This is a genomic window from Flavobacterium sp. UBA5153, assembly GCA_002413745.1.
Lineage (GTDB): Bacteria > Bacteroidota > Bacteroidia > Flavobacteriales > Flavobacteriaceae > Flavobacterium.
On record DHXP01000038.1, the window covers coordinates 1 to 57,671 of the forward strand.

A 57,671-nucleotide genomic window follows, 5' to 3' on the forward strand; every position below is an offset into this window, starting at 1 on the left:
TCAGTTTGCTCCGGAATATCCAAAACATACAGATATCTTTATATTCTTGCCGTATTTATATGATATGTAAAAAAATATATAGATTTTTATATTAAGTTAGGATTATTAAAATATATTCATATATTTGTTAAATGAAACTGTGCAGGGGCACAGATTAAAAAAAAATATATTTTTCAAGAATTATATTTTTAAGAAAATTTGTCTAAATCTTTTTTACAGTTTCAGAAATCTAATTAACTAACAAAATATTTATTAAAATGAAAAAACAATTTGCGTTTTTAATTTCATTTGCATTGTTGCTGGTTACTCAAATTATGAGTGCTCAGAGTATTACTGTGAGTGGATTAATTGTTGATCAATCTGGAAAAACCATTCCAGGTGCGAATGTTGTCGAAAAAGGAACTACAAATAGTGCTGCTGCCGATTTTGACGGAAAGTATGCTATTAAGGTTTCTGGACCTAAAGCTGTTTTGGTTTTCTCGGCAATTGGTTTTAGTTCAAATCAGGTTACTGTAGGACAAAAAAAATCGATTAATGTTACTCTTCAAGACGAAGCTACTTCGTTAAAAGAAGTGGTGGTTGTAGGGTATGGTACTGCAAAGAAAAAAGATTTGACAGGATCTATTGCTTCAGGAAATTTAAAACAATTTCAAGAAGCTCCAAACACCAACATTTTGCAATCATTAGGCTCTTTGCCCGGTGTTGTTATTGGACAATCCAATCAAGCGGGAACAGATCCAACTATTAAAATTCGTGGGCAAAATACATTGAGCGGAAATACAGGTATTCTAATTGTATTGGATGGTGCTGTATATCGTGGCAAATTCACGGATATTAATCCTAAAGATGTTCAATCTTTGGATATATTAAAAGACCCGAGTAGTAAAGCAATATATGGAGCACAAGCTGCCAATGGTGTAATGATGATTACAACTAAAAAAGGTAAAAAAGGTTCAAAAACAGTTATTGATTATTCTACTTTTTATGCTATTCAACAACCTGTTAAAAACAGAAGAGTTTTGAATAGAGCTCAATTTGAAGAAATGGCACGAACTGCAAATTATAATAATGCAGGAGTTCCGGGTTATCTTGCGCCAGATTATACGAAACCTAATCCAGCTTGGAATTACATCAATAATAGTGGTGGTGCTTTTATCCCAACTTTTGTATCTTCTTGGAATGCAGGAACTGATTATGATTGGTATGGTGATGCAACCAATAATTCGATGTATACTTTAGATCATAATGTAAGTTTGAGAGGAAGTACCGAATCTACAACCTTTTTCCTTTCAGGAGGATTTACTGAGCAATTGGGTTGGGTAATTAATGACAATTATGCGCGTAAAAGTATTAGGATTAATGTTGAAAATAAACCTAAAGAGTGGTTAACCATCGGTGCTAATGCATTTGGTGCTTTTTCTGATCGTTCTGGAGTTTCTCCTGATTTGGTTTCATTGTCAGTAATGCACCCGGGTGCATCGCCTTATGGAGCTGATGGAAAATATTTGTTAAATCCTGTAGGGGGTTCAACTATAAATCCATTTTTGCAAGTAACACAAGATAATTTAGACAAACAAAATAATATTTCATTGCTTCTTTATGCCGCAGCTGATATTCCAGGAGTAAAAGGATTGAATTACCGTATTAATTATAGCAATAATTACAGATGGAATCAGTTTTATAATTCTAGTATTTATAATACAGGATCTGCTTCAAAAATTAATCAAGCGACTATTGATACTTCGTTAGATAATATCTTTAGTTATAACCGTCGTTTTGGTTCTGATGAAAAACATGGCGTAAATATTACAGCAGTTCTTGGAAGTAATTCAGTAGATTACGAAGGAACAACAGCTAGTGCTAGTCAATTTAGTAATTTGGCTTTGTCTTATAATAGTTTGGAGCAAGGGAATCCGTTGTTAAATAAAGTTTCTTCTGATGCTTGGGCTGAAGATTTTTTATCACAAACTGGTAGAGTTGTTTATGATTATGATGGAAAATATTTTGTAAATGGTAGTATTCGTAGAGATGGTTACTCAGGGTTTTCAGCTAATCATAAATGGGGAACTTTTCCATCATTTGGTTTAGGTTGGAATATTACAAAAGAAAATTTCTTGGCAGATGCGAAAAAGATTGATTTGTTGAAATTGCGTTTTAGTTATGGAGAAAATGGTAATACCACTTCTAGATATAGCTCATTGGCTCGTTTTTCAGCAGATGCAGCTTCGCAATATGTTTTTGGAGATGGTGGTTCAACAGTAAATGGTATTTCTCCTTCAACTTTGGCTAATCCTGATTTAGGTTGGGAAACGACTATTGGTTACAATATAGGTTTTGATTTTGGCTTCTTTGATAATCGTATAACAGGAACTGTTGATGCTTATAAATCCAATACAAAAGATTTATTGTGGGACTTGCCTTTGCCAACTATTACAGGCTTTTACAGTATTAAACAAAATGTTGGAGGTATCGAAAATAAAGGAATTGAAGTTTCTGTGAATTTTAATCCAGTGCGAACTAAAGACTGGGATTGGACTTTCGGAGTTAACTATTCTAAAAACGAAAATGAAGTTACTTCATTGTTTGGAAAAGATATTGATGGTAATGGAGTAGAAGATGATTTGTTTCCTACCAATAATGATGGTTCTGGAGGTTTGTTTATAGGTCGTCCAATAGGTACCATTTACCAATATGTTGAAGATGGAATCTACCAATTAGGTGATGTTGTACCAACAGGATTTAATGTTGGAGGTTGGAAAATAAAAGATATTGCTGGAAACCCAGATGGGACTCCAGACGGAAAAATAACCGCTGCTGATAGAACTTTTATTGGCACAACAAATCCAGATTATCAAATAGGTTTTTCAAACAATTTGAGATGGAAAAACTTTTCGTTGAAGTTCTTTATCAATAGTGTTCAAGGTGGTATTGGTGCCAATAATCCTTGGGGAGGTCTTGCAGGTGCCAATGGTGCTTATGGAACTATTAGTAACATTGTTAACAATAATAGGTACAATGATATTGATTCTTGGTCACCTAGCAATCCTGGAGCTGAGTTTGCTATGGCTGGTTCAACAACTGGAGGTGTCAATTTCACTCCTTACAGAGACAGAAGTTTTGTTCGTTTGAATGATATTTCATTTACTTATGAAATGGATAAAGATTTAATTAGCAAAACACCTTTTGCTAGTATCAAATTTTTTGTAAGTGGTAAAAATTTATACACTTATACAAAATGGAAAGGATGGGATCCAGAAACAGGGCAAGGGCTTATCGCTATCAATCCGACTACAGCTAATAATAATACAAGTGGATTACCTGTTATGAAAGCAGTAAGTTTTGGTCTAGATATGTCATTTTAATTTTTAAAATATAACAATTATGAAAACAATATTTAATAAATTTTTAGTATTATCCCTTTCGATAGGGATGCTAGTATCTTGTAGCGATGCAGTACTTGACGAAGTGCCTTTGGATTTTTATAGTCCAGAAAGTGCCTTTTCTAATGTGGCTGGTTTTGAAGCTGCTTTGACTGGTCTTTACGCAAAAGAACGTGGAGTGTATTATAGCGGAGGAGATGTTAATTTTTCGTTACTTTTCGGTACGGATACCTTTATGGAAGCAAGGTTTGTTGGTTTTGGTACTGATGAAAAAATTATCGATTTTCAAAAAGCATTCGCACCAACTAAATATGTTCCAAAATACTATTGGGATGAAAATTATAAAATTATTAGTGCGGCCAATGTAATTATAAAAGGTGCAGAAGTTTCGACTTTACCTCAAGCGAGTTTAGCACCACTTGTGGTTGAAGCTAAGTTTTTTAGAGCTAAGGCATATCGTGATTTAGTTTACTTGTATGGTGATGTACCTTTGACATTAGAGCCAGTTACCGTAAGAAAGGACGACTTTGTACGTGCCCCTAAAAAAGAGGTGTTAGAACAAATGGTAAAAGATTTCCAGGAAGCGGCTGAAAAATTGCCTGCTATCTCAGCAGTTAAAGACGGTAAAATATCAAATATTGTTGCCTATCATTATTTAGCAGAAACCTTAATTACACTCGGTAAAAATGCAGAAGCTGTCGTTGCGTTAAATAAAGTTATCGGAGATCCAAACGTGAAATTGATGACGGCTCGTTTCGGAAGACGTAGTTCGGTTTTTGGAAAAGATGTTTATTGGGATTTATTTCAAAGAGGCAATCAAAATCGTGCTAGTGGAAACAAAGAAGCTTTATGGGTGGCTCAAATTGAAGAAGATGTGCCAGGTGGATTCGTAGACACAAAAGGAAGAAATAATAATGTTTTAGAGCGTATGCACGTTCCTGCCATTTGGTCCCTTACTGATAATAAAGGAAAACCTGGTTTTTTGGGTAAAGCTTCTTCTGATAATGTTGGTGGTAATGGTGTTTCCTTTTTACAGCCTACGCCTTATCTAGATACAACAGTTTGGCCTGCAGGTTGGACATCAGATATAAGATGTAATAATGCCAATTTCCTTAAAGATTCTTTTTATGATAATCCTGCTTCTGTAGCTTTTGGAAAAAGTATCAATGATCCACTTTACCGTTCTTCCAATCGTGGAACTACTCCAGCTGCGGGTTCTTGGCGTTTTTACAGATGGTTTGTAAAAGCTACTACTCCAGGAGATCATCCTACTTTTTTGAATGATCCAACACAAGTGAACAGTTTTAATCAAGGTGGTAGTGGAGGAACTTATCACGATATGTATATTTTGCGTTTGTCGGAATCTCTATTGTTAAGAGCAGAAGCTTATTTAAATCTTGGTAATACTACTGCTGCGGCTGCTGATATTAATATTGTTCGTAATAGAGCATTAGCCACACCAGTTACACCAGCTGAAGTTACAGTAGATTATATCCTTGACGAACGCGCTAGAGAACTATGTTTAGAAGAACAACGTTCTATTACATTACGTCGTCTTGGTAAGTTTGTAAGTCGCGTTAAATTGTATAATCCTTACTCTGCACCTTTTGCTTTACCTTATCATGAATTAATGCCCATACCTCAAAATACAATCGAGGCAAATTTAGGTGCGGTTATGCCACAGAATCCAGGTTATTAATATTTTTTTGGTTGTTAGTTTTAAGGCTCTGAGTATTCAGGGCTTTATTAATTTAAATAAATAAAAATTATCAGTTTATGATTCTTTAATTCACAACTATGGAAAACTCAGAATTTCTTGGCCCAAATTATTTTTTATCAAATAAAGTTTCTGAAGTTTTATTTCATGAAATAGCGCACACATTGCCAATAGTTGATTACCATAATCACCTAAATGTTTCCCATTTAGCAACAAATTATGCTTTCAAAAATATTGGTGAGTTATGGGTTTCAAAAGATCCGTATAAACATCGAGCGATGCGAATTAATGGTATACCAGAAAAATACATTTCAGGTGACAGTACAGATAAAGAGAAGTTTATGCATTGGGCCAAAACTTTGCCAAAAACTATGGGAAATCCTTTATTCCATTGGTCTTGTATAGAGTTGGATAAAGTCTTTGGAATTAAAAAAATATTAACGGAATCAACAGCCGAGTCAATTTGGAACAATTGTAATGAACAATTGCAAGACAGCAAATTTGCGGCAATTCCATTATTGGAGAATTGGAATATAGATACTTTGTGTACTTCCGATTATTGGTTTGATGATTTGTCTTTACATAAAAAAACTTCTTCACAAGCAAAATTTAACGTTTTGCCCTCTTTACGTTCTGATATTGCAAATAATATTTCTTTGTGGAAAAGACATAATTTTATTGAAAATTTAGCTATAATTTATCAAAAAGAAATTAATTCACTTACTGATTTTCAATCAGCCCTTCACAAACAATTGCATCATTTTAATGAAAATGGTTGTAAATTGTCTGATCATGCTCTCGATTCAGGTTTTGTGTTTGTTCCCACTTCTGAATCTGTGGCCACGCCACTTTTTAAGACTTGGATAACAAATCAATCGTTGTCTAATTCAGAGATTATTCAGTTACAATCTTATATATTGGCTTTTTTAGGAAAAGAATATGCAAAATTGGGTTGGACAATGCAGTTGCATATCGGGGCACAACGGCATACGAGTTCAAGATTGCGGAAATTAGCAGGCTCATCTGGTGGCTTTGCAGGTATTGGAACTGCCGCAGATATTGCCAGTATTTGTTCGTTTTTAAATCTTTTGGAGTCAGAAGATTGTCTGCCTAACGTAATTCTATATACGTTGAACCCTTCCGATAATGAGGCTTTTGCTTCTTTAACAGGATCCTTTTCCCAAGAGGGTAAGCCAGGCAAGATTCAATTTGGACCTGCTTGGTGGTACAACGATCATTTTGATGGTATAAAAAGCAATTTACTCACAATTGCCAATTATTCTTTATTGAGCCGATTCGTTGGCATGACCACTGATTCAAGAAGTATTTTATCGTTTTCTCGACACGAATATTTTAGAAGAATTTTGTGTAATATAGTTGGAGAGTGGGTTAATAAAGGATTATTGCCCAATGATATGGATTTATTAAAGGATTTAATAACAGCAGTATGCTATACCAATAGCAAGCAAATGATAGCCAATGGAAAATAGTAATAGAGTAGCGGTAGTCACTGGGGCTGGAGGAACATTATGTTCTGAAATGGCAAAGGATTTAGCCAAGCAAGGGTATAAAGTTGCCCTTTTGGGGAGAACTTTAGAAAAATTAAAAATTGTTGAAGCTCAAATTCAATCTGCAGGGGGTATTGCAATATCAATATCTGCCGATGTTTCGAATGAAAATTCTATAAAAGAAGCCAATGAGGTAATTATTAAGGAGTTGGGATTTTGTTCTGTTTTGATAAATGGTGCTGGAGGCAATCAAATGGAAGCCCTAACGAATATTAATGAGTTTGACGAAAGGGAATTGAGTGATGATCCTGGTATCAAAGGTTTTTTTAATTTAAATATGGATGTTTTTGAGAATGTTATCAATATCAATACTATGGGAACGGTAATCCCTTCCTTTGTTTTTGGAAAAGTGATGGCTCAACAAAAGTCTGGTGTGATTATTAATATTGCTTCTATGAATAGTTTTCGTCCGCTGACCAAAGTGGGTGCCTATGGAATGGCAAAAGCCAGTGTTGTTAATTTCACCCAATGGTTAGCCACTTATTTGGCTCCAGCCAATGTAAGAGTAAATGCAATTGCTCCTGGATTTTTCTTAAATGACCGAAGCAGGAAAATTATGTACAATGAGGATGGTACACAAACCCAAAGGGCACATAATGTTTTAGGGCACACACCGATGAAACGGTTTGGCGAAGCATCAGAACTATTAGGATGTATGAATTGGTTAATTGATGAAAAAGCCGCTGCATTTGTTACTGGAATTGTGGTTCCAGTCGATGGAGGATTTTTAGCATCCTCAGGCGTTTAAGACGATTTCTATTATTTAGCATTAACATAAAATAAAAAATTATGAGTGTAGATCAATATAAAAAAGAAGTTAGCATGATGAAGTTGGATAAACTCATTGAAATGCGCGAGAGAATTTCTACAGCTGTTTTTCCAATCTCGGACAATGAATTATTAAGTCGTTATGAAGCACTTTATACGGGAGCTATTAATGATGTATTACGAGAGTTTTGTTTTATGAATCAGGCTTTGCCTAATCATATTATTCCACTTCGTGAATATCGTACTGTAGCAGGATTTGCTTTTACTGTCAAAAGTTCTCCAAGTACAAAAGTCTCTGGCGAAATGGAGTTTCGGACACAGATGCTAGACGAAATGAAAGAAAATGCTTTTGTGGTATGGGATAGTAGCAAAGATGAAGAATCTACTTCTTGGGGCGGCGTTATGACAGCTACTGCAAAAGGAAAAAAAATTAAAGCAGCCTGTTTAGATGGTGGAATTCGAGATACACATCAAATTTTGGAAGCTGATTTCCCCGTGTTTTATAAATATCGCTCTTCAAACGGAAGTCTAGGGAGATGTTTAATAACAGCTTATCAAGTGCCATTACAAATTGGCAGCGTCATTTTGAAACCGGGAGACGTTGTTCTTGGCGATGTTGATGGAGTTTTGGTAGTACCTCGAGATATTGCATTTGATGTTTTGGTTCGAGCAGAAGAAATCAAAGAAAACGAAAAAAAGATTTTTGGCTGGGTTGCCGAAGGTCAAAGTGTAAGAGACATTACAGATAAAGGAGGTTATTTTTAATTCATAAAGGAATAAAATGAAATGCTCAGGACTAATTTTTCATATACAAGAATGTTTATCAAAGCGTTCTATATGACCTATAAAAAACAATAAAAATAAACAGATGAAATTAGCTTTTTTGTTTTTTGGGAATACACCTGATGAAAAATGGCAACTTTGTAAACAAATGGGTGTAGATTATGCCATTGCAAAATTAGCTCCTGAACTTACTCAAATGCCGTCAATTGATAATTTGGAATCTTTTGAACGTTCCAAAGAGATTTATGAAAAGGAAGGATTCAAATTGTATGGTTTAGAAGGGGATCAATTTGACATGAATCGAATTAAATTGGGGTTGGAAGGAAAAGAAAAAGATGTGGAAAAGTATTGTAAAATGCTCGAAAACATGAACAAAATGGACGTTCGATTATTATGTTACAATTTTATGGCTACGGGTTGGTATAGAACACACAAAGATTTAAAAGAAAGAGGAGGTGCAATTGTTAGTGGTTTCTCTTATGAAACTGCAAAAAAGGAACCTGTTTCAAAGTATGGTATATTTAGTGAAAATGAAATTTGGGATAATTATCAATGGTTTATTGAACAAATTATGCCAGTAGCTGAATCTAATGGAATAAAAATGGCGCTTCACCCAGACGATCCTCCCATAACTCCTTTACACGGAATTAGTCGGATTTTTACTTCTGCCAGTGCTATTGATAAAGCGTTATCTTTGAGCGATAGCCCTTCACATGGACTCACATTTTGTCAAGGAACATTCACAACTATGAACGAAAATGTATTGGAGATGATCCACAAGCACGGGAAAAATAAAAAAATATTCTTTGTTCACATAAGGGATGTAATTGGAACGTCAGATAATTTTAGAGAAACTTTTCATGATAATGGACCAACAAATATGTTTAAAATGATGAAAGCTTACAAAGAGGTTGGTTTTGATGGGCCTTTGCGTTCAGATCATGTTCCAACTATGGCAGGAGAAAAGAACGAGAATGTTGGGTATGAAATGAAGGGAAACCTTTTTGGAATTGGGTATATAAAAGGGTTAATTGATGCTTGTGAAGATATTAATTAAGGTTTCAATATGAATAAATTGCAGCAATTAGATTATTTAACGATCATCATTTATATGGTGTTAATGTCTGGTATTGGTATTTTTTTAGGAAAATATATAAAAAATGTTGGGGATTACTTTAAAGGCGGAAGTGCAGTGTCCTGGGTAGCAGGCGGAATTAGTAATTTCATGACTAAGTTTAGCACTTTTGTTTTTGTTGCCTATGCTGGAATTGCCTATTCTGATGGACTTGTTGCCATAACCGTAATGTGGTCCACTATATTCCCGTCATTGGTTGCGGTTTTTGTATATGCCAAGTTATGGAAAAGAGCAGGAATAATTAGTCCGGTTGAATTTTTAGAAACTAGATTCAATGCGCCAATCCGTCAAATTTTTTCCTGGTCTGGTGTTTTCTTGAAATTATTAGACGATATGATTAAATTGTACTCCATAGGCATATTTGTAATGGCGGCTTCTGGAATTCCTTTTAGTACCGCAGTGATTTATTGTGGTATTGTAGTGTCTATTTATACGGTAATTGGCGGTTTTTTAGCTGTTATTGTTACAGATGTCGTTCAATTTGTAATACTATTGTTTTCAACTGTTATTCTGGTACCATTGGCATATCACGCGGCTGGCGGTTTGTCCCATATGAATGCCGTTATTCCTGATCATATGAATTGGTTTAATGGAGACAGGGGGATGCCATTATATTTGTTCGTTTATTATATTACCATATTGATTAAATATCTGGGAAATTGGACTTTTATTCAACGTTTTTATAGTGCCAAATCAGAATCGGATGGTCGAAAAATTGGAATCTTGTCAGCAGTACTTTTTTTGATTTTCCCTGTTGTTTTCTTGTTTCCGGCTGTAGCGGCACGCGTGATACTTCCTAATTTAGAAAATCCTGAAATGGCATACGTTGCTATATGTTTAAAGTTATTGCCGCCCGGTATAATGGGATTAATGATTGCTGCCATGTTTGCCGCAACCATGTCGGTTCTTAGTGCGGAATTTAATGTTACAGCCAGTGTTTTGACAAGAGATATTTACCAGCGTTTGTTTCGTCAAAAAGCATCTGGCTATGAAACATTGTGGGTGGCTAGATTGATGACATTGCTAGTTGGCACTATCGTTACTGTTGGCGCTTTATATGTTGAAAAATTAGGTGGCGCTTTTCAGGTCAACCAATATTTATCCGGTATTTTTTCAATTCCAATGATAATTCCAGTTATTATGGGTGTCATTTTTTGGAAACCACAACCATGGGGGGCATTAGCTTCAATGTTTATAGGTGTTATTCTAGGTATTGTGCTAAATGGAGGAGAATACTTCAGTTGGGAAGTAGCCACCCTGATTGAAGTTGTAGTTTGTATGATTGTGTTTTTAGGTTCTGGTTTCTTTTTATCAAGTGACAACATTTATAATGATAAAGTGAAAGCTTTTTTTCTGAAATTAGCAACCCCAGCTCCTAAAGATATTGAGTCACATTCCTCTGTTGTAAACGGATTAATGAAACTATACTCAGTAGCTTTTGTAGTTACGGGCTTGATGTTTATTGTAATGGGCTTGCCATCAGTTTATAATTTGAGCGGCAGGTTAGCCATAGGGTCAGGAATTATATGTTTGATTGGGGCATTGGTTTTTTATTCAAAAAGAGATAAAAAAGCATAATATTCATTTTAATTAAAATAGATTGTTTTAGTTAATAAAAATTTGATTAATGCACAGCTATTGAAAAAACGAGATTTTTTGAAATTATGATAATATTATTTTTTACAATTAATTATACTTTTTTGCAAGATTGGTTTTTTTCTAAACTTTTTAATTATTAAAAAACATTACTTTTTTCAATATTTGAATAGTATTGAAAAAGTGATACATTTACATTCTATTTAAAAAAAATACTTTTAGTTTTTATTCAAAAATAATGTCAAATAGCAGATCTGGATCTTGTTTTATTGATACTTTTAATTGAATTGGAATTAGACTATTTAAATCAGAATTATAATTTTATTTATTCAATTAGTAAAACAGAATGAAAAAAATAGTAACTATAAATGATATTGCTAAAATCGCGAATGTTTCAAGAGGGACTGTAGATAGAGTAGTTAATAATCGTGGATATGTAGCCGAAGATAAGCTGAAACTCATACAGAAAATTATTGAAGAATTAAACTTTGTTCCCAATACACACGGTCGAAATTTGGCCTTAAATAAAAGTTTAACCATAGCAATGGTTTTTCAGGAGCATTCAGAAGGGGATTATTGGGAGCCGTTAATTAATGCAGGCAAGGATTTTAATAAAAATTATTTGCATCTGGGGTTGAAAATTAATTTTTACTTTTTTGACTTAAAAAACTTAGCAGCATTCAATGAAATTGAAAAGGAAATATTTTCAGGTAATAATGATGCTGTAATAACTACAAAACCTCAAAATCCAACACTTAAAGCATTTCTAAAAAAATGTTTAAGAAATAAATTACCCTTTGTTTTAGTTGGATCTAGTGACACAAAATACGGTGCATTAAGTAACGTAGGACAAGATTCATTACAAAGCGGAAGGTTAGCAGGCAAATTAATAAATTATAGACAAGATCATAATGCAATCTATGTGATTTTTAATTTATTTAGTGAAAATAATATCAATGACAATGTTATGAACCGGATAAAAGGATTTAAAACCTATTTTGCCGAAAATAACAAGCCTAAAATCAAGGTCGAAGTAATGGATATTAGTATAGATGACCCATCGTTAATTGATAAAATAAAAGAAAGAATTAATACATTAGACGAGAATGACGGTATTTTTATTCCTAATTCAAAAGGGCATTTTATTTCACAATTTGTCGATAAAGAAAAGATAAAAAGAGTCGTTGGTTTCGATTTAATAAGAGATAATATTAATTCTTTGAAGATCGGCAAAATTGATTTTCTTATTAATCAAAAACCATACGATCAAGCATATCAGGGTCTAGAAATTCTATATCGTTATTTAGGAACAAATCAAAAACCTCTAGATGTTGTTTTGATAAATGAGGAAGTTATTACGAGTGAGAGTTCTTTCTAATCCTAAATAGAGAAATTTATAATTTCGTTTTTTTTAATTAAGAATTAATTATGTGCCGGAGCACAGTTCGTAAATAATTTTTTCAATTCAATTTTTTTATAAAAATTCTAAATAGAACTAAATATGAAAAATACTTTTTTTAAATCAGTTTTAGGATACGATAGATTAATCAATTTAATTCTTTTATTAAGTTTGTTTTTATTTGCAGAGTATTCAATAGCTCAAAAAATAGACACATCTATAGACAGAGTAAAGACGGAGGTAAAAGTAAATCTACCTCTTATAGGTTCAGTAAAATATAGAAATGCCAGCGAAATCGAGTCATCAAACTGGATTATCGGTTGCGAAGGACTTGATCGTGATATTACGAATTATGATCAATACAAAGACTATCTTAATCCATTAGGTATAAAGGTATTGCGAATGCAAGCAGGATGGGCAAAAACTGAAAAAATAAAAGGGGTTTATGATTGGGTATGGTTGGATTATATCATTAATGACGCAACTAGCAAAGGATTAAAGGTATGGTTGCAAACTTCTTATGGTAATACTTTGTATCCTGGTGGTGGTGGTGCTAGTTTAGGAGCGGGAATCCCAAAATCCAAAGAAGCATTAATAGCATATCATAAATGGGTTGCCGCTTTAGTTATTCGGTATAAAGATAAAATTTCTGATTGGGAGGTTTGGAATGAACCTAATTTTGGAGATAATTCAGAAAACACTCCCGAATTAATGGCTGAATTTAATATTAAGACCGCAGAAATAATAAAAAAGAATCAACCCAATGCCCGAATTTCAGGATTAGCATTAGGGCATTTTAATTATAATTTTGCTGATAGTTTTCTTAAATATATTTCAAAAAAAAGGAAAATGAAATTATTTGACAATATGACTTACCACGATTATGTTTATAATCCAGATTCGAATAATCTTACAATTTTTGAATTGAAAGAATTATTGAAAAAATATGGTCCAAATGTAAAATTACGTCAAGGTGAAAATGGTGCACCTTCATCTAGTGGAGCAGGAAGAGGTGCTTTATGGGATTATGATTGGACTGAATTGTCTCAGGCAAAATGGGACTTACGTCGAATGCTAGGCAATTTGGGGAATGATGTAGAATGTTCCATTTTTGGTATTATCGACCTAGCTTATACAAGTGGGCCAATCAATAAATTGAATCCAAAAGGACTTATTAAAGCTGATGAAACAAAAAAAGTTTTAGGGCCAAAAATGGCTTATTATGGTATTCAAAACCTAACTTCCATTTTTGATAATTCGTTACAGCGATTAAATGGTTTGACTCAAACGTATAATATTGAGGGTGTAGGATTAAATGAAAATCGCTACAAAATTTCTACTGATAGAGGCGTCAGTGTTTATGGTTATGAGCATAAGATTACAAAAAAACAGGTGTATACCATTTGGATGAATGAAAGTATTCCGTTTAATACTAATGATATAAAAGAGATCACTTTTTCGTTTACAAATACCAATATCGAAAACCCTGTTTATGTTGATTTATTAACAGGTAAAGTGTATGAGATCCCTACAAAACAATGGAGTAAAAAAGAGAGTACTTTTACTTTTAAAAATATACCAATTTATGATTCTCCTATTCTTATTACTGATAAAAGTCTAATAAAATTAATAGGCCTTTAACTAATACTCGTCTTAAAAAAAACTTATAAAAAATCTAAAATGAAATTCAATACTTTAATTTGCATTGCATTATTTGTATGTGTTGCAAATGTTTTCGCTCAAAACAACACTAATTTACCTGCTGAATTACAAACTTTAAATCCCATAAATTGCTTTTCAAATAATTCTATAAAGGAATATACAGCAAGAGACATTTCAAATGGAATTAAACCAGCCATTTTTGAAAATAATTTAAATAAAACAGGAGAATCAGCGGTAAATGTTGAAGTCTTTTCGATAGCAAAATCTCATTATGATGTTGCGACATCTTGGAAAACAACAAAGAATATAAAAAAAGGAGACGTAATTTTAGCTAGAGTTTCACTTCGTGCCCTTTATGCAAAGCAAGAATCAGGAGAAGCAGTTGTGTATTTTTATGTGCAAAGAGAAAAATCGAGTGCTGACAAAAGCATCATTATTCAACTTGGGGCAGGTCCAGAAGGAAAAACCTATGATTTGCCCTTTATTGCATTAGAAGATATGCCTGCAGGTGAGGAACAAATTTCAATTTCATACGGCGCATTGCAACAAAAAGTAGAAGTTTCTTCTATACAAGTGTTTAACTTCGAAAATAAAATAAAATTAGACAAGTTACCGACCACTCGTTTTACCTATAACGGAAGAGAAAATAATGCCGCTTGGCGAAATGAGGCACTTCAACGTATAGAAGAAATTCGTACTGCACCTATAGAAATTAAAATAGTAGATCGTAATAAAAGACCAATTTTGGGTGCCAAAGTTGAAGTAAAAATGCTGCAATCCGATTTTATTTGGGGAACCGCTGTGAATGAAGCTATATTGGCAAACGACTTACCAGATACTCCAAAATACAAAAAGGTGCTTCAAGAGTTTTATAACACAATCGTAATTGAAAATGGCTTTAAAGGAGGTTCTTGGAAAATTGACCCTAAACGTCAAGAGGAAACTATTAAAGCATTTGAATGGGGTGAAAAAAATGGTTTTCGTCAGCGTGGTCATAATTTAGTTTGGCCAGCTTGGAAATTTAATCCCAAATCTACTAAAGAACTAGCTTTAAAGAATCCAGTTGCTTTTGAAAAATTTATTGAAGATGAAATTAGAGATAAAGCCTCATTTTTAAAAGACAGGGTTATTGCTTGGGATGTCGTAAATGAGTTATTGCATGAAAAAGACTATTTTCTTTATTTACCAAAAGATATAGTTGTAAAATGGTTTCAAATTGCCAAAGAGGTTGATCCCAATGCTGCAATGTTCATAAATGAATATGGAATGTTAAATAGTATTTCGAGTACAAAAATGATAAATGAATATCTTCAAGTTATTGCAGAATTGAAGTCCAAAGGAGCTCCAATTGACGGTATCGGCATTCAAGGGCACGTTGGACGCCAACCTAGGGATCCAGCACAGGTTATTTCAGACCTGGAACTATTTAGACCTATGGGTATTCCAGTTCAAATCACTGAATTTGACATCAATATGAAAGATGAAGAATTGCAGGCCGATTATACTAGAGATTTTCTAATTGCGTGTTACAGTTCTCCCATAGTCACTGGATTTACCATGTGGGGATTTTGGGAATCCAAACATTGGAAAAAAGATGCAGCAATGTTCAGAAGTGATTGGTCTGAGAAGCCAAATGCAACAGTTTGGAGAGATTTAGTCACTCAACAATGGAAAACAAGTTTTAGACAAGATTCCAACAAAGAAGGTTTAGTGAAATCTAAAGGTCATTTAGGAAGTTACGAAATGACCATTACTAAAGGTAATTTGATAAAAAAAATCAATTTTAGTGTTGCTAAAAATAATAAGCCTTTGGAAGTGATTTTGCAATAGCCGCATATTTAAGTAAATCTATTTGCTACTGTTTAATTTATTTCTTAATATTGTGCACGGGCACAATGTTAAGAAATACAAAAATTTGTATTTACTTATTGTTAACGGATTAATTTAAAAAAATAAAAAAATGAAAAGAATAATGTTCATTATAATTACTCTTATTTCAGTTTTTGCAATTAGTTATAGTAGTGATACTATTACCATTACTGCAGATCCTAAATTCAAAAACCCTGCTTCGAAAGATTTTAGCATAGGTATTGGATCACCCGCAATCGATAAAGCACTGGGAACTCCGTTGTCGACAAAAGACTTCACTGATTTTACAAGAGATTCTAAACCAGATATTGGAGCAATTGAATACAAGTAAATTAGTTTTTTAGGTGAAAATTCAGGGATAAATTTATTTGATCAAATATAGAAAAGGCTGGGTTTTATCATAACTAGCCTTTTGTATTAAAAATTATTTGTGTTTACAACAATCTTAATAATAAAACAACATTGACAATGCCAAGTAAATTAATATTATATTTTCTTTTGGTAATAATAATGCCTGGTGAATTATTTGCACAGCAAAAACGACTCTATATAGCCAATGATGATCATACCGATTATATGTGGACGGCCAATGAAGCAAAATATGATTCTGCTTTTGTAAAGATGTTGGATTATTCATTATTGCAGATTGATTCAACCAAAAACTTCCCATCGAACTTTCAAGCAAGATTTAATTGTGATGGGAGTTTATGGTTAAAAAAATACCAAAAGTATCGTTCAGATAAACAATTTAATAGACTTATTGCTGCCATTAAATCTGGACATATCAGTAGTCCGCTTAATATGCTGGTAAACTGTTATGGAGCGCAGCCCACAGAAGCAGTTATTCGCGGAATGTATTATGCAGGGCAGCTTGAGCGACAATACAATTTACGTTTTACTATGGCCGGTGCGATGGAAAATAATACGTTGCCATTAGGATTAGCCTCGCTTTGGGCAGGTTCAGGAGCAAAGTATAGTTGGAAAGGCATTGGAGGCTATGGCAGTCAATTGAGTTATGAAATTAGAGAAAAACGTCCCCATCAAATGTATAGATACAATGGTTTAGATGGAAATGGAGTATTGATGAAATGGTACAACTATAATGAAAAAACAACAGCTCCATTGGGAAGTTATGCGGAATGCAGGCTGAATGTAAAGTACAAAAAATTGGATGATGATTTTAAACATATTGTCAACGCATTAGATAAATATTGTGATACCATCTCTCCTAATTCAACCTATCCATATAATATTGCAGGCGCATTTGGTTTTGGTCACGATGATTTAGATACTTATGTTTCAAACGCTTATATCAATGCAGCGAAAAAAGGAACTAACAATGAAAGATCCGTAAGAGTTAGTAATGAAGAAGATTTTTTTATAGATTTTGAAAAGTATTATCCGAAAGTACCAGCACAATCGGTCAGCTTCGGTAACGAATGGGATTTATTGCCAGCATCAATGAACGAAACTACAGCCAGAATGCGCCGCGCAACTGAGAAAATGCGTTCAGCCGAAGCATTGGCAACATTAGTTTCCTTGAAAGATAAAAACTTTATGAAAGAAACCCAAAATGCCCGTGACAAAGCTTGGGAATCTTATGGGATGTATTGGGAACACAATTGGACAGCAGACGGACCAGTATCTAGAAAAGCAAGAGCAGATTGGCAAATTAAAACCCAGGAAAACTTAACAGCTTATGTTGATACTTTGCTTAACCTTTCCATAAAAAAAATGGGCAGCCATATAAAAGTCGATGGTGATCCAAGTTTTTTTGTTTTTAACCCCTTAAGCTGGATCAGGAATGATATTGCAGATTTAGAATATAACGGAGCATATCCCGTAAAAGTAATAGATAAAGTATCAGGTAAAGAAGTAACTAGTCAGCTAATCACCAAAAGCGGAAAACAATTTTTGAGAATTTTTGCCCCAAATATTCCTTCTGTAGGATATAAAGTTTTTCTAATAAAAAAGGGTTTTCCAAAAGTAAAACCAATAGCTGCAACCGTTCAAAATGAATATATCAGCAATGATTTTTATAGATTACGTTTCAGTAAATCTGGTGTGATTACAGAGATTACAGATAAACTTGCGAACCGACAATTGATCAAGATTACAGACAGAAAAGATGCCAATGATTTAGGGGCAAACGATGTAAATGACGGAGAGGAAATAACTGTTGAAAATGCTGGGCCAGTCTCAGTTACTCTAAAAGCTGTTTCATCAAACCCAGTTTTGCATACGACCCGAATTACTTTATATGCTGATAGTCCACGAATTGATATTGAAGATAATATTCAACAAAATTTTGGTGATGTAAAAACTTGGTCTTTTTCTTTTGATCTGAATGATCCAACCACTCGTCACGAAGAGTTGGGTGCTATACTTACAGATAAATTAGAAAAAAATGGCGGACATTATGCCAATAGCATCGCTCGCTACGATTGGCAAACTTTTAATCATTTTGCAAATCTAAGTGAGAAAAATTATGGAATTACATTGTCTAATTTAGATTGTAGTTTCTTTAAATTAGGGAATAGTACCATAAACTCTCTAGATGAAAGATCATCACAAATTAACGCTTTAGCTGGAGGAAATGTCGATAAAAAAGTAGAAGACGTGGGAATACTTGGGATTTTAAATCAAAATGGAAATAAAGATTTTCTCTATCACTTTGCAATTTCAACTAATAAAGTGAATTTTGATCCAACAACTTCGATGAAGTTTTCTTTGGAACATCAAAATCCATTGGTAACAGGAATGATAACTGGTGGAGAAAATGATGTAAAATTGAATACTTTTTCATTATTAGTCTCAAATAATCCCAATATCTTGCTTTGGAGTGTCAAACCTTCTGAGGAAGGAATAGAAAATGGGATAATTACTAGATTTTGGAATTTTTCTAATATATCTGTTCAACCTAAAATACAATTTAATGCACAATTGAAGTCAGCATTTCAAACCTCACATATTGAAACAAACAAAAAGGAAATTGAAGTAGCAAAAAGCGAAATTCAATTTGGCTTTAAACCGTTTCAAATACTAACATTTAGAGCGGTTTTAGAAAATAAATAAACAAATTTTTTAAATATGTTTTTTGATAAGGTGTTTCTAAAGAAGTTGAACTTTAGCAGTAAATATCTTATTATTTATTTTTGGAATCTACTATTTGTTACAATGATATTTTTAACTAATTGAATTATTGATTATGAATTTTTTTAATATAAAGTCTTATTTTATTGGGTTGATACTTATTGTTTTTTCTCAATGCACAATTGCACAAAAACACAGCAAAAATCCAGTGGATTATGTAGATAATTTTATTGGGGTTAGAGATAAAAACAGCAGTTGTGTACTTGGACCGCAATTGCCCAATGGATCTATAAATCCAAGCCCACAAACTTTACCAGGTAATAATACTTCTGACATGGATGGTTATGTTATGGGAAATTCCATTCGTGGTTTCGGTCAGTTACATGTAAGTGGCACCGGTTGGGGGAAATATGGTCAAGTATTTATATCGCCTCAAGTGGGTTTGGCCGTTGGCGAAACCGAACACGATTCGCCAAAAGAGAATGAGGTGGCAAAACCCTATGAGTATAGTGTCGATTTGAGTCGTTATGGAATCAAAACGGAAGTTACTCCAGCAACACATTCGGCAATTTATAGATTTACTTTTCCAAAATCGAAAAAATCAAATATCCTGTTGGATGTGAGTCATAATATTACTGATATTGCTTCTGTTATGAAATCGGCAAACGGGAATTTTTTAGGTGGAAAAGTTACATTTACCAACTCTACTAGCACTGAAATTAAAGGATATGGAGAATATACCGGAGGTTTTTCAAATGGGCCATACAAAATTTTCTTTTGTATGAGATTGAGTAAGGCACCTCAATCCAAAGGTACTTTTATTAACGGAAAAATTAATCAGGGGCAAATAAACGAAGAGGCTCAAAAAGTAGAAGATCGTATTGGAGCGTATGTTCAATATAATACAAAAGAAAATGAAGTTGTTTATTTGAAAGTTGCCGTTTCGATGAAAAGCGTCGAACAAGCAACTTCTTGGTTGGATGCAGAAATTCCAGCTTGGGATTATAATGCAATTAAAGAAAATGCCATAAAATCTTGGAATAAGGAATTAGGAAAAATAAAAATTGAAGGAGGTACTGATGCTGAAAAACGAATTTTTTACACTGCATCCTATCATGCTTCTATCATGCCTCGTAACAAGACCAATGACATGGTTGGTTTTGATAAAGACGTACCGGTTTGGGACGATCATTTGGCTGTGTGGGACACCTGGCGTACACTTTATCCCTTGAAAGTTTTGACAAATCCTGATATGGTAAGCGGTACAATAAATTCCTTTATAGCTCGATTGAAAAAAAATGGCAAAGTAAAAGATGCTTATGTAGCGGGGAATGATATGATGGCCGAGCAAGGTGGGAACAATATCGACAACATAATTGCCGATGCTTATATGAAAGGCATAAAAGGGGTAAATTGGGATGAAGCCTATAAAGTGATGAAATTCAATGCTGATAACGAACGAAATGGAATTGACAAGTCTGACAACGGCATGAAGTACAAAGAGTTGGGTTGGATTCCAGCTGGCAAAATGAGTTGTTCGATAACACTGGAATATGCCTACAATGATTTTTGTGCTGCACAAATGGCAAAATCATTAGGGACAAAAGCAGATTATGAAAAGTATCTAAACCGCTCTAAACAATGGGTAAATCTTTGGAATCCAGTAGCCGAAAGCGATGGACACAAAGGATTTATAGCACCAAAAAACTTAAAAGGGGATTTTATTTCCATCGACATAAAAAAGAACTGGGGCTCTTGGAAAGATTATTTTTACGAAGCCAGTTCGTGGACCTATTCCTATTTCGTTCCTCATCAGTTTGAGAAATTGGTCGAAATTTCGGGTGGTAAAGAAGTCTTTGCCAAAAAGTTACAATATGCCTTTGAAAACAACTTGGTTGATTACAGCAATGAACCTGCATTTTTAGCGGTTCACGCTTTTCATTATGCTGATCGCTCCGATCTGGCGAATTTTTACATTCGTAGATTAATGAAAGATCGTTTTACCCTAGAAGGTTATCCCGAAAACGAAGATAGTGGCGCCATGAGCAGTTGGTATGTTTTTTCATCTTTGGGATTTTTTCCTAATGCTGGACAAGATATTTATTACTTAACTGGTGGATCATTCCCAAAAGCAACAATGACCCTTGGCAATGGAAAAGTGTTGACGATTACCTCTCAAAATGCATCCGACAAAAATATTTACATACAATCTTGTAAAATAAATGGCAAGGTATGGGACAAATTTTGGTTCACTCACGAGGAAATTGCCAATGGTGGAACGATTGAGTTTGTAATGGGAGATAAGGCAATAATCAAAAAATAAAAGACTTTGTTATATTAAATCTAATGAGAAACATAATAACCATATCGTTTTTATTCTTGGCGATAAGTGCTTTTGCGCAGAAAGCTCTAGAAGAAAAATTAACGCGGTTCGTGGATCCTTTTCTTGGAACTTTGGGCGAGGGAAATGTTTTTGCAGGTGCCTGCTTACCCCACAGTTTTGTGAAACTAGGTCCGGATACCAAATACAATAGTGGAGCTTCGGGATATAAAAAAGATAAGGAAATCAAAGGCTTTTCTCACTTGCATATTTCTGGAATGGGTGGTCCTATGTACGGCAATATCCAGGTTATGCCAACTACTGGCGCGATAGTGCCCTTAAACCATAGTTCTGACAAAGGAGAAGAAATTGCAGCACCGGGTTATTACAAGGTGCAATTGAAAAAATATGGAACAACTGCTGAACTAACTTCTACTGCTCACGCAGGTTTTCATAAATATACTTTTCCCCAAAGTGAATCGTCACATATACTAATTGACGTAGGGGCTACGCTTTATGGTGTTGCAAAAAACTGGAATTCAAGCCAGCCAATTGGAGGCGAAATACACGTCGACCCTTCGAAAAATGTAGTGTATGGTTATGGTACTTATAGTGGCGGTCGATCAACAAAAAAACCTTGGAGGGTTTATTTCTATGCTGTTTTCGATACAGCATTCGATTGCTTTGGAACCTGGTCTGATAATGTTAATCACGATGGTGTAAATAAAATACTTGGTAATGAGATTGGAGCCTACTTAAATTTCAAAACCAAAGAAGGGCAACAAATAAATCTGAAAGTTGGTATTTCGATGATAAGCACCCAACAAGCTGAAGAAAATGTTGCAAAGGAAATACCCCATTGGGATTTTAATCAAATTAAAAGTCAAGCCAATATGAAATGGGAGAACGAGTTGCGAAAAATTGAAGTCAAAGGAATGTCTGACGTAAATAGCCGAATTTTTTATACTTCATTGTATCACGCACTACTCTCTCAAGACGATTGGACAGGTGAAAATCCTGTATTTGATTATAAAAGACCCTACTATGAAAATTTCCTTTGTGTATGGGATTTATTTAGAACCGTAAGTCCATTGCTAACTCTTATTAGCACAAAGGAACATACCGATATGTTGAACACTTTGCTGGATGTATACAAACATGACGGATGGTTGGCAGATGCACACAGTAGTTTACAAAGAGAATTCACTCAAGTTGGCACAAATACCGATGTTTTATTTGCCGATGCTTTTGTGAAAAAACTAAAAGGAATTGATTATAAATTGGCGTATGAAGCTGTAAAGAAGAATGCAACAGACACAAGCTTTACGAATAAGAAAGTAGACCATGCCGGCAGAATTGCCTTGCCATATTATACCCAATACCATTATATACCAATTGATATAAATCAAAGAATAACTGTTTCCCGCACCCTTGAATACGTTTACAACGACTTTTGCGCTTATCAATTGGCCAAAAAATTTGGAACTAAAAAAGAAGAGGAGTTATTTAAAGACAGATCTTTTTGGTATAAAAATTTATGGGATAATGATTTGAAATTGATGCGTGGGAAAAATGCAAATGGTACTTGGGTTACACCATTCGATCCATTAAATAATGAAACCGGACCCAATTATTACGAAGGACATGCCTATACCTGGAGTTTTTCTGCTCCACACGATATAAAAGGACTGATTGATTTGAATGGGGGAAAAGAACAATTCATCAATAATCTAACCAATGCAGTATCCAACCATTATGAAGCGTATAACGAACCTTGTATGTTGCAGGCTTACCTTTTTGTTTGGGCAGGCAGACCAGATTTAACACAGAAATTTATTCGAAAAGCAACTTCCGATAATTTTACAGATAAATATGATGGCTTACCAGGGAATGATGATAGTGGCACTACTTCGGCTTGGTATCTATGGAGCAGAATGGGTATTTTTCCAGTTGCAGGACAGAATTTATACATAATTGGTAGCCCAAGTTGTTCGGAAACAACCATCCATTTAGAAAGCGGAAAAGACGTTATTATTTCGGTAAAAAATGCGTCGGAAGAAAATATTTATATTCAATCGGCTAAACTCAATGGTAAAAATTACGACAAATCATTTTTTACACACGATGACATTGTAAATGGTGCAAAATTTGAATTTGTGATGGGAGCAAAACCTTCAAATTGGGGGTCTAATGCAGTGCCACCATCAATAAGTGATAAATAATTTGATATTAAAAAAGAATAACTACGGATTTATAATAGATTTAAAATGAAAAAAAATAATCAAGCGAAAGTAAGAATTTCAAAAATTGTATTGCTGTTCACTTTTTCAATTGGAGTTATTACAGCTCAAAATACGTCTACAATGGAAAAAAAAGCCAATGCCCTAATCCAAAAAATGACTTTAGAGGAAAAAGTGGGTCAGCTTAATTTAGCGACTTATGTAAATGAAAATAACACGACTAATTCCCTAAGTGATAAAATCAAGCGAGGAGAAGTGGGTAGCATTCTGAAAAGCAATGGAGCCGAAAACAATTTTCAACTTCAAAAAATTGCTGTAGAGCAATCTCGATTAGGCATTCCATTAATTTTTGAGGAAGACGTTATTCACGGTTACAAAACCATTTTTCCTTCACCAGTGGGAGAATCTGCCGGTTGGAATTTAGAGACAATTGAAAAATCGGCAAGTATTGCAGCTAAAGAAGCCTCGGCAAGTGGTATACATCTTACGTATGCACCAATGGTTGATATAACCAATGACCCTCGATGGGGTAGGATTGTTGAAGGTGCTGGCGAAGATCCCTATTACGCCAGTTTTGTAGCTGCTGCAAGAGTAAGAGGTTTTCAGGGCAAAGATTTGTCTAGTGGACAAAACGTGATGGCTTGTGTGAAGCACTTTGCTGGTTATGGAGCCGCATTGGCAGGTCGTGATTACAATATTGCTGATTTTTCGGAACGAACACTGAGGGAAATTTATTTACCTCCATTTAAAGCAGCTATCAATGCAGGTGTTGGGAGTGTAATGTCTGCTTATTCTGCCTATGATGGTATACCAGCCACAGCCAATCAAAAGTTGCTGAAAGAAATTTTGCGTAAAGAGTTAGGTTTTAATGGTATGTTGATAACAGACTGGGAAACGGTTCGTAATCTTGTTAAAATTGGTGTTGCTGCTAATGAAAAAGAGGCTGTTTTACTGTCGATTAATGCAGGAGTAGATGTTGATATGACCAGCGGATTATTTCTAAAACATCTTAAAGAATTGGTACAAGAAGGTAAAGTAAGTATTTCAGTAATAGATAAGGCAGTACAACGGGTTTTAATAGCCAAGTATAAATTAGGATTATTTGATAATCCGTATAAATTTTTCGATGTAAAAAGAGAAAAGGAAACATTAATGTGTGCCGAGCATCTAGAATTTGCTCGAAAAGCGGCTCGTGAATGTATGGTGCTTTTAAAAAATGAGAATCAGTTATTACCATTAAATAAAAGTATAAAAAAAATAGCTGTCATTGGACCTCTTGCAAACCGCAAGAAAGATTTATTATCGTGGTGGGGTGGAACCTATTCTCAAGGGAAACCAGAAGACGTGATTTCGGTTTTAGATGGGTTGAAGCAGAGTGTTGACTCTTCTGTTGAAATTAACTATGCTGAAGGAGTGAAATTGGACGGTTTTGAACCAAAAGGGCTTGAGCTGATTCCCGAAGCAGTAAAATTAGCATCAGAATCGGATGTCGTGATTTTGGTTGTGGGTGAAGAGTTTTGGATGAGTGGTGAAGCTGGAAGTATTTCAAATATTAATCTACCGGGAGCACAAGAAGAATTAATCAACGCTATTAGCAAAACAGGTAAGCCAATTGTGAGTGTAATTATAAATGGACGACCGTTTGATATTCAAAATATCACTTCAAAATCAAGTTCAGTTTTAGAAGCTTGGCAACCGGGAACAATGGGTGGCTTTGCAGTTGCTGATATACTACTTGGAAAATACAATCCATCAGGTAAGCTAACAGTTTCCTTTCCTAGAAATATGGGGCAAATACCAATTTTCTATAATTACAAAAGAACATCTCACGATGTAAATGAGTCTAACAAAAATGTGCGATGGACCAACAAATATTTAGACATTCCAATCACACCATTATTTCCCTTTGGATATGGCTTGAGTTATACAGAATTTACCTATTCGAATCTTAAATTATCAAGTCCTATTATCAACCCTAATCAATCTGTAAATGTTAGTGTAGAGGTTTCAAATACAGGTAATGTTGCAGGAGAAGAGGTCATTCAATTGTATGTAGGAGACGATGTGTCTTCCGTTTCGAGACCAGCAAAAGAGCTGAAAGGTTTTGCGAAAATTTCATTGAAACAAGGAGAAAAACAGGTTGTAAATTTCATTTTAACACCAAAGGATTTTTCGTTTTATAACAAAGATATGAAATGGGTCTTGGAACCCGGCACTTTTTCAATAATGGTTGGAGCCTCTTCAGCAGACATAAAATTTACTGAAAAATTGAGCATTAAGTAAGAAGAACTAGCAAAGGAGGATTTAATTAACCGTTTAAGGCAGAGTTAATTGGCTGCTTTAGAGCTATTATTAGAGCCACAAAGTAGATGAATACAGATATTTAAAACAATGCTATCTTGGGAATACTCATTGCTGAAAATTACATCAATAAAAAATAATTTATGAAATTCACATTCAAATTCTTTCTAACTATTTACGTCAGTCTTTGTACATTGTCGATTAGTGCGCAAAACGGGAATAACAATTTGCCTCAATTGGGCAAAAATTCAATAAAAGATGTAATTGCAGCTATGACATTAGACGAAAAAGTCCGAATGGTAGTCGGTCCGAATTATTCAGGTGCAACCAATGCTGCAAGTATTAATACCTCCGAAGGCATTATTGGTTTCACCGAGCGTCAAGTGCCGGGTGCTGCCGGACTATCGTACGCCATTCCGCGTTTGGGCATTCCTTCGCTGGTAATGGCCGATGGCCCCGCTGGAGTACGAATATCTCCGATCAGAAAAGGCGATTCAATTAATACCTATTACGCAACCGGCTTTCCGGTGGGCAATTTATTGGCATCAACCTGGAACCCAATTGTGGTAAAAAAAGTTGGTGAAGCTTTTGGTAATGAAGTGCTTGAGTACGGCATTGATATAATACTTGCGCCGGGTGTGAATATTCAACGCAACCCACTGAACGGTCGGAATTTTGAATATTACTCCGAAGATCCACTGGTGACAGGAAAAACCGCAACGGCTATCATTCAAGGCATACAATCGAATGGGGTTGGAACTTCGCTCAAGCACCTAGCCGCCAACAACAGCGAAAACAATCGGATGAGAAGCAACTCCATTGTTAGTGAACGTGCTTTGCGTGAAATTTACCTCAAGACATTTCAAATGACTGTTCGAGATGCAAATCCCTGGACAGTAATGACATCGTACAATAAACTGAATGGGACGTTTACTGCCGAAAGGAAGGACTTGATAATCAATATTCTCCGAAACGAGTGGGAATTCAAGGGTTTTGTGGTGACGGATTGGGGCGCAGGGCAAAATTATGTTGAGCAAATTCTGGCAGGAAACTCGCTCATTATGCCCGGACGGCTCGACCAAATCAATAGTATTTTGAACGCTGTAAAAGACAAGAAAATGGATGAGTCGTTATTGGACGAACGAATCGAAAAATTGTTGAATGTTGTATTGTTGTCGCCTACTTTCAGAAAATATCAATATTCTGACAAACCTGACTTGGTAGCTCATGCCGCGGTTTCGCGACAAGCAGCCACAGAAGGTATGGTGTTATTGAAAAACAATAACCAAACTCTACCTTTTGCAAAAACGGCGCATAAAATTGCTGCATTTGGAAATACAAGTTACGATTTAATTGCCGGAGGTACCGGAAGTGGTGATGTAAATAAAGCGTATATAATTTCTATGGCACAGGGCTTAAAAAAGGCAGATTACACCTTGGATAAAAATTTGGAAAATCTGTATCTCAATTATTTAGTTGACTATAAAGCCAAACAACCAAAACCCAAAAATGCAGGAGCCGGAAGACCACAAATACCCGAATTGGAACTATCGAAAGAGCAGATTATAGAACAAGCAAACAATGCCGATATAGCCATTATTACTATTGGCAAAAATGCAGGCGAAGGGTCGGATAGAAATTTAGAAAATAATTACAACCTAATGCCTGCCGAAAAAGAATTAATTAAACAAGTTTCGGCTGCTTTTAAAAGTCTGGGCAAAAAGACAGTTGTAGTTCTAAATTTGGGCGGTGTAATAGATATGGCCGGATGGAAAGACGATGTGGATGCTATACTTTTGGCTTGGCAACCCGGGCAAGAAGGTGGATATGTCATTGCCGATTTACTTTCAGGCAAGGTAAATCCTTCGGGCAAACTAGCCATCACTTTCCCCGAAACGTACACCGATGTTCCTTCATCCAAAAGTTTCCCGAAATCGTGGGCTGACCAACCGGATTCTTTGGTTTATCACGAGGGTATTTATGTAGGTTACAGATATTATGATACTTATAAAATTAAACCTGCTTACGAATTTGGTTACGGACTGTCGTATACTCAGTTTATCTTTGACAATTTGAAGTTGAGTTCCACGAAATTCAACAAACAAATCACTGCAATAATTACGGTAAAAAATTCGGGAAGTGTTGCCGGAAAAGAAGTGGTACAACTTTATATCAGTGCTCCGGCAAAAAGCATTGATAAACCCACAAAGGAACTGAAAGCGTTTGCTAAAACAAACTTGCTGCAACCGGGTGAATCGCAAACACTTAAATTCAGTATTAATGCTGAAGATTTGGCTTCTTACATTCCGTCCAAAGCAGCCTGGATAGCTGAAGCCGGTGAATATTCGGTTCAAGTGGGTGTTTCCTCACGCAACATTATTCAACGCAAAAATTTTAGTTTGGCAAAATCTATAATTACTGAAAAAGTAACCAATCAAGTTCAGCCATTGTACGAAATTAAAGATGAGCTACGAGGTATATAAAATCGGATAAATCTGCTGATTGTTTCAAATGCGTTATTAGTATAAATAGCGAGTTCAAATTGCAGTTATCCAGTTTAGTACCTTTTATATGGTGCTGGCGATGATCAAACAAGCTGGTACAGTTTGGCGAAGTTAACCAGATTGCTGATAAAGCCATTGCCGATGGCAAATCCACAGCCAGAATCATCGTGATACCCGATTTCAAAAACAGATAAAATGTGATGTTTCAATGCTATTGATGGAAATTTTAATTATGAAGATTTTTTCTTTCAGGAATTCATTTCTTAATATTGAAAAAACCTATCGTGTTCGTTCCGAAAAACGTTTCCGGGCTATAGCTGGACTTTTTATTGCTGGTGGCGGAAGCATTATTTACGATTTGCATTACCCAGAATTGTTTTCAACTACTTGTCCATTAAGTACCGGAAATAGGTTTTGGAGACAGAAACTTTTTCAATAATTATTTGAGCTTCTTCAGCAGACATAAAGTTTACTGAAAAATTGAGTATTCAGTAACAAGTATAATTTTAAGGAAAATTAATTCTGCAAGTGATTCTACAATTCAATTTTGCAATAAAAAAAACAATAATGAAAAAACAAATATTATTTCTATTTCTGTTCAACCTAATTTCAGTTCAAGCATTTTCAAAAGTTTGGACCATTTCGGATGACAATCTTACGGTGAAGTTTGATGATCAAACTGCTCTTTTGAGTGTGACAGACAAACGCTGTAATAAAGTTTGGAATCAAGCGCCATTGAAGGAATTGTTTGTCGTAAAAAAAACGTTTCAAAAAGGAAATGTTTTAACTGTTAGTCTTAAAGGTAAATTTCCATTTCAAGTCATTTATTCATTGACCCCAAAAGCAACTTTGGAAGTGAGAGTTATTGCCGACAAAAAAACGGTTATTGAAAATACTGAATTTCCTTCGGCATTTATCACACCAGATAAAAATTATTATCTACTTCAAACGGACAGTGAAGGGTTGTTACTCCCAGTAGATGATAGCGAATATCCAATTGGAACTGATCGGCCTTATTTTTGCGGTGGTGGAACTGCTATGGCGTGGATGGGCATAGTGGACAAACAATTTGAAACGGGTTATATGGCTATTTTAGAAACACCTTATGACGCCATTTTAAATACACAAAAAGTTGATAATCTGATTACTTTTTCCACAGTTTGGATGCCATCGATGGGTAAGTTTGGTTACGACCGCAAAGTTAGTTATCACTTTTTTAATAAAGGTGGTTATGTAGCCCAAGCTAAAAAGTATCGCGAGTACATTTGGAAAAAGAACCAGGTGATTACCCTAAAAGAGAACCAAAAGAAAACTCCAGCATTGGAAAAAATGATAGGTGCCGTACATCTTTATGTTTGGGATAATGCTCGTGAAGTGAGTTTTGCACAGGAACTAAAAAAATCGGGTATCGACAAAGCATTAATTTTATGGGATCCCAATCATGTTCCTTATCCCGAAATTGGTTATGACAACAGGATTAAAGAATTGGGCTATGTGCCTGGAGCTTATGAGTTGTTTACTGATTTAAAATTGCGTGATACCGTGATGTCCAAGAAAGATTTGTCAGGACCAATGCGCTTGTCTCGAATCTCTTATCCAGGAATGTTTAATGAGTTGGTGACTCGAGATAAAGATGGAAAAACCTACTCAAATAACTTTGGTCATACATCCTGTCCTTTGGCTATTCGACCGGAAATAGAGAAAAGAGTAACACGCGAATTAAATGAATTTCCACACGAAGCCTATTTTCTAGATGTCTATCAGGCAAATGGAATATTTGAATGCTATTCTGAAAAACATCCGCTAACTCGAGAGCAGTTTGTAAATGAAGTAAAAAAGAATTACAATCTAATTGCTGATAAATACCATCAATTTATGGGTGGAGAATGGGGAGCCGATTTTTTGGGATCAAGCAGTGTTTTTGTACACGGAATGATGACTTTGCAACGCACTTGGTGGGGTTCAGGAATCGAAAAGAAGGGAACCATTTATTATACAGGAGATTGGAAAAGTAACCCTCGTCCCACGCAAATGATTGGAACACGTGTGGCAAATGACAAATATTTACAATATTCAATTAACGAATATACACGTGTTCCTCTCTACGAATTGGTGTATCACGATGCAGTTGTTACCTCTTGGCGTTGGGAAGATGGAAATCATCACACACCAGAGATTTGGTGGAAAAAAGACCTTTTTAATATGCTTTATGGCTCAGCACCTTTATGGAATCTAGATCGCAATCGTTGGGAGGAATACAAAAACACCTTTATCGATAGTTACAAAAATGTATGCCCTTGGTTGCAGAAAATTGGTTATGATGAATTGGTTTCACATCGGTTTGTTACGTCAGACCACAAGGTGCAAGAGTCAATATTTTCTTCGGGAAATAAAATTTTGGTCAATTTTGGTGATGAAGATTTTGTTTTCGAAGGAAAAATAATTAAGGCAAAAAGCTTCTTAACATTCACGAATTAATACTTCCTAAAAAAAAACAGGAAATGCATTTAAAAAAATTAAACATCGATATTTTGCTACTGATACTGTTCTTTGTAGTAAAGATTTCAGCACAAAGTAATGTACAATCTCATAAAGTATCTCAAGGTTTCGCATCTGTATATCCTAGTGAAAAACAATGGGAAAATGTACCAGTTCATCCACGGTTGTTTGCAAACAACTCCCGAATAGAATCGTTGAAATTGCAAAACGATGAGGTTTCAAAAGACCTATTGTTGTTATTGAAAAATAATGCAGAAAAGACTTTGAAATCTGCTAAGATTGAATATCCTGCTACCGGTTTTAAATTTAGTGAAGTGCGCAATGTTCAAGGTAGGATACTCACTTTGGGGTTGGCTTACCGAGTCTTTGGAGACAAACGCTATTTTGAACGTGCAAAAGCTGAGCTGATGCAATTGGCCGAATTACCAGACTGGTGTCCAACGCACTTTCTAGATGTTGGCGAAGCAACTTTGGCCGCTGGTGTGGGATATGATTGGCTGTACAACGACCTTACACCTGCCGAAAGAGAAACGATTACTCAAGCCATTATAAAAAACGGTATTAATCCTTCGCTTGACGCAAAAGAAAGCAATGAGAATAAAAGTTGGTTGAATGGCAACTTCAATTGGAATCCTGTTTGTAACGGCGGATTATTGGTAGGCGCATTGGCTATTTATGAGAGTGAACCCAAACTAGCTCGACAGATTGTGGAACGCGCCATCAAATACATTCCCAATCACGGAGCAGTATATGCACCGGATGGTACTTATGCAGAGGGCACAGCTTATTGGTCTTATGGTACAACTTTTCAAGTAGTTATGATTGAGGCATTGCGATCCGTATTTGGGTCTTCTTTTAATTTGGAAACCTTTCCTGGATTTCTAAAAACAACCAATTTTATTACACAAATTGGTGGCCCAACAGGTTATGAATATCCCTTTTCAGATGCTGGACACGAAGGATCACAATTGTCAGCAAAGCCACTTGCTGAACGATACACTTCAGAACCCATTATGTTTTGGTTTGCTAGAGAAAATGGTAGTAGAGTAATCGCTCGCGATGAAATAAATAGTATTGCAATAGCAAAAAATAAAGTATTAAACGATACTGTTTCTAAAAATCAAAAAAGCCACAGCAGGCATTTTGCATTGGAAGTATTGTGGTGGGAACCAAAATTACCACCCATGGATAAAAACAGTTTTTTGCCCTTGCATTGGACTGCCGACGGTCATATGCCAATGGCGGTTATTCGCTCGGCTTGGAACGAACCTTTGGCTTCTTATATAGCCATAAAAGGCGGTACACCAAACAATTCGCATGGACACATGGATGTGGGCAGTTTTATTCTTGAAGCCAATGGAGTGCGATGGGCATTGGATTTGGGTGGCGAAAGTTACGATAAAATGCGTGCAGCAAAACTTGATTTGTGGAATTACACGCAAGACAGCAACCGTTGGACCACTTTTAGACCGGGACCGGATTCTCATAATATATTGCGATTCAATAATGCTAGACAAGATGTTTCGGGTTTAGCAACAATCAGTAAATTATCAGAAAAAAAGGGCGTTGTTGGTAATGTTGTTGACCTCACTTCACTCTATAAATCACAGGTTGAGAAAGTTTTCAGAACAGTAAAAATGTTTCCAGATAAATCAATAGTAATTCAAGATGAATGGGAAAGTGGAGAAAAGGAAGGAGAATATACTTTTCAATGGGTAACAGGGGCCAAAGTTAGTATTCAGCCTTATGGTGCATTATTGGAGCAAAATGTTAAATCAATGAAATTGAAAATTGAAGTGATAAATTCGAAAGTGAAACCAGAAATCCTTATCGAAGATGTTTCCAAAGCAAAAGCAGTACAAGATTCAGATAATTCAGGGGTTAGCAGGATATTAATTAAGCTAAAATACTTTAAAATGAGCAAATTGGCATTGAAAATAACTGCTCTTTCAGTAAAATAATGGGATATTATGATTAAAACATATATAATGAAACGGACTTGTTCAGTAAATAGTAAAGTAACCATCACTTTTCTTTTATATAAAAACCTTGTTGATGATAAAAGTCTGATTATGTTTTTTCAAAGTATTGATGAATTGATAATAGTTTGCTCATAGTAATTTTAAAATAAATAAAATGAAATTTAAATCAACAGTTTTTTTAGTAATCTGGAATTTTTCGGCTTTAGCAGTTTTTGGACAACCCTATTTCAAAACACATGTGAAAAATGAGTTTGTCAATCAAAATTCATTTATAGGTATGAAGGCGGACACAACGACTCCACCTAAATTTATTTCAATTAAAAATCAATTGCCACAACCACTTTGGAATTCAAGACCCGATGTTATAAAGTGTTATTGGAGGACATGGGAGATTGCTTTTTCAAACCTGAAAAAGGTAAATCCAAAAAGCGGATTTGTTTCACCGTTTATTGATCCAGCTTTTAACGGTCATATTTTTATGTGGGATTGTAGTTTTATGACCATGTTTGGCAAATACGCCAATAATGTGTTTAACTTTCAAAATACATTAAATGATTTTTATACAAAACAACATGCCGATGGCTTTATTTGTCGAGAGATACGCGAAAGTGATGGCACTGATTGTTTTGAACGTTTTGACCCTTCCAGTACCGGTCCGAATATCATGCCCTGGTCGGAATGGGAATACTATTTAAATTTTAATGATACGGAAAGATTAGAAAAGGTGTTTCCAGCACTTTTAGCATATTACGAATGGTTTAGGACATACCGCTCGTGGCCTGACGGCACTTATTATTCAAGTGGCTGGGGTTGTGGAATGGATAACCAACCGAGAATGCCCAAGAATTTTAGTCCAGAATGGAGTCATGGCTTTATGTCATGGATTGACATTTCTTTACAGCAAGTTTATGCTGGCACAATTTTAATAGAGATGGCCAATAAGTTAGATCGTAAAGCCGATGTGGCGAGTATAGAGAAGGAAATCTTGGTCTTGAATCAATTCATCAATGCCAATATGTGGAATGCGGATAAAAGTTTTTATTTCGACCGATATCAAGATGGAACTCTCTCCAGCATAAAAAGTATTGCATCATATTGGGCTTTATTGGCGGGTACAGTTCCTCCAGACAGAGTTGAAAAATTTGTTGGGCATTTATCTGATAATAAGATGTTTGACAGGCTTCATCGTGTTCCGACTCTATCGGCTGACCATCCAAACTTTAATCCCAATGGTGGTTACTGGAATGGTGCTGTCTGGGCACCTACCAACTATATGGTTCTACGAGGTTTAACAAAATATAAGTTCGACTCTTTAGCTTACGATATAGCTTTAAATCACCTAAACAATGTAGTGGAGGTATTCAATAAAAGCAACGACATCAGAGAAAATTATTCGCCAGACAAAGTACAAGGTAACGATGGAAAGAATTTTGTGGGCTGGACAGGTCTTGTGCCAATAACAGACCTATTTGAATATGTTTTTGGAATTAGACCCAATGTACCCGAAAATACCCTTTTGATAGATGTTCGCCTAACCGATGAGTACGGAGTAAATCAATATCCTTACGGAAAAACTGGGGTGTTGGATATATTGTGCAAGAAAAGGAGAAATGAAATCGAAAAACCCTCTATAACCATAAAAACAAATGTGCCATTAAAAATAATTCTAAAGTGGAAAAATGGGGAACTTATCAAAGAGGTTAAAATAGGAACTTCTAAATTGTAAAATAGCGTTTCAACTCAGTACAGATTGTTTAGAGATAATGGAGGAACGATAAAGTATCATGTCCTATCGACAGGATTTAGCAAACTTTGGTGAGCCGATGGAAGGTCATTGGGATGGTTATCAACGAATAAATTTCGATACTAAAAGTGGAGGAATAATTGGAGTTTTAGGCAAGGTGCAATTTAGAATAAACGAGTTGTTACAGTTTCAAGACTTGATTTGAAAAATAATTATCATGTCAAAAACATAGATGGTAAAGTTGTGCCAACTATGACAAGATTTGAACCTTAAGTGAATTGAATTATTTTAAAGAAAAAAACACCTTGAATACGCATTTAAATTTCCTATAAATTATATTGAATTAATATATTTTGGGTTAATTGTTTGTAATTATTATTTTAATTGTTTAATATTGTGCCCGTGCACAGAATAAATTTGTTTTTTTTAAACTCAAATTTTAATGGATTCTAATCTTATCATAAAATAGTAATACAATATTCAATTATGAAATTTCTCTTATCATTTATTTTAGTATGGTTTGCTTTTATTGAACCCGTAATTGCTCAAGAAAACACAGCATACAAAACTTCAGAAATAGTTAAATCTGTTTACAATCAAGGTTTAAAACATACTGAACTCGATTTTTATGCTGGAACTTTAATGCTTCACGGAATCAGTGAATTTTCGCTTTTGCCGGGTAATGAAGATTTGCAAAAAGATGTAGTTAATAAATATTTAAAATTTAGTAACGGTGAAATAAAAGCCAAAGGAAGTCTTTTTACTTATGAAGCTGGTGGTTCTGGAGCTGCTTTTTTAGCTTATAAAGGAATAACCAATACATTAGATGATCAAGTGGCTAAAGCGGCTTCTAAATTGATGAAAGACCAAAAGCGTTCTCCCGAAGGGTTGATAACGGCTAATTTTGCTACTGACGACAAGATTTTTATTGATGTTGCTTTTACAGTTACTCCATTCCTTTTATATTCTGGTTTAAAGGAAGGAAATCAAGCCTACATAGATATGGCTGTAACCGAAACTTTAGAATTGTTCAAAATATTGAAGGATAATAAAACAGGACTGTTACACCAAGCTAGAGGATTTAATGGCAAAGGCAGCATTTCTGAAGATAACTGGAGTCGTGGTAATGGCTGGGGAGCTTTTGCTTTGGCTATTTTAGCACGAGATTTACCGGAATCACATCCAAAACATCAAGAAGTAATTGAATTGGCTAAACAGTTTTTTTTGGCGACATTAAAATACCAAAATAAAGAAGGTCTTTGGAATCAAGAAATGACCGATAAGTCTTCCTATGTAGAAACATCTGGAAGCGGGTTGATTCTTTATGGATTGGGAATTATGTTGGAAAAAAATCTTCTAGAGCCTAAATATATGCAAAATTTTAAACTTGGTTTACAAGGGTATACATCTTACATCGGAACTGATGGTTCTGTAAGTCATACTTGTTTTAGCTGTCTTGCGCCAAACAAAGGCACCAAAAATGATTATAAATTGCGTCCTTGGGTTTTCAATGATCATCACGCTTTTGGCCCGGCTATATTGGCTTTTTCGCAAGCTGCCAAGATGGGAATAACTACAATAATTCCTTTAGACAGAATGGGTGTTTACTCCATTGTGGATTCTCCAAAAGCAGTCAGGACTTATATGAAATTTGACAGAGGTAGTGATGTTGCATGGGAAAATGACCGTATAGCTTATCGTGTTTACGGATCATCCGTTCGTGCAAAAGTGGGAAATGGTATTGATGTTTGGACAAAAAAAGTAGATTATCCTATTATTGATAATTGGTACAAATTGAATGCTGAAGGCAAAGATTATCATACCGATAGAGGAGAAGGATGTGATTTTTATAATATGGGTAAATTAAGAGGTTGTGGAGCAATAGCTATATGGATTGACAATAAACCTTATCCTTCCGAAACTTTTGATACTTATAAATTTCTCAAAAATCAAACAGATGGAATAGCACTTCAATTAAATTATCTAACATGGAGTGTTCCAGGAATGAAAATTGAGGAAAAGAAAATTATTGAAATGGGTCTAGGAACTAATCTTTTTAAAGTGACCAGTACTCTAAAAAGTGATCAAGAAAGAGAATTAGTTATTGCAGTGGGTATTACAAGCTATGGAAAACCAGAAATTATAAAAAATAAAAAGAAAGCGACTTTAACCATTTGGGAAAATACAAGCCCGGAGCACGGAAGTATTGGTACGGCTGTGTTAGTTAACCCTAAAGATTTTGTGGGATATGCCTCTTATGCTGGAGATGAATATGTTCTTGTTAAAGTTAAAACGAATGTTCCTTTTGTATATTATTCTGGGGTAGGTTGGGATCAAACAAAATATTTTAGACAAAAACAAGATTGGTTTAAATATGTCGAAAAAGAGTCCAAAAAATTGAAGTTTATAGATGAAACTAAAATATATAAATAACAAATTAAAAATAGATAAATACAAATGATTATGAAAACAAAGAATATTTTACTTTTAGCATTGCTTTTTGCGTGTTCATTTATAAAAGCACAAAATGTAATGCAGTCACCAGAATATATTAAAGCATTAACAGCAGAATGGAAAGGAGAACGATTTGCTGATGGAAGACCTAAAGTTTCTGATAATCTATTAGAACGATTAAAAGAAATAACACTTGAGGAAGCTTGGGCGGAATTAATCGAACTGGGGTATTTTAATCAGTTTGAAGGAAACTGGAAGTTGTTGAATGAGAATGACCATAATGTCATGACTGGACGTGCAGTAACTGCGCAGTTTATGCCTGCCCGTATCGACCTTGAAAATCAAGTGCTTGAACAGGGTAAAGCGGAAGGTCGCATGTATCAACAAAAGAGAACTGTGTCATGGGCGATGACAACTTTAGTTGATGGTGATTTTTATGTGGCGGATGGTTACGATAAACAAGCATACGGAACGGTAATGGGGTCAAATTTAGGGAATGGAGTATGGGCTCGTTCCCATCGAGGTGCCATTGTTTACGGACATATTAGAGATACCGAAGATTTACGAAAAGTAGAAGGTTTTAATGTGTGGGTAAAAGGAACAGATCCTTCATATATGCGTAAAACTTTATTAACTACAATCAATGCGCCTATTCGTATTGGTGAAGCTACTGTATTGCCAGGTGATGCAGTTTTGGCTAAAAAAGATGGTGTTGTATTTGTTCCTGCTCATTTGGTAGAACATATCGTTTTAACAGGTGAAGTAACTGAATTGTTTGATGTTTTTGGACAACAACGCATCAAAGAAGGCAAATATACTGCAGGAATTATTGATAGCAAATGGAGCGATGATATCAAAAAAGATTTTAGAGGTTGGTTGGATACTTACAAAGGTAAATTGCCTATGACTAGACCCGAATTAGATAAATTCCTTGAAAAACGTAATTTCTAGTATTTATAGTTTAATGATATGAAGCTGTCTATTTTATTTTAAAAATTTAATAGACAGCTTTTTAATTTATAGTGAGATGAAAAAAAAATCTATTGCCTTTTATATTATTGTTTTTGGATTATTATTTTTTAATGCGAAAGCACAAAACAACTTTCTAAAACCAACTATTTCATTGGGTATCCTAGTCGAAGACCTCAATAAATCAATCGATTTTTATACAAATGTGGTTGGGATGTTACAAGTCAGGGAATTTGTTATAGATTCCAATAAGGCAAAAAGAATGGGGTTGAGCAAAGAAGAAAAATTTGATATTAAAGTGCTTAAATTGGAAAATACCGAAAATGCAACGGAATTAAAATTAATGTCTTTTGCTAAAAAAACAGACCATTCCAAACAAAAGTATCTTCCCGACTCAAATGGAATACGGTACTTAACCATTTATGTAAAATCGTTGCAACTCGTTTTAGAACGGATTAAAAAATTTAATATCAAAACTCTAGGACAAACTCCTACTATGCTTGATGAAAAACGTCGGTTTGTTTTGATTCAAGATCCCGATGGGAATTTTGTGGAGTTTATAAGTTCAGAATAATGCATTTCAAATTAACCGAGAATTTTGTAAAATTCATGTGCATCTTCCTTTTTATTGCCCCAGATTGCTTGAAATGCCATTAAAAAATGTTTTTATTTTTGTTTATTAATGAATTTGTGACAAATTAAATGATTATCATAAAATATAATACTTTTTTTTAGAATGATGTTATTTAAAACATTTTAATTTCTACATTTGTGAAATCTATTTTAATAATCCTTAAATTTTAATGTTATGAAAAGAAGTCTACTATTGGTTGTATTTTTTATTACCACATTGTGTGCGCGAGCACAATTTACAGCAGGTAATCTTGTCGTTTCAAAGATTAATATTTCAGGTGGTCAAACCACTATTGTCAATGCAGATGATGCAACTAATGGGTATTACGCAGTTTTACAGGAAATTACTCCCGCAGGCGCTAATGTTGGTTCAGCAATTGCTCTTCCAAACCTAGTTTTAGACGGACGATCTGTTGCTTATGAAGGAGAAATTGGATTGTCACAAGATAACAAGTCTATTTCAATCATTGGATTTAATGGTGGTGTAAAATCTGGTTCTGCAACTTTTAGAGCAAATTCTAAAATGATATATAGGTTAGACTCACAAAAAACATTCGGAACTGTCACTAATATATTAGCTTCAGATTTTGCTGGAAATGCTTATAGAAATGCTTATAGAAATGCTATAAGTGCTGATGGTTCTTCTTTTTTAATTGCAACGGGTATAGGAACTCCTCCATATAGAACAATTAATTATGGAGCTAATAACCCTTCTGGAACAACTATGATGACTGCAGTTGGTCTAAGTCTTCCAGCTGGTCAGTCTATTCGTAATTTTACATACAACCAAGCAGGACTTTATGGTAGTGGTTAGGGGATAACTAAGTTTGATCCTATAACTGGTATTGGAACTATTTTAGCTAATACTCTACTGATAGTGTTCAAGTTGTATTTTTCGACACCACTGCTGGTGTTGGTGATACAGCTGGTAATGATTTAATGTACGTCGCAAATAGAAATAGTGGTGTTACTAAGTTTACTTGGAATGGTACAAATTGGGTTGCTGGTACAAGTATAAACGGTTCAGGTATTTCGCCAGCACCATCTTAAGGAGTTCCTGGTACTGGTGCCTATGCATTGATTGGGAGAATTGAAAGCGGGAAGCCAGCTTTGTATTCTATTTCTCACAATGGAAATAATACTAGTGTTACTTATACACATAGTCAAATTATTAAAATTGTAGATAATACTAGTTATAATGTAGATTGGACTAATGTTGGTGCTGATAGGGTTATTTCGGTAGTAGCCTCTACAGATAATACAGAAATGTTTAGAAGTATTTCTTTTGTTCCACAAGGAACTTTAGCTACTGCTAGTTTTGAGAAAAAAGTACAAAATTGGTCTATGTATCAAATCCATCAAAAGTTATTTTGAATATCAATTCTGAGGTTTCTGGAAGTTTTAGTGTTTATAACGTATTGGGACAAAAAGTACATCAGTTTAAAGTGGAAAATGGTAGTAATACTATAAATGTGGATAAATTGAATAGTGGTACTTATTTTGTTGAAGGAGCAAATGCCACCCAAAAAATAATTATTCAAAAATAATCTTAAGGAGGGCTAATGTCTTTCCGTGGATATTTAATTAGATAGTGGAGTAAGAGAGAATTTATTTCTTCTAAAGAAATATTCTATATTTTCTTCGGCTTAATTTATTTTAAATATCAAAAGCATATTATAAAGACCGGTAAGTTCAACAGTATGTGTGATACTGTTGAATCTTTGCAGATAAATTGTTTTTAAGGGTATTAGTAGCACATTTACAATTTTAAACAAATAAAAATAATACGTTTTAATACAAACAAAATATATGCTCAAATCAGGAATTTATTTAGCAATGATCATGCTAATTGGAAGCCTTTCTGCTCAGACAGTAAAAGTAAACCTTAACAACAACTGGCTGTTCAGAAAAAAAGGAGATGCCCAATGGATGAAAGCAATCGTGCCTGGTACCGTGCATACGGATTTGCTTCACAACAAGAAAATTGAAGATCCTTTTTTTCGTAACAATGAAAAAAACTTACAATGGATAGGCACTTCTGATTGGGAGTATAAAATGGAATTCCCCGCAGATGATCAACTTTTAGAGAATGATGCAATTGAAATTCAGTTCGAAGGTCTTGATACTTATGCAGATGTTTTTATAAATGGCACAAAGGTAATTGCCGCAGATAATATGTTTTTATTATGGAAAGCGGATATAAAAAAATATTTAATCAAAGGTCAGAATAATTTGTCGATCACATTTTATTCTCCGTTAAATAGGACAATGCCTCTCTATGATAGTCTTCCTTATGTAGTACCCGTAAGCAACAATGATCAAGCAGATAAACGATTAAGTGCTTTTACCAGAAAAGCGGGATATCATTATGGCTGGGACTGGGGACCGCGCTTTGTAACTTCTGGTATTTGGCGGCCGCTAACATTATTGGCGTGGAAGAAAGTTCATATTGAAGATTTATTTATAAAACAGCTAAAAATAGAGGCAAATAATGCCAGTTTGGAAGTTCAAATGAACCTGTCAAGTAGTTCCGAAGGATTAAAAACTTTACAGTTATTTGTTGATGATAACCAAACTCCTATTATTACTAAAAATATAATGGTTTTTAAAGGAGAGAATAGTGTAGCTGCTAAATTTGAAATGAATGATATTCAACTGTGGTGGCCAAATGGTATGGGTGATCAAAAACTTTATAAGTTCAGGGCTGTCATTTTGGATAAAAATACTGAAATTGGAAGTAGCGAAGTAAAGCGTGGCTTGCGTACCATTGAATTAGTAAACCAAACAGATGAAAAAGGCAAATCATTCTATTTTAAAGTCAATGGAAAACCTGTCTTTATCAAAGGGGCGAATTATATTCCGCAAGATAATTTTTTACCTCGGGTTACTAAAGAACGTTATGAGCATGTTATTAATACTGCCGTTTCGTCACACGTGAACATGCTACGTGTTTGGGGAGGAGGGATTTATGAAAATGATTTATTTTATGATCTTTGTGATGAAAAAGGAATTTTAGTGTGGCAAGATTTTATGTTTGCCTGTACTATGGTGGCACCGCTTGAAAATGTAAAAATGAATATTATAGCCGAGGCAAAATACAATGTTAAGCGGCTTAGAAATCATTCCTCTATTGCGCTTTGGTGCGGTAATAATGAAGCCACGCAATTCATTAATGAAAAATTTTGGGGGCATACAAAAGATAATTTTAAAACCCAAAAGGATTCCGCTACTGTTTTTAATACCTATGATGAGGTTTTTCATACTTTGCTACCGGGTGTACTTAAGGTTTATGATGAAGAAAAATTCTATTGGTCATCTTCACCAAATTACGAAAATTACTCCATGAAATATAAATTTAACCTCGCCTCAGGTGACATTCATTATTGGGGAGTTTGGTGGGGAAAAGAACCATTTGAAAAGTATAATGAAGTGGTTGGCAGATTTATGAGCGAATATGGATTTCAGTCATTTCCAGAACTTGAAACAGTAAAAAAATATACAATTCCTTCGGATTATGATATAAATTCAGAAGTAATGACAGCCCACCAGCGTTCTACAATTGGAAATGGAACAATTACACATTATATGAAAGAGATGTTTACCGTTCCTAAAAAATTTGAAAATTTCCTCTATGTTGGTCAAGTTCTTCAGGCAGAAGGAATAAAAATAGCATTGGAAACCCATCGTCGTGCCAAACCTTATTGTATGGGTACACTTAATTGGCAGATAGATGATTGTTGGCCGGTAGCTTCCTGGAGCAGTATGGATTATTATGGGCGGTGGAAAGCGCAACAGTATATGACTAAACGAGTTTTTGATGAATTCCTAATATCGGCTGTTAAAGAGAATGATAGCATCAAAATATTTGCAATATCAGATGTTTATAAATCTATAAATGCCGTTGTGCAAGTTTCGCTTATAGATTTTAATGGGAAAGTTTTAAAATTCGAAAACATGGAGGTGCTATTGCCTGAAAATAGCAGTACCCTTATTATGTCCTTCAAGGAAAATGAATTAGTTGATCTAAATAACAAGAAAAATGTGGTGCTTAATATGAAGTTACTGATTGATAATAAACAAGTTTCTCAAAACAATTTTTATTTTGAGAAACCTAAAAATTTAGAGCTTTCTAATGTTAAGGTAAAGTTGAAGCAAATTAGTGATACAACAATCGAGTTAAGCACCACTAAGATGGCTAAAAGCGTATGGTTATTTTTACCCAATGTAGATAATGCATTCAGTGACAATTATTTCGATTTGTTGCCTAACGAAAGAAAATTGATAGATGTGAAAACAAAAGATTTGAAATCTGTTTTGGGAAAAATTGAAATCAAAACATTGATTGACGCCTATTAATTTTATTAGCTTCTATTATAATTAAATAAAGCTATTAACCAGCAACTTGAATTAATTAGAAACACAAATTAATGACTCAAAACAATAAATTACAATAGTATTAAAACAAAATAAAAATGAAAAAAAATGCCCTTATTTGTCTAGCTTTTATTCTTTCTTTAAATCTTTTTTCACAAGAGAATGTTTCAGAAATAAAATCACTCTCCGAAGAAAAATGGTATGGAGCCTATACAGCTAAAGCTTTTTGCAACACACCTCTCAAGGATATTTCTTTTCAGCCGTACGGCCCCAACGAAAAGTTAAATGATCTCAGTATTGATAATCGAGGCAATCAGGCAGTGCCACTTTTGATTTCCAACAAAGGGCGTTATGTCTGGAGCGATCAGCCATTTGCCTTTGAATTTAAGGACGGAAATATGACTCTGCATTCCCAATATGAAAAAATCAATGCTGTGTCTTCTGGCAAAACATTGCGAGATGCTTATGTAAGCGCAATGAAATTGCACTTTCCCGCATCAGGAAAAATGCCTAATGAATTAATGTTTAAAATGCCGCAATATAATATGTGGATTGAACTTAATTATAATCAAGATCAGCCAAAGATATTGAAATATGCCAATGATATTTTGACCAATGATTTTCCATCAGGTGTTTTTATGATTGATGATATTTGGTCCAAAGATTATGGAAATTTTGATTTTGACCCAAGCAAGTTTTCAAACCCTAAATTGATGGTTGACGAACTACATCAAAAAGGATTTAAAGTGATGTTATGGCTGACACCGTTTGTTAGCCCAGACGGTAAAGAGTTTGGTCATTTGGCAAAAAATAAAGCAGTAGTGCTAAAAAAAGAAAATTCAAAACCTGCCATAATTAAATGGTGGAACGGGTATAGCGGCTGTTTGGATTTTACAAAACCATTTGCCGTTGATTGGTTAAGATCTAAATTAAAGGCATTACAAAGTACATATGGTATTGACGGTTTTAAATTTGATGCTGTTGATTCTGATTTTTATTCCAAAGGTTCTAAAGTTTTTCCAAATGATGATACAAATACCAACGGCCCAATTCAGGCTGAATTATTTGGAAAATTAGGTGCCGAGTTTGATTTTAATGAATTTCGTGCAGGCTGGAAGAATGGTAATCAGCCGCTTGCACAGCGTTTGCAGGATAAAGGTTATTCTTGGGATGACTTGAAATTGTTAGTTCCCGATATGGTTTCGGCTGGTTTAATCGGACATCCTTTTACTTGTCCTGATATGATTGGAGGAGGTTTATTATCTACTTTTGAAAATATAGATTACTCTAAATTTGATCAGGAATTAATGGTGCGTTCGGCACAAACGCAAGCTTTAATGCCAATGATGCAATTTTCGGTGGCACCTTGGAGAGTTTTGGATGAAAAGCATTTAAAAATCGTTCGAAAAGCAGCAAAATTACATGCTTCAATGGGAGATTATATTGTGACTCTGGCCAAAAAAGCAGCAGTCGATGGGGAACCAATTGTACGTCACTTGGAGTATGTTTTTCCTAATCAAGGATTTATTTCCTGCGATACACAATTTATGCTTGGGGATAAATATCTAGTTTGTCCGATGATCGAAAAAGGATACAAACGAACAGTCAAATTGCCAAAAGGAAATTGGATTGATGATTTAGGGAAGAAACACAAAGGGGGACAAACAATCAGTATAGAGGTGCCTTTGGATCGTTTGCCTTATTTTATTAATACTAAATAAAAATGTACAAACGTAGAGATTTTATTAAAGATACTGTGCTTGCTGGTTTCGGTATTTCACTCTTGCCGGAAATGGTGTTTGCGAAAATGCCGGTTTTCGATTACGAGTCATTGCGGCCGCCATTAGCGAACAGACGTTTTATTAGTAAAGCAGTTGAAAAAGAAATAGTGGAAGTGTCTAAAAAGATAAAGGATAAAGAGCTGGTTTGGCTGTTTAATAATTGTTTTCCCAATACACTTGACACTACAGTATTTGCTTCAATAAAAGATAATAAACCGGATACTTACATTATTACTGGTGATATAGATGCCATGTGGCTGCGTGACTCTTCTGCACAGGTTTGGCCTTACCTGCCTTTAATGAAAAACGACAAAGAACTGGAGACAATGATTGCTGGTGTAATTAACAGACATGCTTACTATGTGTTGATTGATCCCTATGCGAATGCATTTTTTAATGATCAGGAAAGAAAAGGGCATAATGATGAAACGTTGATGAAACCTGGTGTTCATGAAAGAAAATGGGAGGTGGATTCTTTATGTTATGTAATTAGGCTGGCTTATGGATACTGGAAGCAAAGTGCTGATAAATCTTGTTTTGACAGCACTTGGTTAATAGCAATGAAAGAGATTGTGGCCACTTTTAAAAATCAACAGCGTAAAAATAATAATGGGTCTTACAATTTCAAACGTGTGACTAATCGCCCTACAGATACCGCAGCTGGTGGTGGTGCTGGTGCGCCTGTAAATCCCATTGGGTTAATAGCTTCTGTTTTCAGACCTTCAGATGATGGTACTGTTTTTCCTTTTTTAATTCCATCCAATTATTTTGCTGTTGTATCGCTTCGTCAATTAGCTGAAATAGTAGAGAAGGAATTTCAAGATGAGACTTTTTCATTAGAATGTTTGCAACTTGCCAATGAAGTGGAGTCTGCCTTGAAAGAGTATGCTGTGATAAACCATAAAAAGGCGGGTAAAATATTAGCATACGAAATAGATGGATTTGGAAGCAGCTATCTTATTGATGATTCAAATATACCTAGTCTTTTATCCTTGCCATACATAGGGGCAATAAGTGTTGACAATCCGTTATATATGAACACTAGAAAATTTTTACTTACACCTGGTAATCATCCTTATTATGCAAAAGGAAAAGTGGCAGAAGGAATAACAGGTCCTCATGTAGGCAGAGATATGATTTGGCCTATGAGCATTATTATGCGTGGTCTTACTTCAAATGATGATATGGAAATAAAGCAATGTATTGACATGCTCAAGAAGAGTCATGGCGGTACAGGGTTTATGCATGAGGCATTTTATAAGGATGATGCTACCAAATTCACACGGAAATGGTTTGCCTGGGCAAATACCTTATTCGGGGAATTCATTATAAAATTATCTGTAGAAAGACCTCATTTGCTAAGCTGATAATGCTATGAATGGTAAAAAAAATAGCAGATGGCTTTGCTTGAGTATGATTATAAAATTTTAAATAAATTAGTTTACAGCATATTAAATAAAATTTATTATGCATAAATACATAAAATAACCAATGGAAAAGAAAGGGTTTATAAGAACTGGGAATTTTGCACAGCGTATACAAAAACAACTCATTGTTTTATTTGTATGCTGCGTATACAATTTCACTTTTGCACAAGAAAAATTACTAACCACTCCGGGTACATTTGCAATAGGTGTCAATTATTGGTCCTCACACGCAGGAACTCATATGTGGAAGGATTGGAAGCCTGAAATTATAGAACAAGATTTTAAGCAGTTGTCCGAAAACGGGATAAAAGTGTTAAGAGTATTTCCGCTGTGGCCGGATTTTCAACCTATCCATATCGTGTATTCGGGTAGAGGCGAAGTGAAGTATTTTGCTACCAAAGACGAACAACCTTTACCATTAACAGGAATTGGTAGTGACGGAATGAGCGAAGACCAATTGAAACATTTTGAAATTTTTGCAGATTTGGCACAAAAACACAATTTGAAATTGGTAGTTGGACTTGTAACTGGATGGATGAGTGGTCAGCTTTATGTTCCGCCAGCTCTTGAAGGAAAAGATATAATGACAGATCCAGTTTCATTAGTTTGGCAACAAAAATTCGTGACTTCTTTTGTAAAGCGATTAAAAAATAAACCAGCTATTATAGCATGGGATTTTGGAAATGAGTGCAACGAAATGCAAAAATTAGAGAATCACAATCAAGCTTATGTGTGGTCTTCAATCATATCAGGAGCCATTAAAAGCGAGGATAATACAAGGCCTATAGTTTCTGGGATGCACAGTTTACAAGCCGAAAATAATGCTACTTGGAGAATCATAGATCAGGCAGCTACAACTGATATTTTGACCACACATCCGTATTCATTATGGACAAAATATACCAGCCAGGATGGAATTAACACAATGCGAACCATTCTGCATGCCGCTGCAGAAACCAGATTATACGGGGATATCGGTGGTAAACCTGCTTTAACCGAAGAAACAGGGGTTATGGGACCAATGACAGGAGGCGAGAAAGAGAAAGCAGCTTTTGCAAGAACAGCTTTATTCTCTAATTGGGCTCACGACTGTATGGGAACTTTCTGGTGGTGTGCGTACGATCAATTGAGTTTTAAATATCCTCCTTATAATTATGCTTCGGTTGAGGCTGAATTGGGTTTGATTCAAGAGGATAGAAAGCCAAAACCGGTACTAAATGAATTGAAAGCATTCAGTAATTTTATTGATAAATTACCTTTTAAAACATTGCCTGCTCGAAAAACCGAAGCCGTTTGCATTTTGACAGAAGGCCAAGACACTTGGTCTGTTGCCTATTCTAGTTTTGTATTGGCAAAACAAGCTGGTTTCGATTTTAAATTTCAAAAAGCAGATCAGGAATTAATTGACTCACCTTTATATTTATTACCTTCTTTGAAAGGCATTGATCCATTTTATAAAGACTATTGGTTTAAATTATTAGAAAAAGTAAAAAATGGATCAACATTATATATGTCATTGGATGATGCTTATCTGCCTACTTTTAATGAACCACTTGGCGTAGAAGTTTCAGTGAATGAGAAACGCAGAGGTCCAATTGCTTTCAATGCGAACATCAATTCAGAACCCTTAATTTTTACTTCAAAATCAGAACGAAAATTAAGAATTGATCCTAAAAAAACTACCGTTTTAGCAGCTGAAGAAGATGGCAATCCATTGTTTTTGAAAACAAGTTATGGTAAAGGATTTATTTATTTGTTGACTTTCCCATTAGAGAATAATTTAACGACAACAACAGGTGCTTTTGATAAAGGACAACCTAAATATGCAGCTATTTATAAAGAAATAGCCAAACCTCTAATGGAGCAGCGAGTGCTACAGCAGTCAAATCCTTTTATTGGTGTAACAGAACACGAAATTAATGATAAAGAAAAAGTAGTAATCCTAATCAATTATAGTACGGAAGATTTGTCTTCTGATATCACTATAAAACAGGGATGGAAAGTGAAATCTGCATTGTATGGAAATATGCCCAATGACAATACCGTTTCAATTTCGGCAAATGATGCCGTTGTTCTGAAAATTAACAAAATATAATATTATTTAATTATGAAGCAATTTAAGATTACCATTCTTGCCATAGTTCTGTGCTTGGTAAGTGCAGCAGCAAAAGCCCAATCCTTTATCGTTGAAGGTCCTTGGAAAATCAGTTTTGAAGATAAAAAAGAATTTAGCCAGCCAGAATTTAATGATGGCTCTTGGGAAAATTTAACGGATTTGAAATGGAGTGACGATCGCAAGACAACAGCCAACAGAACCTTATGGATTCGCAAAAAAATAATCATACCTTCATCTTTGAAATCCGAATTTGAGAAGACTGGTTTATTGACTTTGAGTATGGGAAAAGTGCTTCAAACTGATGATACTTACCTAAATGGAAAGATGATTGGTTCAACGGGTTCAGGTGATACCTATAGAAATTATTTGGTTGCCAAAGAAGATATTTTATGGGATAAAGAAAATGCCATTTCGCTTAGGGTTAGTCATTGGGGTTCCTTTAATATTTCGAAAATCCCCACATTTATGGCAGCAGCTCCCTCCAACTTTTTTGCCTATAAAAGCACTATTAAAAATGCGGATGTTAAAGGTACAATTCAAAATAAAGAGTTGGAATATCAATTAGAAATTACCAATAAATCTCCAAAAAATATTGATGGAGTTTTGCAGGCAGATTTTTATAATTTTCAAGGTGTAAAAGTTCATAGTGCACAAAAAAACATTCTTCTTGGAGTGGGAGAAAATAAAATTATTTTTCCTTACAAATCAGCATCTCCTTTTTTAAAAATAGTATATACACTTAGCGTTGCTTCATTCCAATATACCAGTCAATGGAATGCAGAATATGGTTATGAAAGCATAATCTATAAGCCAGCTTTACCAGTTGTTCAATACAAAGCTTTACAAAAATATTTACCTGCAGACTTAAATAAAATTGTAATTAATGGTTGGTTGGGAGACAGACTTAAAGCCAATACAGAATTGCGTCTGCACAAAGTAGATGAAGAAGCTATACTGGCGGGTTTTATCAATCGCCCAGGAAATCATTCTTGGATTGGGGAACATATCGGTAAATTTTTAGAAGCCGCTTGCAATGCTTATGACAATAATGCAGACCCGGAATTAAAAAATCAAATTGACCGATCAGCCCAGCAGCTTATTGGCGCTCAATTGGCAGATGGATATCTGGGTACTTATGATATGGATAGTCACTGGACAAGTTGGGATGTGTGGAGTCATCGCTATGATTTAATGGGATTATTGCGCTATTATGAACTTTCTGGATTCAAACCCGCTTTGGTGTCAAGTGAAAAAATTGGAGATCTAATAATGCAGACTTTTGGCACGGAAAAAGGACAGAAAGATATTGTAAAAGCTGGTGGACACGTTGGAATGGCTGCGACTTGCATTTTAGAATCAATGGCAGAGCTTTATCGTTTTTCAGGTAACAAGAAATATCTTGACTATTGTTATGAACTGGTAAAAAGTTTTGATAATCCTGGTGGTCCACGAATAATTACCACTTTGAACTCAGAGGGAAGAGTTGATAAGGTTGCCAATGCCAAAGCCTATGAAATGATGTCAAATTTTTTAGGAATAGTAAAATTATACCGTCTTACAAACGATGATAAATTTTTGAAACCAATCCAAACGGCCTGGAATGATATTGTAGCAAGCCGACTTTACATTACTGGAACCACCAGTTCTTTCGAGCATTTTCAGGACGATCATGTTCTGCCGGGCGGAAATAAAGATAATATGGGGGAAGGATGTGTGACCACTACCTGGGTACAGCTTAATTATCAACTTTTTTGTATTACTGGTCAAATGAAATATTTGGATGAATTGGAGCGCTCTGTTTATAATCATTTAACAGGAGCAGAAAATCCGCAAACTGGCGGTGTGAGTTATTATACTCCATTGGTGGGTAAAAAACCTTTCCGTACAGTAATCACCTGCTGTATGAGTAGTGTACCAAGAGGAATCGCTATGATACCCCTTTTTGTAAATGGAAAAATAAATAATAATCCTGCTTTTTTGTTGTATCAGCCAGGCAAGTATAGTACACTAGTTGCTAAAAATAAAATTTCTTTTACCACAACTGGCGACTATTTAAAGGATGGAAAAGTAACTATAACAGTAGATAGCGGTAGTAAAGTTAGATTTCCCGTTGAATTTCGAAAACCGTATTGGGCAAGTGATTTTAGCATTCAAATAAACGGTCAAAAACAATTAATTGCCAAAACTCAAACCACCTCAATTGAAAGACTTTGGAAGAAAGGCGATAAAATAGAAATCAGTTTTACTATGCCAATTATTGTATTAGATGGAGGTAAAAGTTATCCAAATCAAGTTGCTTTGCAGCGTGGGCCTCAAGTGATGGCTTTTGATCAAAGTCTCAATAATGATCTCGATATAAATAAATTTACTGTAAACACAGTGAATATAGAGTTATTGCCAACTACTTATTCGTTGCCAAATAAATGGGTGGGTACTGAAAAATTCGAGCTTAAAGCTACAGGTGAAAACAGCAACAAAAACATTATACTTGTCCCTTACGCCGATGCGAGTCAAACAGGTGGGGTAATTTCAACTTGGATAAAAAAACAAAATAATTAATTATGAACAATAAAATCATTGTAGTAGGAAGTTCCAATACAGATATGGTATTGAAAACAGAAAGATTTCCAAAACCAGGAGAAACTCTTCTTGGTGGTGATTTTTACATTTTTCAAGGCGGTAAAGGAGCCAATCAGGCGGTTGCCGCTGCTAGGGCAGGAGGAGATGTTACTTTTGTATGTAAATTGGGTAATGATACTTTCGGAAATGATGCAATTGATCATTATCGTAAAGAGAATATTGATGTATTAAGTATTGCCCAAGATGCTAAAGCGTCAACGGGTGTGGCAGTTATTACCGTGAATGGAGAAGGTGAAAATTCTATTATTGTAGCCTCAGGAGCCAATGCTTTATTGAGTGTAGAAGATGTGGAAAAAGCCATTAAAAATACAGGAGAAACCAATTGGTTTATTACACAATTAGAAACACCGGTTGAAGTCATCATTTATTTGGTAAAATATGCCAAAGAAAACAATAAGAATTTGGTTTTAAATCCAGCTCCTGCGACCTCACTACCTGATGAAGTTTATGATGGTTTGTTTTTAATTACTCCAAATGAGACTGAAACCGAATTACTAACTGGAATTAAAGTCATCGATGAACTTACTGCCAAACAAGCAAGCGAAATTTTTAAAGCAAAAGGGGTGCAAAATACCATCATTACCTTAGGCAGTAAAGGAGCATATTTAGCTACTGAGACTTTTAATGGAATTATTGAATCAAGGAGAGTAAAAGCGATAGATACAACTGCTGCTGGCGATGTGTTTAACGGAACACTAATTGTGGCTTTGTCCGAAGGTAAAAACTGGAAAGAGGCGGTTGAATTTGCCTGTAAAGCTGCAGCTATTTCGGTAACAAGAATGGGTGCCCAAACATCAGCTCCAACAAGGAATGAGATTGATCAATAACCAAATAATTGTGTTTTATGAAAAATATATTCTCGCTTTTTATATGTTGTCTGTTTATCTCAACTCTCTCTGCACAGGAAATAAAAACTGGCAACACACAGGTTGCAAATAAAGAAGTTTTTAAAATTTCTGTAGAGGACTATAATGACAAAGTGCATGCAATATGGTCTGGTCAAATTATTGCTACTTTGATGGGGCTGCCTGCGGAGCATACAGTGGCGAGTGTAAAATGGATAGACAAAATCCAACCAAACTTGTTATCACGTCTTCTTGATGATGATTGGTATTATGAAATGATTGCCATAAAAGGTTTTGAAAAGTTTGGTCCCGAAATGACTGTAGCTCAATTGGGTGAAATGTGGAAACAAAATAAATGTGGTTCCTGGGGTTCTAGCGCTGAGGCTAGAAAATTATTAGAAAATGGGGTACAATCTCCGCTGACTGGAAATCCTTTATATAATCGATTTTGGTTTACAATTGGTCCACAATTTAGTGCTGATGTATATGGAGCATTGTCTCCAGGAATGCCCAATCTTGCTGGAAAAATGGCCAGAGAATACGGTCACGTAAATGGGTATGCAGAAGGAGTTGATGGTGCTGTTTTTGTTGCAACTGCAATAAGTTTGGGTTTTATAGAAAAAGACACCAAAACAATCGTGCGAAAAGCCGCTTCAATGATAGACGAAAAATCTCCCTACAGACAATGTTTAAATATGGTTATTGAAATGGCAGACAAAGGAAGTTCTGCCCAAAAGATATTGGAAACAGTAGAACAAAGATGGCATATCGAATATCCAAATACCAACAATGCAGTAGCAAATGGTGGAATCATTGCTACCTGTTTATGGTTTGGAGAAGCTGATTTTTTAAAGACGGTTAATTTGGCATCCAGAAGTCTAGATTTTACCGATTCTGATTGTAATGCTGCTAACGCCATTGGAGTTATTATGGCTATGAAAGGAACTGCTGGTATACCAAAAGGATTGATGGAGCAGTTAGGAGACACAATAAAAGGAGATAAAATGGGCAAAGTAGAGTTTAACCCAGCCATTAACGAAAGTATTTCGGAACTGGGAAAACGGACTGCAAAAATAGGCGAAAAGATTGTTTTGCTAAATGGAGCTTCAAGAACGGGAAATACATTGGTAATTCCAATAAAACCTCTTGCTACCCAACCTGCAGAACTTTTTTCTTTATCTGATTACACAAAGACTTGGAATCCTTCCTGGCAGTTAGTTGGAGCTGGTTTTTTTGGACCAAAAGGGGGAACTTACTTAGATGTCAATGAAAATGTTTTGGTTACGTATCCAAGGGATGAAGTAAGAAGGCTTAACCTTAATCAAACCATAAAATTAAAAGATCAAAAGCAACTAAGTATCAATGTGGCTTCTGATCTAGGAAAACCTTGGGAACTGATTGTTTATATAGATGACGAAAAAAAAAGCACCACAATAATTGAATCAATTTCTGAGAGTGCCAAGTGGCAAGAAATTATTGTAGATCTTACGAAATACCAAGGACAAGAGATAAAAATTCGCCTCTATCAGAATGTATTAATTCAAGGAACAAATAAACTAGGAGGTAGTGCCTACTGGAAAAGTATCACTATTTTATAATCTTTAAACAACAAATTATGTTTGTAATTCATTCTTATTCGACAGCCATATTATTTTGTTTCATCACAATGTTGTGCTGGGGCTCATGGGCTAATACTACCAAACTCAGCTCTGCCAAATGGCGTTTTGAATTGTTCTATTGGGACTATGCTTTGGGGATTTTAATTTTGTCATTAATAATGGCATTTACACTAGGAAGCAATGGTGTGACAGGAATGTCTTTTTTAGAAAATATCGAACAAGCAGACAATAGCAATTTGATCTCTGCATTCATTGGAGGAATTGTTTTTAATCTGGCAAATATTCTGTTGGTTTCAGCCATTTCATTAGCAGGTATGAGTGTTGCTTTTCCAGTAGGAATTGGAATTGCGCTAATATTAGGAGTTTTGGTTAATTATTCTGCCAATCCGCAAGGAAATGTAACCTTATTATTTGGTGGTGTGGCGCTAATTGCAATTGCCATTTTGTTGAATGCGAGGGCATACAAACAGGTATCGAAAGATACTGGTTCTTTTTCTGTAAAAGGTTTAGTTCTCGCTATTGTAGCGGGGGTACTAATGGGCTTTTTCTATAAATATGTTGCTGTAAGTATGGCTACTGATTTTGAAATTGGAGAAGTAGGTAAACTTACGCCCTACACAGCTTTGGTATTGTTTGCTATAGGTATTGTGGCGAGTAATTTTGTTTTTAATGGATTGCTAATGCGTTATCCTTTTGCTGGAGCTCCATTACGTTTTCAAGATTATTGGAGTGGTTCAAAAAGAGATCACTTGGTTGGTATTTTAGGAGGAGTGATTTGGCATTTGGGGATGTCTTTTAATATTATCGCTTCAGGAAAAGCAGGTTCTGCTATCTCTTATGGATTGGGACAAGGAGCTACTATTGTTGCTGCTATTTGGGGAATTTTTATTTGGAAGGAATTTGCCAATGCCACAAAAGCAACATATAGAAATTTATATTTAATGCTACTGTTGTATGTCATTGGAATTATCCTAATCATTTTAGCGAAAAATTAATTGGATTAAATATCATTAAAAGTGAAACGAATGTCAGTTCGTATCAATTAATTTAAAAATAAGATTTAATCAAATACAATGAAAAAAATAGCAATTGTATGTAGTGTTCTTTTGTCCCATTTAATAGTTGCACAAGTTCCTGTTTATAAAAATAAAACGGCTCCAGTTGAAAAAAGAATATCCGATTTGTTAAGTAAAATGACTATTGAAGCAAAATCCTTTAATTAAATCAAAATGACTGTCCGTAACTTGTACCAATAAGTAAAAAAGACTATATTTGGATATACAAACTCCTAAAATCCATCACATGAATTTACGTGCATTTTTCGAAAAATATCCCGACGAATCATCTTCAATCGAAGGTTTTAAAACGCGCCGTTTGGAATTAGGTGTTGTTTGCAAAAAGTGTCAACACACCGAACATTATTTTAGGAAGACCGATTTGAAATTTCAATGTAAAAAATGTGGTAGCCGTGTTAGTTTGCGTTCAGGCACGGTTATGGAAAATTCGAACTTGCCGTTTCAATATTGGATGCTTTGTATAGAATTGATGACTTTATCAAAGAAGAGTTTTTCAGCTTTAGAAATGCAACGTATGTTAGGGCATAAACGGTATGAACCAATTTGGTTTATGATGCACAAAATACGAAGAGTGATGAGTAAACGAGATGAAAAATACCAATTAAAAGGATGCTTAGAATTCGATGAAGGTTTTTTTGAAAGAGTTGACAATAAAGAGGTTGTAAAAGAGAAAGAAGAGTCGGATAGTGGCGAATCTACTCAAAATAAAAGAGGTAGGGGTAGCGAAAGACAGTCCAAAGTTTTGGTAATGGTAGAGTCTGAGCCAAGTTTATCTGCTCCAAAAAAAGGTAAACCGAACAGAAAAGTAGGCTATCTAAAAATGGTGGTCATGGAAGATTTAAAAGCAGCAACTATAAATAAAGAAGTCGAAAAGTCCGTGGATAAATCGGCAAATATCTTAACAGATGGATACACTGGCTATAACAAATTAGTGGAGGTAATTGCTAAACATAGCGTTGCAATAGAACCTAACAAAACAAAATCTGAAAAAATTTTTCCATGGGTCAATCGAACAATTAGCAACGCAAAAAAAGGGCTTTTAGGAATACACCATAACTGCATAAATGATCAATACATGCAAAATTATTTAGATGAATTTTGCTATAAATTCAACAGGAGGTATTTTGGAGACAAACTATCGGAAAGACTCCTAATCGCAGCTCTTGAAACTACTTGGTATTAGTAACGGATAGTCATATAAATCAATATACTTTCGGAATCAATAATAATTCCAGAGTAGGATTAAAAACAGTTTCCTTTTTCCATTTTATTCTTGGAACAACTAATGGCAACTTTATCCAATGGATTACATTTTATTAGTTTTGGCAATGTGCCAAAATGGATTCCAGAAATGCCTAAAGGAGCTAATTCCATTAAAATAAATAATTAAACGAGAACAATAAATTTTAAATTATAATATCTTAACCATGAACAAATTTAATAAAAATGTTATTTATGTATCTTTAGTACTATTTATATTTTTTAATATAAAAGTATCTGCGCAATTGGCTGTTAATACAACTTATAGTGGTATTAAAATAGCAGAAAATGTAAAACTTCGCCAGCTGAGCAATGGAGGTAAAACAATCCACCGCTTTTTTGACACTTCGCCTCTAAGTCCTTCAGGTCGCTACGTGGCATTGTTTAGATTCCCGTATGAAAATGTATCGCCAAAAGCAGGTGATGCAGGACAAGTTGTACTTATAGACTTAAAGATGGGAAAAGAAAAAGTAGTGGCAGAATCCAGAGGATGGGAAATGCAGCTTGGAGCTAATGTACAATGGGGAAAATCTGATAAGGAGTTATTGTATAATGATGTTGACACTCTTAGCTGGAAAGCTTATTGCACTGTTCTTAATCCTTTTTCTGCAAAAAAAAGGAGATTGGGGAGCACTGTTTTTATGGCTTCCAATGATGGTAAAAAAATAGCAAGCTACGATTTGATAAAATCTACATATGCCCAAGTTGGTTATGGAGTTATTATTCCTAAAAAACTCATAAAGCGCAATATTGGTTTTGACCAAATCGATGGAATTGAAGTAACGGATATTGCATCAGGAAAAACCAAACAGCTGGTTACCCTAAAAGATATTTATGAAAAAACTTTGCCTTCGATTCAGTTTGAAAATTCAAAAGATTATGAATTTTACTGTTTTCAAGTAAAATGGAATCCACAAGGAACACGACTTTTGACCACTCTGCAATGGTCTAAAAAAGGAGAGCCAAGAAAACGTACGGTTATTACTATGCGCTCCGACGGCTCAGATATAAGGACGGCCATAAAACCAGAGCAATGGGAAAAAGGAGGACATCATGTTAACTGGACTCCAGATGGGGAACATCTATCTATGAATCTGAATGTTGATGGAAAAGAAGGTCTTGAACTAATAGAAGTAAAATATGACGGCACCGGCTTGAAAACAGTTTTTTCGCCGGGATCAGGACATCCTTCTTATCATCCTAAGGGTTTGCCTTTAATTATAACAGATGCTTATCCAAATGAGTCAATAACTGCCAAGAACGGAATTGTACCTATAAGGCTTTTAAATATGGCAACTGGAAAAGAAGAAAATATTGTTGAAATTTTCGTATCTAAAACAGATGGGGAATTCCGTGTAGATCCTCATCCAGCTTGGGACAAAAGCGGTCGTTATATTATATTTAATGGGTATATTGATAATACACGAAATGTATTTATGGTCGATATCAGCGATTGGCTTGTAAAGCAAGGTTTTTCATTGAAATAGTATTGAAAGCTTTAGAAAATAGTTAATGTTTTTAAATCAACTTATTAATACATATCAAAGTTTTAATCAATATTTTAAAACGTAATGTGTGAATCTACAATTACTGCTTTTTTAGGATAAAAGAATTGCGATGCATAAATCGATGCCAAACGTTGGACTATAAAATTTAATGAAATTAAAATGAAAAAATTAACAATTGTATTTAGTATCCTTTTATCCAATTTAGTTTTTGCCCAAGTTCCTGTTTATAAAAATAAAACAGCTCCGGTTGAAAAAAGAATATCCGATTTGTTAAGTAAAATGACTATTGAAGAAAAAATCCTGCAGTTAAATCAGTATACTTTTGGTATCAATAACAATCCCAATAATATAGGTCCGGAAGTAAAAGGATTACCAGCCGGAATTGGTTCACTAATTTATTTCAGTGCCG

39 protein-coding genes (1 of these 39 running past the window's edge) are annotated in these 57,671 nt (G+C 34.9%); 38 read left to right on the forward strand and 1 reads right to left on the reverse strand.

Going from position 1 to position 57,671, the window contains the following annotated elements:
* Positions 1–257: 257 nt before the first annotated feature.
* The 36 genes from B2145_RS07680 (at position 258) to B2145_RS07855 (ending at position 55,677) form a co-directional block, all read left to right on the forward strand.
* Positions 258–3,362: a SusC/RagA family TonB-linked outer membrane protein gene (locus B2145_RS07680; RefSeq protein WP_291100518.1), complete on the forward strand. Its 3,105-nt coding sequence runs from the start codon at positions 258–260 to the stop codon at positions 3,360–3,362.
* A gap of 67 nt (positions 3,363–3,429) precedes the next feature.
* The gene (locus B2145_RS07685; RefSeq protein WP_291100521.1) at positions 3,430–5,079 is read left to right on the forward strand and encodes a RagB/SusD family nutrient uptake outer membrane protein; all 1,650 of its coding nucleotides are present in this window, start codon (positions 3,430–3,432) and stop codon (positions 5,077–5,079) included.
* 98 nt (positions 5,080–5,177) lie between these two features.
* Positions 5,178–6,587, forward strand: coding sequence for a glucuronate isomerase (gene uxaC / locus B2145_RS07690; protein WP_291100523.1), 1,410 nt, complete (start codon positions 5,178–5,180; stop codon positions 6,585–6,587).
* Positions 6,577–7,413 (forward strand): SDR family oxidoreductase, encoded by an 837-nt coding sequence (locus B2145_RS07695; protein ID WP_291100526.1) that lies wholly within the window; start codon positions 6,577–6,579, stop codon positions 7,411–7,413. The genes uxaC and B2145_RS07695 overlap by 11 nt, the downstream gene beginning before the upstream one ends.
* Positions 7,414–7,454: 41 nt before the next feature.
* On the forward strand, positions 7,455–8,198 hold the full coding sequence (locus B2145_RS07700; protein WP_291100529.1) for an RraA family protein: 744 nt from the start codon (positions 7,455–7,457) through the stop codon (positions 8,196–8,198).
* Positions 8,199–8,301: 103 nt separating this feature from the next.
* Positions 8,302–9,273, forward strand: a complete 972-nt coding sequence (locus B2145_RS07705; protein WP_291100531.1) for a mannonate dehydratase — start codon at positions 8,302–8,304, stop codon at positions 9,271–9,273.
* Between the two features lie 9 nt (positions 9,274–9,282).
* Complete coding sequence (locus B2145_RS07710; RefSeq protein ID WP_291100533.1) at positions 9,283–10,929, forward strand: sodium:solute symporter family transporter; 1,647 nt, start codon at positions 9,283–9,285, stop codon at positions 10,927–10,929.
* Between the two features lie 364 nt (positions 10,930–11,293).
* On the forward strand, positions 11,294–12,325 hold the full coding sequence (locus B2145_RS07715) for a LacI family DNA-binding transcriptional regulator (RefSeq protein ID WP_291100536.1): 1,032 nt from the start codon (positions 11,294–11,296) through the stop codon (positions 12,323–12,325).
* A gap of 123 nt (positions 12,326–12,448) precedes the next feature.
* A complete protein-coding gene (locus tag B2145_RS07720) occupies positions 12,449–13,987 on the forward strand; it encodes a beta-galactosidase (RefSeq protein WP_291100539.1) in 1,539 nt (512 codons plus the stop codon).
* 39 nt (positions 13,988–14,026) lie between these two features.
* Positions 14,027–15,838, forward strand: a complete 1,812-nt coding sequence (locus tag B2145_RS07725; protein WP_291100542.1) for an endo-1,4-beta-xylanase — start codon at positions 14,027–14,029, stop codon at positions 15,836–15,838.
* Between the two features lie 130 nt (positions 15,839–15,968).
* Positions 15,969–16,208: a choice-of-anchor Q domain-containing protein gene (locus B2145_RS07730; RefSeq protein WP_291100545.1), complete on the forward strand. Its 240-nt coding sequence runs from the start codon at positions 15,969–15,971 to the stop codon at positions 16,206–16,208.
* Positions 16,209–16,345: 137 nt separating this feature from the next.
* On the forward strand, positions 16,346–18,952 hold the full coding sequence (locus tag B2145_RS07735; RefSeq protein WP_291100548.1) for a glycosyl hydrolase-related protein: 2,607 nt from the start codon (positions 16,346–16,348) through the stop codon (positions 18,950–18,952).
* 133 nt (positions 18,953–19,085) lie between these two features.
* Positions 19,086–21,293, forward strand: coding sequence for a GH92 family glycosyl hydrolase (locus B2145_RS07740; protein WP_291100551.1), 2,208 nt, complete (start codon positions 19,086–19,088; stop codon positions 21,291–21,293).
* Positions 21,294–21,316: 23 nt separating this feature from the next.
* A complete protein-coding gene (locus B2145_RS07745) occupies positions 21,317–23,512 on the forward strand; it encodes a GH92 family glycosyl hydrolase (RefSeq protein ID WP_291100553.1) in 2,196 nt (731 codons plus the stop codon).
* A gap of 45 nt (positions 23,513–23,557) precedes the next feature.
* A complete protein-coding gene (gene bglX / locus B2145_RS07750) occupies positions 23,558–25,813 on the forward strand; it encodes a beta-glucosidase BglX (protein ID WP_291100555.1) in 2,256 nt (751 codons plus the stop codon).
* 161 nt (positions 25,814–25,974) lie between these two features.
* Positions 25,975–28,314, forward strand: a complete 2,340-nt coding sequence (locus tag B2145_RS07755) for a glycoside hydrolase family 3 C-terminal domain-containing protein (RefSeq protein ID WP_291100558.1) — start codon at positions 25,975–25,977, stop codon at positions 28,312–28,314.
* A 253-nt stretch (positions 28,315–28,567) separates the two neighbouring features.
* Positions 28,568–28,774 carry a hypothetical protein gene (locus B2145_RS07760; protein ID WP_291100560.1) on the forward strand — a complete coding sequence of 69 codons (207 nt, stop codon included), beginning with the start codon at positions 28,568–28,570 and terminating at the stop codon, positions 28,772–28,774.
* Positions 28,775–28,902: 128 nt separating this feature from the next.
* Complete coding sequence (locus tag B2145_RS07765) at positions 28,903–30,813, forward strand: glycoside hydrolase (RefSeq protein WP_291100564.1); 1,911 nt, start codon at positions 28,903–28,905, stop codon at positions 30,811–30,813.
* Positions 30,814–30,836: 23 nt separating this feature from the next.
* Positions 30,837–32,795, forward strand: coding sequence for a heparinase II/III domain-containing protein (locus B2145_RS07770; RefSeq protein WP_291100567.1), 1,959 nt, complete (start codon positions 30,837–30,839; stop codon positions 32,793–32,795).
* Positions 32,796–32,970: 175 nt separating this feature from the next.
* Positions 32,971–34,542 (forward strand): MGH1-like glycoside hydrolase domain-containing protein, encoded by a 1,572-nt coding sequence (locus B2145_RS07775; protein WP_291100570.1) that lies wholly within the window; start codon positions 32,971–32,973, stop codon positions 34,540–34,542.
* Positions 34,543–35,046: 504 nt separating this feature from the next.
* Entirely contained in the window at positions 35,047–36,993 is a 1,947-nt protein-coding gene (locus B2145_RS07780; protein ID WP_291100573.1) for a DUF4861 family protein, read from the forward strand.
* Positions 36,994–37,023: 30 nt separating this feature from the next.
* Entirely contained in the window at positions 37,024–37,965 is a 942-nt protein-coding gene (locus tag B2145_RS07785; protein WP_291100576.1) for an RraA family protein, read from the forward strand.
* Positions 37,966–38,041: 76 nt separating this feature from the next.
* Complete coding sequence (locus B2145_RS07790) at positions 38,042–38,557, forward strand: VOC family protein (protein ID WP_291100578.1); 516 nt, start codon at positions 38,042–38,044, stop codon at positions 38,555–38,557.
* A gap of 234 nt (positions 38,558–38,791) precedes the next feature.
* Positions 38,792–39,430, forward strand: a complete 639-nt coding sequence (locus tag B2145_RS07795; protein ID WP_291100581.1) for a hypothetical protein — start codon at positions 38,792–38,794, stop codon at positions 39,428–39,430.
* A 263-nt stretch (positions 39,431–39,693) separates the two neighbouring features.
* Positions 39,694–39,990, forward strand: coding sequence for a hypothetical protein (locus B2145_RS07800; RefSeq protein ID WP_291100584.1), 297 nt, complete (start codon positions 39,694–39,696; stop codon positions 39,988–39,990).
* Complete coding sequence (locus B2145_RS07805) at positions 39,987–40,163, forward strand: T9SS type A sorting domain-containing protein (RefSeq protein WP_291100587.1); 177 nt, start codon at positions 39,987–39,989, stop codon at positions 40,161–40,163. The genes B2145_RS07800 and B2145_RS07805 overlap by 4 nt, the downstream gene beginning before the upstream one ends.
* A 262-nt stretch (positions 40,164–40,425) precedes the next feature.
* Positions 40,426–42,972, forward strand: coding sequence for a beta-mannosidase (locus B2145_RS07810; protein ID WP_291100590.1), 2,547 nt, complete (start codon positions 40,426–40,428; stop codon positions 42,970–42,972).
* Between the two features lie 116 nt (positions 42,973–43,088).
* Positions 43,089–44,711: a glycoside hydrolase family 31 protein gene (locus B2145_RS07815; RefSeq protein WP_291100593.1), complete on the forward strand. Its 1,623-nt coding sequence runs from the start codon at positions 43,089–43,091 to the stop codon at positions 44,709–44,711.
* Between the two features lie 2 nt (positions 44,712–44,713).
* Complete coding sequence (locus B2145_RS07820; protein ID WP_291100595.1) at positions 44,714–46,138, forward strand: glycoside hydrolase family 125 protein; 1,425 nt, start codon at positions 44,714–44,716, stop codon at positions 46,136–46,138.
* Positions 46,139–46,262: 124 nt separating this feature from the next.
* Positions 46,263–48,293, forward strand: a complete 2,031-nt coding sequence (locus B2145_RS07825; protein WP_291100598.1) for a glycoside hydrolase 5 family protein — start codon at positions 46,263–46,265, stop codon at positions 48,291–48,293.
* A 12-nt stretch (positions 48,294–48,305) separates the two neighbouring features.
* Positions 48,306–50,873, forward strand: a complete 2,568-nt coding sequence (locus tag B2145_RS07830; RefSeq protein WP_291100601.1) for a beta-L-arabinofuranosidase domain-containing protein — start codon at positions 48,306–48,308, stop codon at positions 50,871–50,873.
* Between the two features lie 2 nt (positions 50,874–50,875).
* A complete protein-coding gene (gene rbsK / locus B2145_RS07835) occupies positions 50,876–51,781 on the forward strand; it encodes a ribokinase (RefSeq protein ID WP_291100604.1) in 906 nt (301 codons plus the stop codon).
* Positions 51,782–51,798: 17 nt separating this feature from the next.
* Entirely contained in the window at positions 51,799–53,397 is a 1,599-nt protein-coding gene (locus tag B2145_RS07840) for an ADP-ribosylglycohydrolase family protein (protein ID WP_291100607.1), read from the forward strand.
* Between the two features lie 17 nt (positions 53,398–53,414).
* Positions 53,415–54,413 carry a GRP family sugar transporter gene (locus tag B2145_RS07845; protein ID WP_291100610.1) on the forward strand — a complete coding sequence of 333 codons (999 nt, stop codon included), beginning with the start codon at positions 53,415–53,417 and terminating at the stop codon, positions 54,411–54,413.
* Between the two features lie 78 nt (positions 54,414–54,491).
* Entirely contained in the window at positions 54,492–54,641 is a 150-nt protein-coding gene (locus B2145_RS07850; RefSeq protein WP_291100614.1) for a hypothetical protein, read from the forward strand.
* A gap of 79 nt (positions 54,642–54,720) precedes the next feature.
* A complete protein-coding gene (locus B2145_RS07855; protein WP_422653560.1) occupies positions 54,721–55,677 on the forward strand; it encodes an IS1595 family transposase in 957 nt (318 codons plus the stop codon).
* Positions 55,678–55,736: 59 nt separating this feature from the next.
* Here B2145_RS07855 and B2145_RS07860 read toward each other — a convergent pair whose 3' ends face one another.
* On the reverse strand, positions 55,737–55,868 hold the full coding sequence (locus B2145_RS07860) for a hypothetical protein (RefSeq protein WP_291100617.1): 132 nt from the start codon (positions 55,866–55,868) through the stop codon (positions 55,737–55,739).
* Between the two features lie 53 nt (positions 55,869–55,921).
* Here B2145_RS07860 and B2145_RS07865 point away from each other — a divergent pair, with 53 nt between their 5' ends.
* Both B2145_RS07865 and B2145_RS07870 read left to right on the forward strand, forming a co-directional pair.
* Positions 55,922–57,241 carry a hypothetical protein gene (locus B2145_RS07865; protein ID WP_291100619.1) on the forward strand — a complete coding sequence of 440 codons (1,320 nt, stop codon included), beginning with the start codon at positions 55,922–55,924 and terminating at the stop codon, positions 57,239–57,241.
* A gap of 180 nt (positions 57,242–57,421) precedes the next feature.
* Positions 57,422–57,671, forward strand: the start of a protein-coding gene (locus tag B2145_RS07870) for a glycoside hydrolase family 3 N-terminal domain-containing protein (RefSeq protein ID WP_291100621.1). The gene runs 1,943 nt beyond the window's last position; the window shows 250 of its 2,193 coding nt (coding positions 1–250); it begins with the start codon at positions 57,422–57,424; its stop codon lies off the right edge, out of view.

What these genes read in the sequence shown, in the direction of transcription:
- B2145_RS07785 (WP_291100576.1), top strand. Translation starts at nt 37,024, where the DNA reads ATGAAAACAAAGAATATTTTACTTTTAGCATTGCTTTTTGCGTGTTCA.
- B2145_RS07770 (WP_291100567.1), top strand. Translation starts at nt 30,837, where the DNA reads ATGCATTTAAAAAAATTAAACATCGATATTTTGCTACTGATACTGTTC.
- B2145_RS07710 (WP_291100533.1), top strand. Translation starts at nt 9,283, where the DNA reads ATGAATAAATTGCAGCAATTAGATTATTTAACGATCATCATTTATATG.
- B2145_RS07725 (WP_291100542.1), top strand. Translation starts at nt 14,027, where the DNA reads ATGAAATTCAATACTTTAATTTGCATTGCATTATTTGTATGTGTTGCA.
- B2145_RS07840 (WP_291100607.1), top strand. Translation starts at nt 51,799, where the DNA reads ATGAAAAATATATTCTCGCTTTTTATATGTTGTCTGTTTATCTCAACT.
- B2145_RS07685 (WP_291100521.1), top strand. Translation starts at nt 3,430, where the DNA reads ATGCTAGTATCTTGTAGCGATGCAGTACTTGACGAAGTGCCTTTGGAT.
- B2145_RS07820 (WP_291100595.1), top strand. Translation starts at nt 44,714, where the DNA reads ATGTACAAACGTAGAGATTTTATTAAAGATACTGTGCTTGCTGGTTTC.
- B2145_RS07730 (WP_291100545.1), top strand. Translation starts at nt 15,969, where the DNA reads ATGAAAAGAATAATGTTCATTATAATTACTCTTATTTCAGTTTTTGCA.
- B2145_RS07775 (WP_291100570.1), top strand. Translation starts at nt 32,971, where the DNA reads ATGAAATTTAAATCAACAGTTTTTTTAGTAATCTGGAATTTTTCGGCT.
- B2145_RS07735 (WP_291100548.1), top strand. Translation starts at nt 16,346, where the DNA reads ATGCCAAGTAAATTAATATTATATTTTCTTTTGGTAATAATAATGCCT.
- B2145_RS07790 (WP_291100578.1), top strand. Translation starts at nt 38,042, where the DNA reads ATGAAAAAAAAATCTATTGCCTTTTATATTATTGTTTTTGGATTATTA.
- B2145_RS07695 (WP_291100526.1), top strand. Translation starts at nt 6,577, where the DNA reads ATGGAAAATAGTAATAGAGTAGCGGTAGTCACTGGGGCTGGAGGAACA.
- B2145_RS07715 (WP_291100536.1), top strand. Translation starts at nt 11,294, where the DNA reads ATGAAAAAAATAGTAACTATAAATGATATTGCTAAAATCGCGAATGTT.
- B2145_RS07810 (WP_291100590.1), top strand. Translation starts at nt 40,426, where the DNA reads ATGCTCAAATCAGGAATTTATTTAGCAATGATCATGCTAATTGGAAGC.
- B2145_RS07815 (WP_291100593.1), top strand. Translation starts at nt 43,089, where the DNA reads ATGAAAAAAAATGCCCTTATTTGTCTAGCTTTTATTCTTTCTTTAAAT.
- B2145_RS07765 (WP_291100564.1), top strand. Translation starts at nt 28,903, where the DNA reads ATGAAAAAACAAATATTATTTCTATTTCTGTTCAACCTAATTTCAGTT.
- B2145_RS07830 (WP_291100601.1), top strand. Translation starts at nt 48,306, where the DNA reads ATGAAGCAATTTAAGATTACCATTCTTGCCATAGTTCTGTGCTTGGTA.
- B2145_RS07700 (WP_291100529.1), top strand. Translation starts at nt 7,455, where the DNA reads ATGAGTGTAGATCAATATAAAAAAGAAGTTAGCATGATGAAGTTGGAT.
- B2145_RS07850 (WP_291100614.1), top strand. Translation starts at nt 54,492, where the DNA reads ATGAAAAAAATAGCAATTGTATGTAGTGTTCTTTTGTCCCATTTAATA.
- B2145_RS07855 (WP_422653560.1), top strand. Translation starts at nt 54,721, where the DNA reads ATGAATTTACGTGCATTTTTCGAAAAATATCCCGACGAATCATCTTCA.
- bglX (WP_291100555.1), top strand. Translation starts at nt 23,558, where the DNA reads ATGAAAAAAAATAATCAAGCGAAAGTAAGAATTTCAAAAATTGTATTG.
- B2145_RS07865 (WP_291100619.1), top strand. Translation starts at nt 55,922, where the DNA reads ATGAACAAATTTAATAAAAATGTTATTTATGTATCTTTAGTACTATTT.
- uxaC (WP_291100523.1), top strand. Translation starts at nt 5,178, where the DNA reads ATGGAAAACTCAGAATTTCTTGGCCCAAATTATTTTTTATCAAATAAA.
- rbsK (WP_291100604.1), top strand. Translation starts at nt 50,876, where the DNA reads ATGAACAATAAAATCATTGTAGTAGGAAGTTCCAATACAGATATGGTA.
- B2145_RS07755 (WP_291100558.1), top strand. Translation starts at nt 25,975, where the DNA reads ATGAAATTCACATTCAAATTCTTTCTAACTATTTACGTCAGTCTTTGT.
- B2145_RS07795 (WP_291100581.1), top strand. Translation starts at nt 38,792, where the DNA reads ATGAAAAGAAGTCTACTATTGGTTGTATTTTTTATTACCACATTGTGT.
- B2145_RS07825 (WP_291100598.1), top strand. Translation starts at nt 46,263, where the DNA reads ATGGAAAAGAAAGGGTTTATAAGAACTGGGAATTTTGCACAGCGTATA.
- B2145_RS07680 (WP_291100518.1), top strand. Translation starts at nt 258, where the DNA reads ATGAAAAAACAATTTGCGTTTTTAATTTCATTTGCATTGTTGCTGGTT.
- B2145_RS07860 (WP_291100617.1), bottom strand. Translation starts at nt 55,868, where the DNA reads ATGGAATTAGCTCCTTTAGGCATTTCTGGAATCCATTTTGGCACATTG.
- B2145_RS07845 (WP_291100610.1), top strand. Translation starts at nt 53,415, where the DNA reads ATGTTTGTAATTCATTCTTATTCGACAGCCATATTATTTTGTTTCATC.
- B2145_RS07720 (WP_291100539.1), top strand. Translation starts at nt 12,449, where the DNA reads ATGAAAAATACTTTTTTTAAATCAGTTTTAGGATACGATAGATTAATC.
- B2145_RS07760 (WP_291100560.1), top strand. Translation starts at nt 28,568, where the DNA reads ATGAAGATTTTTTCTTTCAGGAATTCATTTCTTAATATTGAAAAAACC.
- B2145_RS07780 (WP_291100573.1), top strand. Translation starts at nt 35,047, where the DNA reads ATGAAATTTCTCTTATCATTTATTTTAGTATGGTTTGCTTTTATTGAA.
- B2145_RS07740 (WP_291100551.1), top strand. Translation starts at nt 19,086, where the DNA reads ATGAATTTTTTTAATATAAAGTCTTATTTTATTGGGTTGATACTTATT.
- B2145_RS07745 (WP_291100553.1), top strand. Translation starts at nt 21,317, where the DNA reads ATGAGAAACATAATAACCATATCGTTTTTATTCTTGGCGATAAGTGCT.
- B2145_RS07705 (WP_291100531.1), top strand. Translation starts at nt 8,302, where the DNA reads ATGAAATTAGCTTTTTTGTTTTTTGGGAATACACCTGATGAAAAATGG.